The sequence below is a fragment of the Streptomyces sp. NPDC007983 genome (assembly GCF_042958345.1).
In the GTDB taxonomy this organism is placed as follows: Bacteria; Actinomycetota; Actinomycetes; order Streptomycetales; family Streptomycetaceae; genus Streptomyces.
In genome coordinates this window covers 437,495-493,562 of sequence record NZ_JBIBJI010000005.1, presented here as the reverse complement: position 1 = coordinate 493,562, position 56,068 = coordinate 437,495, and the positions used below count along the sequence as shown (strand labels likewise).

The following is a 56,068-nucleotide window of genomic DNA, read 5'->3' as shown; positions in this document are numbered from 1 at the left end:
CCACGGTCAGCACCAGATGCGCGGCGACGACCAGGCGCCGACGGGCCGCCGTGGCGTACAGCGGCCGGCCTCGGTGGTCGTTCATCAGCCGCATCATGCTGCGGTCGTAGCGCGTCAGCCGCGTCGTTGTCATGGCGTCTTCCTCCCGTAGATCTCATCCGTGAGCGGCCGGAACGGTTCGAGTGAGAACAGCGCCTCCACCGGTAGCTCGAAGAACTTCGCGATCTTCAGTGCCAGGTCGAGGCTCGGGTTGTACTGCCCCCGCTCGATGTAGCCGATGGTCTGGTAGTGGGCCCCCACCTCCTCGGCCAGACGCTGGCGCGACACCTTCCGCTCGGCGCGAACCACGGAAAGTCTGTTGTGCACCTGCTCGCTCATGTATAAGAACTACTACATTCTGAGTGACAAGGGCAACCACAAGCGGCGCACCCAACCCAGAGGTGTGGCGAACAACCTGGATACCCTCGCGGCGCCATCCCTGATCCGCCGCCGGTCGAACGCTGAACCGGATCCCCAGCCCTCTCCTCGAGGTCCATGAGCAGGTCGCGAACGAGTTGGGCGGCCGCGGTTCGCCTTGGATCCTGACGCATCCCCAGGTCGAGGTTCTCTCTCGCCAGGCGCCGGATGAGCGCGACCGTCTCTTCCGGCAATGGTGGCCGACCGGTCCCGGCCACCGTGGGGCGTGCTGGGCGCCGATCAAGGGACGGGCTGACGCGGCACGGGCACCGGACGCTGATGGAAGAGCTGGGCGCAGTCACGCTCACGGAGAGCCCGCGGTCCGTCAAGTCCGAACGGGCCTTCACACACCTCCCCGCACGCCCCGCCGTGATCTACGCCATAAGCGCACTACAAGACCCTTGTCGCCGGGACAGCTGAAGTGTCCGGCTGACGCAGATTGTGACCACGGAACTCGCAAGTAGGACAGCTCGAAGTGACCACGTCAGCCGCGTGGTCGAGGCACGTACCCACCTGTGAAGCTTCTGTGAAGAAACGGAATGCTAGCGTCCACGGCGCCTTGAAGTTGCAAAGAAGAGGGGGAGTTTTGGCACACCTTGATCACTTCAGCGCCGGATGGCTTTCACCTGTCATCGCGTACGTGATGGCCTGCATCGGCGCCGCGCTCGGACTGCACTGCACCATGAAGGCACTGGCGTCGGACGGCCGCTCCCGGCGCAACTGGCTGGTGACGGCATCGGTCGCGATCGGATCGGGCATCTGGACGATGCACTTCATCGCCATGCTCGGCTTCGGAGTCGAGGGGACCCCGGTTCGCTACGACGTCCCGCTCACGCTCCTCAGCCTGCTGGTGGCCATGGCGGTCGTCGGGGCAGGTGTTTTCACCGTCGGCTACGGGCGGTCACGCTGGCGCTCGCTGCTGGTGGGTGGTCTGGGCACCGGCCTCGGCGTCGGTGCCATGCACTACCTCGGGATGGCGGCACTCCGGTTGCACGGAAGCGTCGGCTACAAGCTGCCGATCGTCGTCCTCTCGCTGGTCATCGCCGTGGCCGCGGCAACCGCCGCGCTGTGGGCCGCCGTCGTGGTGCGCGGCCCTGCGGGAGCGACGCTCGCCTCCCTCGTCATGGGGCTCGCCGTGTCCAGCATGCACTACACCGGAATGGCCGCCGTGCACATCGAACTCGCCCCGCAGGGGGGCGTACTGGACGGCGCCACGGCCACCCAGTTCATCTTCCCCCTCGCGGTGCTCCTCGGTTCGTTCCTGTTCCTCGCATCGGCCTTCGTGGCCCTGTCGCCCACGAAGATCGAGGCAGTCGAGAGCGCCGACGCCCCCGCGGCCACACCGGCCGGCTGATTCCGGCTGCCACGTGCCCCACCTCGCTCCCGTCCCCCGCCTCCCTCACCGAACGCCCACACCCCTGACAGCTCGAGGAATTGATGAACACATTCCTGGTGCCACGTTCGATCCGGGCGAAGATCGTCTGTCTACTGATGGTCCCCGCCGTCTCCCTGATAGCGCTGTGGGCCTTCGCCACCGTCACAACGGCGCGCAGTGTCTCGGAACTGAGCCAGTACAAAGAAACCAACTCCACCCTCCTCAAACCCCTGGACTCGCTCGTCACCGCCGTGCAGTCCGAACGCTCGGCCAACCTGCGTCGACTCGCCGCACCCAGCCGTGAACGGGCGGACAACGCGGCGGACAAGGAGAGGAACACCGACGCGGCCGTCGCCGCGCTCCGCAGCGGAATCCGGGCGAGCAGTCTGGACAGCGAGGCCGTGGGGGCGAACCCCGCCGGTCGCGTCGACCAGCTGATGTCCGGCCTCGACGACCTCGGCGCGCTGCGCGAGCGGCTGCGCGGAGGTGATGCCGGGTGGCAGGACACCTACGACGACTACAACAGCACGATCGCCCGGGCCTTCGCTCTGGAAGGGTCCCTGGCCGTCGTGCCGGGCCCCGACACGGCCTCGGCGGAGCGCGTCGTCCTCGAACTGGCGCATGCCCGGGAGATGATCGCCCGCGAGGACGCGCTGATGGGCGCCGCGCAAGTGTCGGGACGTATGAGCAAAGGCCAGATCCTGGAGTTCGCCGGCGCCGCCCACACCCAGCGGTACCTCCTCTCCGCTTCCGTGGACGATCTACGGGCCACCGACGCGGCCCCGTACCGGAAGGTCCTCAGCGGGACCGCGATGCGGGACCTGCGGGACGCCGAGGACGCCATGCTCAAGGCAGGCGATGGCGTACGAGCCGGGCTCGTCGCCGCGTCCGCCGGCTGGGGCACACCCGCCGGAGACGTCCTCCAGCAACTCGCGCAAGCGCAGCAGCAGGCGAGGACGCGCGCCGCCGACAGCCCGGCTCCCCTCTCGTTCGACGCCCTCGGCGGCTCGGGGGTCGCCGTTGTCCTCGGCCTCGTGGGGGTGGTCCTTTCGCTGGTGATCTCGGTCCGGATCGGCCGTGGCCTGATCGTCGAACTCACCGGTCTGCGTAACTCCGCGCTCACGCTGGCCGGTCGTGAACTGCCTCGTGCCATCGCCAGGCTGCACGCCGGGAAACCCGTCGACCTCGATGCCGTAGCCCCCATGCGTCCCCACCGCGACGACGAGGTGGCACAGGTCGGCGCCTCATTGGTCGCCGTCCACCGGGCCGCGGTCAAGGCAGCCGCCGATCGGGCCGAGGTCTTGCACGGCATCTCCGGCGTCTACGTGAACCTCGCGCGCCGCAGCCAGGTGCTGGTGCACCGGCAACTCGCGCTGCTCGACACGATGGAACGCCGTAACGAGGACCCGGCCGAACTGGAGGACCTGTTCCGGCTCGACCATCTCACCACCCGGATGCGCCGCCACTCGGAGAGTCTCATCATCCTCTCCGGCGCCGTGCCGGGGCGTGGCTGGCGGCGTCCCGTCGCGCTCATGGACATCGTCCGGGCAGCCGTGGCCGAGGTCGAGGACTACGGCCGGGTGCTGATCACGGATATCCCAGCGGTCCGGCTGCCCGGTGCGGCGGTGGCTGACCTCACCCACCTGGTCGCCGAACTCGTCGAGAACGCCACGGCGTTCTCACCCCCGCACACCAGGGTGCGCGTGTCCGCCGAGCGCGTCGGCGCGGGCATCGCTCTGGAGATCGAGGACCGCGGCCTCGGCATGGACCAGTCCGCGCTCGCCGAGGCCAACCGGCGCATCACCGACGCCGAACGGATCGACCTGCTCGACAGTGGCCAGCTCGGCCTGTTCGTGGTGAACCGGATCGCGCACCGCTTGGACGTGCGGGTGGCCCTGCGATCGTCGGTGTACGGAGGCATCGTCGCCGTTGTCCTGCTGCCGGGCCACGTGGCGGGCGAACCGATCGAGGAGACCGGCGAGGGTGCGGCGGTCGGGGAAACGGCCGCGGACGGCGCTCCCGCCGGCCTGCCCCGCCGCATTCCGGTCAGGCCGGGTGCCGCCGTCCCGGCGGAGACGGCGATCGCGGACGTGGACGCGGGCCAGGTGGATGCGGCGCCCGCTGCCCCCGTCCCGGCCCCGACGCGACCGCCGGAGGAGCCGGTGGGCCGGCCCGAGCTGCCCCGTCGTGTACGCCGGGCCGGTCAGGCACCCGGACCGCCCGAGGAGTCCGAACCGTATGAGCAAGCGCGGAAACCGTCCGAGCGAACACCGGAGGAGGCTCGCGCCGTCATGGCGTCCTTCCGGACGGGCTGGACCCGCGGCCAGGCCGTCAGGACGGCGCCGCGCGACCACGACACAGCAGGCGAAGGAGAGCACCCATGACCGGCACGGCCCAACGCTCCAGTGAACTCGACTGGCTTCTGGAGGAGCTCATCGCCCAGGTACCGGAGATCAGACACGCGATCGTGCTCTCCGGCGACGGACTGCCGGTCGGCACGTCGAAGACGCTGTCCCGGGACGACGGAGAACGGTTCGCCGCCATCGCCTCCGGCTTCCACAGCCTCGCCAAAGGCACCGGACGCCACTTCAGGGCGGGCAGGGTCGTCCAGACGCTGGTCGAGCTGGAGGACGGATTCCTGTTCGTCGTCACCGCGGGCAAGGGCTCCTGCCTGGCGGTGTTCAGTGAGGCCGGCGGCGATGTCGGCCTGGTCGCGTACGAGATGGCCCGGCTCGTCAAGCGGGTCGGTGCGCACCTCGGCACTCCGGCGCGCGGCGAGGCCGGTGAGACCTCACGCCTCGATGACTGACTCCGATCAGCGCTGGTACGACGAGGAGGCGGGGCCCTTGGTGCGTCTCTACGCCGTGACGACCGGGCGGGCACGCGTCGGCGCCGAGCAGCGACTCGACCTGATGACCGTCATCCATGCGGTGCCGCCGGACCCCGATCACGACCCGGTGCTCTCGCCCGAGCAGGCGGCGATCCTGCGCCTGTGCGGCACACGACCGCATCCGGTGGCCGACATCGCGTCCGACTCCGGACTGCCACTGACGGTCGTACGAGTGCTCCTCGGAGATCTGCTGGGAACAGGCCTGATCCGCGCCACGCCGCCCGTCCCCCCGGCCCGGCTCCCCGACGCACGCACCCTCAGGAGAGTGATCGATGGACTCCGAGCGCTCTGACGCGCCAGCGCCCTTGCTCGCCCTCAAGATCCTGGTGGCCGGGGGCTTCGGGGTCGGCAAGACCACGTTCGTCGGCGCGGTCAGCGAAATCCGGCCGTTGAACACGGAGGAGCTTCTGACGGAGGCGGGCCGGATGGACGACAGCCTGGACGAGGTCGCCGACAAGCGCACCACCACCGTGGCACTGGACTTCGGCCGGATCACCTTCGGCGACGACCTCGCGCTGTATCTCTTCGGCACTCCGGGCCAGGACCGGTTCTGGTTCCTGTGGGACGAGCTCGCCACCGGCGCTCTGGGCGCGGTGGTGCTCGCGGACACCCGGAGGCTGCGGGACTCCTTCCCGGCCGTCGACTACTTCGAGCGGCGCCGGCTGCCGTTCGTCGTGGCCGTCAATTGCTTCAACGGCCTCCGGGACTACAGCGCGTGTGAAGTGGCGACAGCGCTCGACCTGGACGAGAAGACTCCGGTGGTGCTGTGCGACGCGCGGGACCGGGAATCCGGGAAGGAGGTCCTGATCACACTGATCGAGCTGGCGGGCGAATCCGCCACCACTTCCGCCACCACAGCACCGTGGACCAGCCCGTAGGCGAGATGTGGCCTGGCCTTCGCCATGTCCGTGTCCGCCCGGACGAGGTTGCCGGCCAGGCGGCCGCCATCGGCCGCCACCGCGGCGGGTCCATGGAGGCGGGCCACGCTCTGGACCGTGTCGGCCTGCGCCGCGTACAAGGCGGCCGCCGGCACCGCGAGGGCGGTACCGGGCAGGCTGAACGTGATGGTGCCGCCGAGCAGGGCTACGAACGCGATGCCGGTGACGGCAACCGCCGTGGCGACGGCCCAGGTACGGGTGACGGAGCGCCGTCTTACGAAGCAGGCGGTGAGGCCCGCCAGGATCGGGGCGCCGCCGATGGCGATCACCGTGCTGGTGGCCACTCCTGACAGCGCGACGGCGTAGGCGTTGGGTCACGTTCGACTGTTTCGGCACCCTCGTGAACTGGCGCCACGGCATCGCCACCGGTATCGAACTGGTCGCGCCCGGCAAGGGCTGGGAGCTGCTGGAGGTCTACAACCGGCACGAGCCGCAGGTGCGGCGCGAGCACCCCTCCATGCACTACAGCGATGTCCTGGCGGAGCCGCTGAAGCGGACGGCCGCCGAGGCGAAGGTCGAGCTGGTGGAGGAGGACACCCGCGCACTGTCGGCCGGCATCCCGTGCTGGCCGGCCTTCCCCGACACCCGGCAGGCCCTGCGCGAACTGCGGGAGTCCGGCTGGAACCTTGCCCCGCTGACCACTTGCGACCGGGTCGTCATCGGCGAGACCCAGCGCCGGCTGCGGGTTCAGTTCGACGCGATCGTCACCGCCGAGGACTCCGGTGCGTACAAGCCGGCCCACAACTCGCCGAGGTCGAGGGCTTCCCCGCCGGCTTCGCGACGCTGCGCGCACAGGGGGACGGCACGGTCGAGATCAAGGAAGTTCGTGCGCCCCGGGCAGCGCGGTGCGCACCTGGGCTCGCGGAGTCCGGACCGTCCGGCTGGGGCCCCGCTCTCGTCGTCTTCGGCGAGAGCGGGGCCGGCCGGCGGTTGAAGCACGGGCGAGCGAGGACGGTCGGCCCCGGAGGTACTCAGCGGGGCAGGCGCCAACTGCGGACGTGTTCCCAGGTCAGTGTCTGCCACCAGCGGCCCGTCCAGTCGTCGCTGCGGGTGCGGTAGAGGGCGACGGTGTTTCCCGGGAAGCTGTCGGAGAAGGGCACGGGGAGTGCGGTGGCGTACTCCTCGACCTCGGCGAACAGGTCCGGGTCCGGGCGTACGTACATGTCGTGCGAGAGCAGCGACAGGTGGGCCCGGAAGGTATCGGCGTCGAAAGGATGTGCCGCCGGGTTGGGCGCCGGTGTCTCCAAGGGGGCGATGGCCGTGTCGATCCGGGCGGCGAGGGCCACGAGCGCCGTGTTCGGCGTGGTGCCGTCGGCGAGGTGGTGGACGTCGTAGACCAGCCCCACCCCCTGGCGGCGGATGCCCGCGTTGTGGACGGTGAAGGCGGGAACGTCGGCCACCGCCCGGGTCACGGCCTCGACGATCTCCTCTTCGGGACCCGGGAGGTGCCGGCTGCCGACCAGGGTCGCGTGCGGCGGGAACGCGCCCGCCGAGACGAGCCCGTACTGCGCCCGCAGCTGGGCGGTCACGGCGGTGACCGCGGCACAGGTGACGGGGTCGGGGCGCAGATAGACTCCGTAGCGGTACGGGTCTCCGGGAGCCTGCGCGAAGCGCTCGTTCGAGGTCGTGGCCGTAGTTGCCGCCGTGATGATGTCGTCGGTCACTGCCCCGCCTGCTCCCGGTAGTCCTTGATCTTCGCCGTCGCCGCTTCCTGCGCCGCCTTCAGCGCGGCGTCGAGCGGCTTCTTGCCGCTGAACGCCTGCTGCATCTGCGGCACGACCGCGTCGCGCACCCCCTGCATGGCGCCGGTGAGGCAGCCAGAGGTGGCCGTCGTGGCCGGCGTATCGGCGAACTGCTTGTCGAGCACGGCGTAGGGCTCGTGCTGGGCGAGGAACGTCTTCCACGTGGACGAGTTGTCCACGTCGGTGTTGATGGGGGCGTATCCCGACGCCTTGGCGAATCGTTCCTGCGCTTCGGGCGAGGCGAGGTAGCCGATCAGCTTCCAGCTCGCCACCTGCTCGGCCGCGCTGTGCCCGGTCCGGTTCAGCCACATCGCGGCGCCGCCGATCGCGGCCCCCGCCGTGGAGGGCGAGCCGGAGAGCGGGTAGGGCAGCGCGCTGTAGCCCTTCATGCCCCCCTCGTTGAGGCCGCCGATCGCGCCACTGGAGTTGAACATCATGGCCGTCTTGCCGGCGGCGAACGCCGACAGGGCGGCGTTGCCGTCGTCGCCGGTGTCGAGGCCGACGCCGTCGGTGTAGAGCTTGGCCATGGTGCCGAACGCGGAGCGCTGCGGCCCGCCGGCCAGGGACAGCGCCGTGGCCCCGCCGGCCTTCCGGCCGTTGTCCGGGGTGCAGTAGGGGACCCCGGCCGCAGCGGTGAGCTGCTCGAACCACCAGCCGTCGATGGGCTGGTCGATGCCCTTCACACCCGGCAGCACGGCATGGACCTTCCGCGCCGCGGCGGCCACGCCCGTGAGCGTGCCGAGGGTCGAGCGGTCCACCTTCGCCCGGTCCAGCAGCTTGTCGTTGACGTACAGCAGGGGCATGGACGTGTTCAGGGGTACCGCGAGGAGCTTGCCTTCGGCCGTGTAGTAGTTGCGTGCCGCAGGGCGGAGCTTGTCGAGGTCGAGGTCCCCCGGGTTGGCGGCGGCCATGTCCTGGGCGGAGACCGTCTGCCCGGCGTCGCGCAGATAGCCGCTGGTGATGTCGTTGGTGATCATGACGCTCGGGGTGCCGCCGCTGCGGATCGCGGAGGTGTACTTGGCGATGGCGTCGGCATAGCTGCCCTGGTACGACGCCTTCACCACGATCTTTCCGACGTTGGCCTTGTTGAACGCGTCGATCTCCTTCTGCAGCGCCTGACTGGCCGGGGCGCCGATGCCGTGCCAGAGCGTCACGGTCACTGGTTTCTTCGCATCGGCCAGCGCCGACGGACCGGGCACCGCGTCGGCGGACTTGCCGCCGTCGGCGCTTCCGCAGGCGGTGAGGGTCAGGGCGAGGGCAGTCGTCAGGCAGCCGGCCGCGACGCGTGCTCGCGGTCCGGTCCGGGAGGGAGAGGGTGAGGGAAACAGGGGCATGGCGGATCGGCTTTCTTTCTCGGTTGCCCATGGGCGGGCTGTGGGGGCTAGGTGGTGACCCGCGCGGCCAGGCCGCGGACCAGGAATCGCTGGCCGAACAGGACGAGCAGCAGGGTCGGCAGAAGGACCAGGAGGGTGCCGGCGTAGATCACAGCTGGTGTGGTGACCCGGTCCACAACGAGTTGGGAGAGACCGACCTGGATGGTCCGCCGCTGGGGGGAGTCGGTGATGAGCAACGGCCAGAAGTAGCCGTTCCACGCGGACAGGGCGCACCACATCGCCGCCGTGACCAGCTGAGGCCGCGCCATGGGCAGGACGACGTGGAACAGCGCACGCAGGTCGCCGCAGCCGTCCATGCGGGCGGCCTCCCACGTTTCGCGCGGCAGCCCGAGGAACGCCTGGCGGAGCAGGAAGACCGCGTAGCCCGCGGCGAGATACGGGATGACGATCCCGAGCACGGTGTCGCGCAGCCCGAGCCCGCTGACGAGTTCGAAGTTGGGAATGACCAGGCTCTCCCCGGGGAAGGCCAGGCTGGCCAGCACCAGAGCGAAGGCGGCACCCCGGCCGCGCCAGCGGGGGAAGACGAACGCGTAGGCGGCGAGCGCGGCCGTGGTGAGCTGGGCGGCGGACTGCAGGGCGGTGACGGCCACGCTGACCATGTACTGCTGGGCCAGCGGCGCGGAGCCCAAGGCGGCGCGCACGTTGTCCAGGGTGAACCGGTCCGGCAGGGGGACGAGCCGGCCGGCGGCCACGTCGGCCGGAGGCAGCAGGGCGGTGACGACCGTGACGTAGACGGGGAACGCGACGACCACGACCACGGCGCCCAGCCACAGCCAGCGCAGCAGGGAGGCCACTCGGCTGCGTGTCATGCCCACCTCTTCACCATCCCGAACTGGAGCGCGGTGACCAGCAGGACGAGCAGCAGCAGGACCACGGCCAGGGCCGAGGCCGAGCCGACGTGCGGCAGCGCCTCGCCGAACGCGCGCTGGTAGAGCTCGAACACCAGCGTCGAAGTCGAGCCCGCCGGGCCGCCCCGGGTGAGGACCTGGACCTGGGTGAAGACCTGTAGTCCGCTGATCGTCTGGGTGACCAGGAGGAATATCAGGCTCGGCCGGAGCATCGGAATGATCACCGAACGCGCCATCCGCAGCCCCGACGCGCCGTCCAGTGCCGCCGCCTCGATGACCTGCTGGTCGAGCTGGGTCACCGCGGCCAGCAGGACGAGGAAGGCGAATCCGAACTCGTACCACGCGGTGGCGAGCGAAACGGCGACCACGGCCCACTCCGGAGAGCGCAGCCACTCCGGCCCGGTGACGCCGATGTGGTGCAGCACTTCGTTGAGGGTTCCGACCGCCGGAGCGAACAGGCCCGCGAACACGGCCGCCGAAGCCGCCGCCGAGTACGCGAACGGCATCGACAGCAGCACCGACACCACGGCCCTCGGCCTGCGCGCGGCCCGGCGCAGTGGGAGCACCGCCGCGAGCGCGCCGCCCACGGAGAGCAGCACGCTGAGCCCGGCGATCGCCACCGTGGTCAGCAGCGCCCGGCGCAGGTCCGGATCGGTGAACAGTTCGGCGTATTGGTCGAGGCCGACGAACCGGGTCGGATCGCCCAGCAGGTCATTGCCGTACAGGCTCAGTACGACGCCGCGGACGACCGGCCAATACGCGAAGACGAGGAGAAGGCCGACGCACGGCAGGACCATCAGCGGACCGGCGAGGCCGCGTGGGCGCCGGACCGGGCGGCGTGCTGCGCCCCGGCGGAGTGGAACGTTCCCAATCATGGGTGGAACGTTCCCACCCAGCGACGGACGGGCGCAGCGGCCCTCGGGTGAACACTGCGCGAAAAGCGGGTCAGCCGGTCGGCGGGCCGGTCGTACGGCCCACGACCAGCGTGCCGGACAATGCCTGGTGGTGGTCGGGCGGTTGCTCGCCGTCGAGCAACCGCACCAGCGAGTCCACGGCCTGGCTGCCGATCAGATCGATCGGCTGGCGCCAGTGCGTGAGCCCGATCAAGGGCGTCGCCAGGTCTCCGATGCCGTCGTAGCCGGTCACCGACAGCTCCCCCGGTACCTCCACATCCCGCAGACGGAGTTGTTCCAGCAGGGCGACCGCGTGCCGGTCACTGGGGGCCATCACAGCGGTGATCTCGGGATGTCGCAGCACTTCGGTTGCCCACGCGCCGGCCGTCTCGCGACGCGGCCCCGAGATCTCGAGCACGCGCGCTCCACGCTCCCGCAGGTAACGGGTCATGGCCGCCGTCCGCGGCCCGAGCGTCACGGAACTGCTGGTCGGGACGGTAACCACCGCGATCTCGCGGTGCCCAAGACCGAGGAGATGGTCGGCCAGCGCGGCGCCCCCTTCGTCCTCGTCACAGTAGACGCTGGTGATGCTCGGATGGGTCTCGGGACGCCCGGCCACGACAGTGGGCAGCCGGGTGGCGAACGAGAGGATCTGCTCGCTCGGCAGCAGCCCGCTGCACACGATCAGCGCCTCCACCCGCAGCATCGCCAGGGTTTCCAGCGCCCGGTACTCGTCGCTCACCTCGAACCCGCCGGAGCCCGTCGCGGTGACGACCCGGTAGCCGTGGAACGCCGCGCGCTCCTGCATCGCGGTGAGCAGGTGGCCGTAGAAGGGCGTCGCCGCGTCCCGGACGAACGCCCCGACGGTATAGGTGCGGTGGGCGACCATGGCCCGGGCCACGGCATTGACGACGTAGCCCAGTTCCTCCGCGGCCCGCAGCACCCGCCGTCGGGTCTCCTCCCCCACGCTGCCACGTCCCGAGACCACCCGGGACACCACCGACTTGGACACCCCGGCCCGCCGGGCCACGTCGATGATCGTCGGATTGCGAGGCCGGTCAGCCACCGAGCACACCCTCCTGGGCGAGCACGGCCGCGGCCGCGTCGGCTCCCGTCCACCTGTGGGCGCGCCAGCCGTGGGCGCGGGCCGCCTCGACGTTCTCCCGCCGGTCGTCGAAGAACACGACGTCCGAGGGGGCACGGCCGAGCCGTTCGTCAGCACTCCGGTAGACGAGGGGATCGGGTTTCATCAGCCCGAGATCGGACGAAAAGACCAGCGTCGAGAAGAGGCCGCTCCATGACGCCCGACGGATCGCCTTCGCCAGCGAGCCCGGCGCGTTGGACAGGACTCCCAACGGTATTCCGTGGTCTGCCAACCGGCCGAGCAGTCCGGCCGCTTCGGGCCCGAGGACCGACCAGCACTCGGTGTCGATGCGGTCGAGCCGGTCGACCCAAGCCTCGTTCAGCCGGCGCCCCAGATCCCTTGCGACCCGTTGCCAGTACTCATCGGGAGAGACACCCAGGTCGTAGGCATCGCGGTAGGCCCAGTACGGGCCGGCGAGGTCGGACTCGGGTACGTCGAGAGCAGCGGCCAGCGCGCCCAGCGCACGGCCGGACGGAGCGAGGACGCCGCCGAGATCCCACACGACCATCGTCGACGATTCATTTTGGGAACGTTCCACAAGCGACGATCCTAGCGGCTCGAAGAACGGCCGCCCGACCGGCCCTCATGACGTGGGCGGCCTCCCTGGCGAACCTCAGACCTCCAGCGTGATGCCGTACCGGCGCAGCCATCCGTCGAGGCCGAGGACCATCCACGGCATGTGCGCGTACCACAGGCCGCGGATGCGGGCCTTGAATCCCGTGCCGTGCAAGTTCGGCGAGTGCGGGTCGCCCTCGCGGTCGGCGAACTTGTGATGCCGGCGGTGGGTCGCCACCCAGAACAGCAGCGGGCCCTGCGCGGCCATGGAACCGGCGGCCATCAGGACGTCCTGGAACCACGGTGAGGTCTTGAACGCCTTGTGGGCGAGGTACCGGTGCAGCCCGATGGTGACGCCGCCCAGGTGCACGCAGTAGAACAAGCCGAACAGGACCACATCGGTCACCGTGAACCGCCCGGTCACCAGCAGGTACGCGGCCGCGACGGTACCGATGAGCGGAAGGACCATGGTGGTCAGCGCGGAGAACCTCTTGATCCGCAGGCTTCTCGGGTCGAGCCGGACGATGCCCGCCGGGGCGCTGGGAGCCGACATGGTTCGGTCTTCCTCCTCTCAGGTTTCCCGGGCCGCGGTCCTACGCGCCGGATAGCGGACCTCGGATACCAGTCCCGCGCGGTCCAGGAGGCTGATGACCCCGCCGGTGATGTCGATCTGCCAGAAGCGGTGCCGGTTGTGCGCCAGCGACGGCTGGGAGTGGTGGTTGTTGTGCCATGACCCGCCCACGGAGACCGGCGCGAGCACGGCGAGGTTCTGACTGGAATCCCGGGTCCTGTACGGGCGGCGGCCCAGGGTGTGCCCCAGCGAGTTGACCGTCCACGTCACATGGTCGAAGGACGAACATGCGGGCGAACCCGCCCCACAGCAGTCCGCCGAGCGCGTCCACCGGCCGGCCGGTCACCGCCCAGCCCACCGCTGCCGGCAGGGCCAGCCCCAGAGCGATCCACCAGGCGTAATAACGATCAACCGTGCAGACATGGCGATTGCGCAGCAGGTCGGGGACGAACGTGACCCAGCCCTCCCGCCGGACGGTGAACAGCCAACCGACATGGCTGTGCCACAGACCGCGCAGGGCCGCCAGCCGCCCCTCACCCCGCGGGCGCGGCGAGTGCGGATCGCCGTCCCGGTCGGCGAAAGCATGGTGTTTGCGGTGCACTGACACCCAGAACAGGATCGGCCCCTGTGCCGCCATGCTGCCCGCGACGCCCCACAGGAAGGTCAGCACCGGGCCGGCGGAGAACGAGCGGTGGGAGAAGAACCTGTGCAGCCCGCCCTCGACGCCCAGTGATGTGACGAGGTACATGCCGAAGAACAGCGCGAAGTGCAGCCATGACCAGCCTTGGTGGACCGTGAAGACGATCGCGGCCGCGAAACCGGCCGTGGATCCGCCAACCGTGGCGCAGGCGAGCACGAGCGCGGAGCGATCCCTCGGTGGCGCGGTATCGGCTTCAGCGTTCATGGCCCGGCTCCCCCGCGAGATCGCAGGGCACGAGATCACAGGGCACGAGAGCGCCGCCCAGGGTGCCTTCCAGATACGCCTCCTGCGCGGCCCCCCGGCGGATCTTCCCACTGGTGGTCATGGGGATGGTGCCGACCCGCACGAGGTGCGCGTCGGCCGGCCGGACGCCGTGTTCGGCGGCGACCGCCGCCAGCAGACTGCCGCGTAAGGCGTCGAGCTCGACCCGGGTCCGACGGCTGTCGCGCACCTCGGCGACCACGATGATCTGTTCCTCGGACGTGCCCCGGTACCCGAAGGCGACGGACCGGTGTACGGACGGGTGGACACGGTCGACCGTGCGCTCGATGTCCTGCGGGTAGAGGTTCCGGCCGGCCACGACGAGCAGACCGCTCATCCGGCCGGTGACGAACAGCTCGCCGTCGCGCAGATAGCCGAGGTCACCGGTGCGCAGATACTTTCGCGGACCGGCTCGACCGGCGGGCGTCGCTCCGAACGTCGAGCGGGTCAGACCGGGTTTGCGGTGGTAGCCGGCGGCGACGCCCGGCCCGTGCACCCAGATCTCCCCGATCTCGCCATCGGCCAGCACCCGGCCGACATCCGGATCCACGACAAGCAGCTCGTGGCCCTCCGGCGCGCCCCCGCAGCCGACCATGGGCACGCTGTCGCCCTCCGTGCCCGCCACCCGGCCACGCGACAGCTCCTCCCGGTCCACCCACTCGACGCTGAGGGGCGTCCCGGCCGTTTTGGCCGTCACCAGCAGCGTGGCCTCGGCGAGCCCGTAACACGGGATCAGGGTCTTCTCCCGGTAGTCCCGGGGCGCGAACCGCTCCCGGAAGGCGTTCAGGGTGTCGAGCACGATCGGCTCGGAGCCGCAGAAGACGTGCCGGAGCGACGACAGGTCCACACCGGCCAGATCCTCCTCGTCCACCGTGTCCGCACACAGCTGGAAGGCGAAGTTCGGCGCGACGGTGATGGTCACCCGGTGTTCGGTGATCGCCTGGAGCCAGCGGGCCGGCTGCTGCACGAAGTGCTCCGGCGTCATCATCAGCAACGGCCAGCCGCCGTGCAGCGCCAGCATGATGGTCCCGATGAGCCCCATGTCGTGATAGGTCGGTAACCAGGTCAACCCGATGCGATCGTCCTCCGCGCCGATGTGCCGACCGATGGCGTGGCAGTTACTCATCAGATTGGCGTGCGTCAGCTCCACGCCCTTCGGATCGCCCGTCGAGCCGGACGAGTACTGGATCAGCGCTGTGTCCGTCGGCCGCACCGGATCGTCCAACGCCGTCGAGACATGGCTGTCGGCCGCCTTCGAGGGAGGTTCGTCGTCCAGCGGAATCAGCTGCGGCACCCTGTCCCCACCGGCCGCCATCCCGGCGAATCGCCGCTCATGGCGGGAATCGGCCAGGATCGCACCAGGCAGGCAGTCGGCCAGGATCGAACGCAGCCGGGTCACGGCCCGCCGGTTGGTCGGAGGAAAGGCCGGGACGGCCGTCGCACCGGCCTGGAGTATCCCCATCAGCCCCGCCACGAACCGCAGTCCGGGCTGACCGGCCAACACCACGCGGTCGCCACTGTGTCCTCCGGACCTCAACCGCGCCGCCACGGCGTCGGAGTACCGCTTCAGGTCGCGATAGGTCCACGATTCAACGCGGTTACTCGTCCCGTCAGCCAGAAGGCGGAACGCTGGGCGGTGCGGCGTGAAGCGTGCCCGGACAGCGAGGATGCCGGTGAGCGTCGCATCCGGCCGGGACATGTACAGCGCGATCTGTGAGCACGCTCGATCCTGCTGACGTGTCGCGACCTCCTCCAAACCCCTTTCCAGAGCCGACCCGTTGAGCGCTCCCACCACTCAAGATGAAACTCCTGGAGTCCAATGGCCTGGTCACGTTGCGATCCCTCACCAGGGCGGTGGACAGCAGACAACAGCCGATCAGGCGCGGGCGGTAGCGTAACTCTTCACCTTCCGCTTGACCACAGGGCAGATGGCCGGTCGTCCGCGCTGCGCTCGGATGCCGGGAGGAGAGGACGGCGGGTTCTCAGATGTGGGACAGCGCGAAGGAGACCAGGAAGCCGCTGACCGTGACCAGCCCGATCGCCAGGTGAGCCTTCTGGAACGCCTCGGGGATCATCGTGTCGGCGATCATGGCCAGGATCGCCCCGGCGGCCACGGCGGTCACCCCGGCGACCACGGACGGCGAAAATCCCCCGACCACGGTGTAGCCAAGCACCGCGGAGAGGGTGCTCGCGGCGGCGATGGCACCCCAGGCCCCGAAGACATAGCCCTTGCTGCGCGCGGCCTTCTTCATCCCGGCTGAACTGGACAGGCCCTCGGGGACGTTACTGATGAACACCGCTGCCACCGTGACGAGACTGACGGCGCCACCGTCGAGCAGGCTGACCCCGATCACCGCCGACTCGGGTACGCCGTCCAGCAGCGCCCCCAGCGCCAGAGCGAGCCCCGAGCCGCCGTGTTCCTCCTCGGACGGCTGGGCCTGCCCTGTGTGGTGGCCGGCCATCACCAACGCGATGGCCTTCGGCGGCACGCGCAGCCCGTAGCCCAACGATGCTCCCAGCAACAGCGCCGAGTCTGCCAACAACCCCCAACCCGCCTGCCTGTATTACCTCGGGCATGCCGCCCCGTGTACCCGTGCGAGCGGCGATGACTCCGGGCAGCGTCGACCGGCGGCGGGCCACCACCGGATCCTCACTGGCCGCCCACCTCAAGCGCCGCTTCGCCGCCACGCCGGACGGCGAGCTGCGCGGCGTCGAGCGCATCGAGCACTGCGTCGCCGTTCGCCCTCGCCCACTCGGTCAGCATGTGGATCGGATCGATCAGCGTCGCCCCGAGCGGGGTGAGCTCGTACTCGACGCGGGGCGGCACCTCGGCGTAGGCGTGGCGGCGGATGAGTCCGTGCGCCTCGAGCCGTCGGAGCGTCTGGGTGAGCATCTTGCGGGAGATGCCGCCGATCAGCTCGATCAGCTCGCCATGACGCACCGGACCCTCGCTGAGGCCGTAGAGCACGACCACCGTCCACTTGTCGGCGATCAACTCGACCGCCAGCCGCGCCGGACAGTCGGCGAGAAAGAAATCACCGGGAACGAAACCGCTCATGGCGCCAAAGGTAACCGCGCCACAGGTACCTGCTGGTTCCTATCGGAAACCTAGCCTGGGCTCTCCCCCCCCCGAAGCCAGGAGAGTCATGCGAGTCATCACCCAGCAGACGCTCGGCGGTCCCGAGGTGCTCACCATCGTGGACGCGCCCGAGCCCCAGCCCCTCCCGACCGAGGTTCTCGTGCGCGTCAAGGCGATCGGGCTGAACCCGCTGGAGGCGCGCCTGCGCGCCGGCGAGTTCCCGCTGATCGGCCGGCCGCCGTTCATCCTCGGCTGGGACATCAGCGGCGTGGTCGAGGAGGCGCCGCAGACGTGGCGGTTCAGGCCCGGCGACGAGGTGTTCGGGATGCCGCTGTTCCCGCGGGCGGCGAGCGCGTACGCCGAGGTCGTGTCGGCGCCGGCGCTGCACCTGGCCCGCAAGCCGGCGTCGCTCTCGCACGTCGAGGCGTCGGCGCTGCCGGTCGTCGGGCTGACGGCGTGGCAGGGCCTCGTCGACCTCGGCGGCGTGAGCGAGGGCGACCGTGTCCTGGTTCACGGCGGTGGTGGCGGGGTCGGCCACGTCGCCATCCAGATCGCGAAAGCGCTCGGCGCGCACGTGATCGCGACCGCCGGCGGGAGCAAGCGGAGGTTCGTCGAGGGGCTCGGCGCCGACGAGGTGATCGACTACACGGTGGTCGACTTCACCGAGGCGGTCCGCGACATCGACGTCGTGCTCGACACGATCGGCGGTGACACCGTCGAGCGGTCGCTCGAAGTGCTCCGCCCAGGTGGTCACCTGGTGACGGCGGTCGCCGAGGAGGATGCGGAGCTGACGGCCACGTACGAGGCGGCCGGCATGCGCTTCAGCGGTATCGCGGTCGACCCCGATCCGGTCGCCCTGCGAGGTCTCGTCGCACTCGTCGAACAGGGCAGGCTCCGGGTCCACGTGCAGCAGACGTTCCCGTTCGAGCGCGTCGCCGACGCGCACCGGCTCCTCGACGGCGGTCACCTCCAGGGCAAGCTCGTCCTCACCGTCCCCACGGCAACGCCGGACTGCTCGGCTGGGTGCCAGGCGGATTCGCCGTCAGTATCACCGTCTACGTTCTCGCCGTCGTGGGCGGCGTAGCCGTTGCCACCTGGGCCCACGCTGCGGCGAAGGCAGTCGGACGCGACAGCTGATGGGTCGGCTGGACGGGCATCGCGACGCAGCTGGATCGCTGACGGCGTCGGGCGCTCGACAGTGAAGAACAGTCCGGCTGTGCCGGCGCGGGGTGATGCAGCAGGCCGTCCGCGACGGTCTCGTACAGATCAGCCCCACACGGATGTCCGGCTGGCAGTCCGAATACCAGCGGGCCGAGGACGAAATCGACGACCTTCGTACCCTGGCGCCGTCCGACCGGACACCCTTGAGCAAACTCGCCGAGGCTCCGGTGCAGCGCTCATATGACCAGTATGCGGGCTAGGGCAGCGTCGTCACGATCGCCGCTTGAACCGCTGCTCGGATCGGCGAGGGGGTGCGGGTCAAGGCCATCGATCCGGTCAACTGGATCTGGACCGTGTGCCGTCAGACCACCCCGACACCCCCGGGGGCTCATCGACAAGGGCACCAAGGACAATCGCCTTCTGGCGACACCCAACAAGGACCGCGCAGAGGAAGAAAGGCAGCCATGCTGGCGCGGGATACTCATGGTCTGCCCGAGAGCACCGCCTGTGTGCCATATCTCCGCACACACCACGCGCACCGAGCCGGGAGCCAGGCATCAGCCAAGCGTTGATCATTCCAGCCGCACAAGTTCGTCAGCGCTCGTAGCGGCGGGGGAAGGGGAAGTAGTTCTCCAGGAAGGTGTGGAGTTCGGCGGTGACGCGCTCCTGTTCGTTCTCCGGCGTGTTGACATCGTTCAGGCAGAAGAAGTCGTGGCTGCGAGAGGTGAGTTCGGCGAGAGCGTCGGTGATGTTCGGCCGGGCCACGTCGATGTAGCGCAGCTTGTACTTGGCCGGCACTGCCCGGCCGGTGAGGTAGGTGTAGTGGTGGTGCAGGGATGTGGCCATGGCGATGTCGGTGACCGAGCGGAAGCGTGAGCGACTGGTGCGGGCGATGTCCTCGGCGAAGCGTTCCTCCAGCTCCTGCATGACCGTGCGCCGCTGGGGGTGTGGGGTGTGCATGAACTTGTTGACGGTGAACCGGGCGTGGGTGTTCCGCAGCAGTGCGCGGACGTTCTTGCCCGCGGAGTTCGGCGCGGGGTCGTCGGGGTGTGGTGCTCCCAGGCCGAGTTGGAAGGGTGAGAAGGGGAGCTTGGCGACGCCGTTGCCGTGGAAGAAGTGCCCCGCGGTCAATTCGACGCTCTACGCCTCGATGCCGTGGCCGAGGCGGCGACCGGCAAGCGCGATATTGAACTGCTCGCGGGGCTCCCGGACACTTTCGCTGACGGCCGTGACGGACAAGCTGTCGGGCTCTTCCGCCTGTACACCTACAAGGGCGGGCAGTTCAGTCGTCGGCTCTTCCAGCTGAGCAGAGAACTGCGCCATGCGCTGATCGTCCTCGCCGATCGCTCGCCGATGCCGTCCCCTACGTGCGGGGACGTCTTCCGGTGGGCGGCCGAGGCCGGCCTGCCGCAGTGACCACGGAGACCAGACGAACTGCCGAGGGCCGCTGTAGGCGAGCGGCGGGCGCGTCGCGTACCGGGCGGCGAGTTACGGCGACCGAGCGCGGTGATGGCAATCCCGGACGCGCGGTCCGGACGGTGGCCTGGGTCCCGCGGCCGCGCGACCGGTCGAAGTCCTGTACTTCTCCAGCGGCCGGCTCCGGCACGCCGGACCGGATTCGCTCCACCGGAGGCGGGTGTGGTGCGGAATGCTGAGCCACGTGGCGGAAACGCAACCGCGCTGGCGCGCCGGCACGAGCAGCCACGAGCCGGTTGCCAGGGAGCGGATGTCCTGAGCGGTGCACCGGCGGGCGGTGCCGGGGGGGACGTGGACGGACTCATGGGAATTCCTGCCGCTCGCAGAGCGCGCATTCCGACAACGCGGAGAAAAGTCCCGGTGTCGTAGGGGTGAACGCGAAATGGGAATTCGGAAAGATCGGTGAACAGGGCATGGGAGTGGCACAACCCCGCGCGGATTTTCCACGTCGAAACGGGTGATCGGAAATCAGATCCACTCCCCACGGAGGTCTTTCGTGTCCACCCTTGGCCCGCGCTCCCGCCGCGTCCGCCCGGTCGGTGTCGCCGCCTTACTGGCCGTCGCTGCCAGCACCGGACTCTTCGCCTGGAACGCCCAGGCCGCCACCTCGCCCGCGTCGTCGTCGCCGGTGTCGCCGGCCGCGTCGCCGGCCACCGTGACCGTCACCGACGGAGTGATGGCCTACACGACGGCAGACGGCCAGACCAACAAGCTCATCATCAAGCGGGTCAGCGAGACCGACACCACGCTGACCTTCGGCGTCGACGACGTTGTCGAGATCACCGCCGGCACCGACTGCACCCACCCCACTACCACCGACCTGACGTATGTGACCTGCACCGTGCCCGTACCCGACCCGGACCACGGCGGCGACCAGGGCAACGTCGAACTCGGCGACGGCAATGACAGCGTCAAGATCTCCGGCGGCGATGTGAACGTCTACGGCGAGGCCGGGGACGACACCATCGTCGGCGCTTCCGTCGCGGTGGGCGGCGACGGCGACGACACCATCAGCCAGGCCACGAACGCGAACGGCAACGCCGGCAACGACACCATCACCGACTCGTTCGCGGTGTGGGCCGGGGACGGCGACGACACCGTCATCGGCGATGACGTGGCCAACGAGATCTACGGCGGCGCCGGCGACGACTATCTCGACGGTGCCGGCAACGATGACTCCATCGACGGCGGAGAGGGCGACGACACCATCAAGGGCGGACCGGGCAACGACTACCTCTTCGGCGGCCCCGGCCAGGACGGCATCGACGGCGGGCCCGGCAACAACGTCATCGACCAGGACGGATCCCTCCCTGAGGGGTTCTGAGGGGTCCTGAGGGGACCTCAAGAGATCGCAAGGGACTCAGGGACCTGAACTACAAGACGGCCCGGGTCGACGACCCGGGCCGTTCCGCCGCCGAACGGGCAGACGGTCGACTCGGCCGGTTCCGCCCGTGCTTCGTCGGCGGCCGAGGGTCGGGAAGCTCGGCGGAAGCGGTGGCCGAGGAAGGAGCGCTGGGGGCCGCCCAGCTCGGTGAGCCGAAGGCGAGGAGACTGCCCGTGGCCGGCCCGGTGACCACGGCAGTGGCCCAGCGGCGCATCATCCTCATGCCCACCACCGTCCTGAGGAAGAATGCCGGCAGCGATCAAGAAAGGGAGCGTCGTGCGGCTGACGATCGACACCGGGACGGGCTGGACGATGGCTCGGACGGCGTCCGTTGATGGCTCCGGCGGCGCGGGCGATGTCGATCACTCCAGGCGGCCTGGCCGGCGCCCGAGGTGGAACCGCCGGTCAGCTGTCGTGCGAGGCCCCGGCGACCTCTCTGGCCGGGGCGGCGACGGCGGTTCGATCAGAGCCCACTACTCGTCGTCCACCATCCACAGCCGAGCTCTCACACCTCACGAACGGCCGAATCACTCCATGCCTTCGCCAACGGTGCGGTCAGTGCACGAGCAGGCCGCCGTTGGCGTCCCAGCACGCTCCGGTGACCGCGTCCGCGTATTCGGCAGCGAGCAGGATGGCCATGTCGGCGACGAACCTGGGGTGCCCCAGCCGTCCGGGGTCGTCTGCTCGATCCTGGCGGGCGTGTCCGGATCGCCGCTCCGGCAGACCACCGGAAGGTCCTGCGGTCCTGGGGAGATCGCGTTGACGGTCACACCGTGCGGACCCAGTTCGCAGGCGAACACCTTGGTGGGCGTGGCCACTCCCGCCTTGGCCGGCGCATAGTGCGCGTCGGTTGCGGTACCGCCGTTCTGCCCTGCGAGGGAGGCGATGTTGACGATGCGCCCGTAGCCGCGTTCGGCGAAGTCCTCGCCGAAGACCTGGCAGCCGAAGAGGGTGGCGTCGAAGTTGGTCGACACTGCCGTGCCGAAGCTCTCGGCACTGATCTGCAAGCCCCCTTCGACCGGGGACAGTCCGGGGTTGTTGACCAGGACGTGCACCGCGCCCCACCATTCGGCCAGCTGGCGGCCAACTGGTCGAGCACTCGGCTGAAGGCGTTCTTGTCGTGCACGTCCAGGCCGAGCCCGACCGTGTTCTCCCGACTCGGGTCGAGGTCCGCGGCCGTCTTGGCGGCGGCCCCCGCGTCGAGGTCGGTGAGCGCGACGCGGTAGCCCCGGTCGTAGAACCTCCCGGCGATGCGGGCCCCGAAGCCGCATGCCGCGCTCGTCACCTCGTCCGGGGCTGCGGTTGACCAGGGTCGGCGCTGGACGCGGTTCCACGCCTCGGCGTCGTCGGGGTCTCCGAAGCCGAACGGTTCCTGGAGAGGCTTGTGGATGCGCAGCGGCTCCCGGTTGGGGGCTTCCCCTGCGCGGCAAGGGGTGGCCGGGGCCGGAGGGCCGCTTATGCCGCGAGCTTTCCGGCCGCCAGGTCCGACGGGTGCTGGGCCAGCGGTGTGACGTCGAGCGTCAGGTAGGGGAAGAGCGGCGCCATGCTCGCCGTCCGCGAGGGCGACGAGGTCCCCGCCGCGAAAGCACCCGGCATCAGGGCGATGCAAGCCGTCGCCCAGTGAGGCCGGGCAGCGCCGTGCCGCGTGAGCCGCGGCACGGCACGCCGACCGCTCGATCGGCATCGGGGCCGATCGCAGGGACCGGCGCGTAGGACATCCCGCACATTCGACCGTCGCACGCACAGCAGTCCAGGAGGAATGCCGTCATGCATAAGACAGAGAAGATCGCACTCGAAGAACACTTCGGGGCCATCGACCCGAACATCGTGGAACAGTCCGCGACACACTTCATCGCCGACGCCTGGCCCGCGCACCGCGCCATGCTGCTCGACATCCACGACAGCAGGCTCCGCCTCATGGACGAATGCGGCATTGAAAAGGCCGTACTGTCCCTGCTCTCGCCCGGCATCCAGGCGCTGCACGACCAGGCACAGGCGGTGGACGACCCGGCACAGGCGGTGGACTGGTCGTATCGGCTCAACGACCACGCCGCCAAGCAGGTCTCCGACCGGCCGGACCGTTTCGCGGCGTTCGCCGCGCTTCCCCTCCAGGACCCGGACGCGGCGGCCGCGGAGCTGCGCCGGGCGGTCACCGAACTCGGGCTGGTCGGGGGCCTGATCAACGGCTTCTCCCAGGTGGGCGACGAGGACACGGTCGTCTACCTCGACGACAGCCGCTACGCCGCGTTCTGGGCCACCGTGGAGGACCTCGGCGTACCCGTCTACCTCCACCCGCGCGGCCCCCTCCCGCACACCAGCCCGAAGTACGACGGCCATCCCTGGCTCTACGGCTCGGCCTGGGCTTTTTCCGTCGAGACCGCCACCCACGCCCTACGGCTCACGGGCAGCGGCCTGTTCGACCGCCACCCCGGGATCAACGTGATCCTCGGCCACCTGGGCGAGCTGCTGCCGTTCAACATCTGGCGTACCGACCACCGGCTCGCCGTCGCCCCACGCGGCCTCGGCGTCCAGCACACGTTCGGCCACTACCTGCGCACCAACTTCTACCTCACCACCAGCGGCAACTTCCGCACACCCGCGCTGCTCAACACGCTCGTGGAGGTGGGCGCCGACCGTCTGCTCTTCTCCGCCGACTACCCCTTCGAGGACATGCGGGAAGCCGCCGAGTGGTTCGACCGCCTGGAACTCAACGAAGGCGACCACACCAAGATCGCACGCACCAACGCCCAGCGACTTCTGCGGCTGTGACGACAAGACCGCCCCCGGCGAGGACCGACAAGTGATCGTCGATGCGCCAAGCATCCACCTCAACGGTGGATCACCAGGGCATCTCACCGTGGCGGTCACGGAAGGTTCCGGTCGGTCCGTCCGCCCCGATGGTGGCGAGCTCGACGATCGCGTCGGTCCCCTCGGTCACTGTCTGCGGACCGCTGCGCCCGGTGAAGTCGGTCGCGGTGTAGCCCGGGTCGGCCGCGTTCACCTTCACGTCCGGCCAGGACTTCGCGTACTGGGTGGTCAGCATGGTCACGGCAGCCTTCGACGCCGTGTACAGCGGCGCGATGGCCCGGCCCTCGACGCGCCCGGCGTCGTGGGTGGCCGCGAAGGATCCCATGCCGCTCGACACATTGACGATCACCGGGCTCGCGGACTTGCGCAGCAGAGGCAGGAACGCGTGCGTCACCCGGACGATCCCCACGACGTTGACCTCGAACACCGCGCCGGCGTCAGCGGCCGTGATCTGGTCGGCGGGGCTGTGCGTCCCGAAGACGCCGGCGTTGTTGATCAGGACGTCGATGCCGCCCTCGCGAGCCGCGATATCGGCGGCGGCCGCGGCCACCGACGCGTCATCCGTCACATCGATCTGGACGAAACGGGCACCGAGTGCGTCGGCGGCCGCCTGGCCGCGCTCTGGATCGCGTGCGCCGATGAGAACGGTGTGGCCGGCCTCGATCAAGCGGCGGGCGGTCTCGTACCCGAGGGATTTGTTGGCTCCTGTGATGAATGTGGTGGTCATGTGTCCACCCTCGGTCGGTGAAAGCAGAACCAGTGCCCTCTGCGACGGTAGGACGGCCAGCACCAGAAACAACAGCTGCCCAGGGCATCGCGCCGCTGGTGCGACCGGCTTTCTCCGATCGACATCGGCCAGGCTCCGCAGCCCGAACGACATGCGGTGGGTTTTGTCGACGGGCTGCTTGATGGGGGTGGTCGCCTCGGTCATCGGGGCCTCCTACCGGCGTCCGTACGTCATCAGCCAGCTGCAGAACACGGCGCACCAGGTCGGGGCCGCAGAGTTCCCCCGCGCCCTCGGTCCTATGGCATCGATCGCCACGGTGATCAGCGAGGTGGGCGCGGAGAGCACCCGCTTGTACGAGGCGCCCGGCAACGGTGAGCCCGTCATCTGCAAGCTCACCGCCCAGCGCCGTTGTCGGCGGTCGGACCAGCGGTCAGACCATGGGAATCAGGACCGCGGGAAGATCACCGGCCTGAACGGCTTCCTGATCGATGGACAGTCCGCAGTAGTTGCCGACGGCTGTCTCCTCGCCCGGTGCGGGCCGCATCGACTCCACCGTTCGGTAGCCGGTGGCCCACGTCGCCATGCCCCAGTCCTCCAGCACGTACACCCAGTCGCCGCACGTCCCGTACATCGCGCGATTCACGGGAGGCGACTGGTCGCCTCGCCTCCTCGCCGGCACGACGAGCCCCTTGCAGGGGGTACGGCCGGCGAGCTCGTCGAGGCCGGCACCCAGCGCGATGAGGACTCGTCCGCGTCGACGCCACGGGCGCAGGTAAGCGATATCCCTCCGAGCATGCCGGGCAGGGCGGCTGAAGTGCCTGTGGTGCCGTGTGTGCCTATCCAGGCGATTCCGTCACTCATGCGGGTTCCTCTAGATTCGGGTCTCCGGGCAGACGTCGAGTGTGGGTGTTCCGGCCGGGGCCTTGCGGTCGGTGAGGGCGCGGGTGCGTCGCGCGATGGGGCGGGGCAGGAACTGGGCGGTGCCGGACTGCCGGTGAATCCTCTCCCTGTGCGCGCGACAGGCAGTTCGCGGTTGGTGGTGTCGGCGTCCATCTCGCCCGGGCAGTCGCCAGGTCGGCCGGCACCTTCGGCAGCGCGCCGCGTCGGAGAACATCCTCAGGCGCCGGGGCCGGGCGCTCCGTCGCGGACCGCCCGCGGCGAGGCGCCGAGTTCGCGGCGGCAGGCCTTGTTGAACGCCTGGAGGTCCCCGATCCCCACCGACGCCGCGATCGTCGCGATCGGCAGCGTCGTCTCGCGCAGCAGGTGCCTGGCCCGCTCCATGCGGCGGTGCCGGATGTGGGCCACCACCGTGTCCCCGGTCTCGGCCCGGAAGAGCCGGGTGAGGTGGTTGTGCGAGACGCCCGCCCCGCGCGCCACGTCCGGCACGGTGAGCGGCTCGGCGAGACGCGACTCGACGTACGCGATCGCGGCGGCGACGGCGGGGTGCCCGCCGCCCGTGCCGGTGGGGACGGACAGCTGCGCCACGCGCCACAGCACTGACCACACCTCGGCGACCGCCTGCGCCGGGGCCCTGGGGACGGCCGCGATGGCCTGGAGCAGGAGGCTGGAGAGCAGGGCCGTCTGGGCCCCCGCGTTCTGCACCACCGGCACCGTACGGGCCGCCCCGCGGTCGGGTAGCCGCAGATGGGCGTACAGGTGCTCGGAACGCCCGCGATAGCGGTAGCGCACCAGGACACCGGGCGGGACGAGGCTGACGTAACCGGGCCGCACGGTGTACGCGACGCCGTCGACCGTGAGCTCGGCGGTGTAGCGGTAGAGGTGCAGCTGCCACAGGTCGGGCAGGCGGAAGACGTCGCGGGGGCGCCGCGTGCCGTGGACGCCGACGCCGAGCCCCTCGATGTGCGGGGGCGAGTCGAGCCGGACCGGGACCCGCTGCGGCTGGGACTTGGGAGCTGCTCCCGTCATGCCGGTCATGCCCGTCATGGTGAAAAATTACCAGAGGTAGTGAGCAAGGCCCACGCGTCCCGGGGTGGCCGCGTTCTAGCGTCGTGGAGACGAACCACGAGTAACCACCCGCTCCCGCTCTCCCGACCGGAGGAGAACATGGCCGCCCGACCCGTTCGCGAACAGCTCCTGACCTCGGCGCGCATGGCCCGGTTCGTGGCCCACGGCTTTCTGCGCCTCGACTCCGTCGTCCCCGACTCCCTCAACGACCAAGCCCTCGATGTGCTCGCCGCGGGCGTGCCGGCCGTCCGCTACGGCACTCCGGTCGCCGAGGCGTTCCCCGAGGGCTCCTTCGCGCGCAGCCTGCTCGACCTCCCGGCCATGGCCGGTGCGCTCTACAGCCTGGTCGGCCCGGACCCCACCATCGACCACCACGCCGTGCACATCCGGCAGCCCCGGGAGGGCCAGGCCCAGCCGCTGCACGGTGACGCCATCATCGATGTCCGACCGGACGCCTTCGACGTCCAGCTCATGTACTACCCGCGCGAGGTGACGCTGGAGGCCGGCGGGACTCTGGTCGTGCCGGGCAGCCATCTGCGGCGCACCAACGAGAGCGACACCGGCCGGTACCAGAACCTGCTCGGCCAGCAGCGGATGGTGTGCCCGGCGGGCACGGTGCTGATCCTGCACCACGGCATCTGGCACGGCGGCCGGCGCAACGACAGCGGTGTCCCCCGCTACATGTTCAAGATCCGCTTCAATCCGACCGTCCCGCAGGTCCGCCTGTGGAACACCGACGACCTCGGCGACCCGGCGGTGGCCGAGGAACTGCGGACCCGGTTCCCGTGGTACGAGCAGGCGACCGGGCGGCTGGAGTTGCACAACCGGATCAGGCTGTGGCGGGCGCTGACCGGGGACCCGTCCTTCGATCTGGACCACTGGGTGACCCGGGTGACCAACCGGCCCGGCAGGGCCACCGTCGACGCCTGAGTGCCGTCCCGCCCGCCGCCTCCGCCCCCCTCCTCCCTCCCCCGCCGTCGCCTCACACCAGGAGCTGTCCACCGTGACCACACAGCCCACGACCGCCGAGCCCGCCCTCACCAGCGCCGTCCGGCAGCAGGTGCTCGTCCTCTACCTGAACAACTCCTCCCTCGACAGCGGCGTCATCGGCTGGGCGCGCTACGACGGCACGGGCGCCACGTCACCCACCGCCGGGGACGGGGACGAGCCGCCGTACGCCACCGGCGTGGCGGCACTGCTCGACGGCTGGCGGCTGTTCCAGGCGTCGCAGCTCATCCCGCCCTACCCGGGCCACGAGTACGACGTGTCCTTCCTCAAGCACGAGTTCCTGTTCGAGAAGCTCGTCAACACAGCCACGGCCACCGGCCCCGCGTAACGGCCCCGCCGGGTCCGGCCCCGCCGTGATCCGACGCAGCTCGGGCACATCACCTCAACGCACCGTGTCATCAACGGGATTCAGCCCCCGGACGGCCCGGCGAGGGTCGTCATCTGACCTGCGCCGCCGTGCTCCCCGGGCCATCAAAGGTTGTCAATATTCAGATCAGCGGTGGCCGACCGGGCGCGGTTGCAGTTTGGCGCCATTTCCAGGCCCCATAAGAGGAGGCAGCCCAGTAGTCGGCAGAAGATCAGGTAGAGCAGTCGCAGACCTACGACCACGGATCATGCCCATGCTCAGGCAATCGCAAAGCCCCAGGTCAGCCACAACGACGTCACCCACCTGATGCCCCCGCTCGGCGACACCTTCCCGCCGGCCCGAGGCGGGTCGGTCACGAGGGGAGGGCCCCGGCGCGTCGGCGGGCTTCGGAAGCAGGGGCTCCCGCGAAACCCGCATGCTTCGACGCCCCGTGCGGATGGCGTACGCCGGGCAGGTGTGCCGAACTCGCGCTGCCTGCGGAGCAGTTCGGCTCCGGACACCCCGCGGCCCCATGATTCATCATTCTGAACAGATTTCAGATGACCGCTCTATTGACGCAGTCACGACACGTTCCTACCGTCTCAGAAAGCGCTTTCCCCTCGGCCGTGTCAGCACGACCAGTTCAGCACCCCGAACAGCACCTGCCCGGCCGGAAGGACCACTTGCCCTGCCCGGGCGACATGGACCACGGCCACCTCATACCCCCACAACCGAAGAATCTGGAGACAGGCGATGCAATCGAGAGCCGCAACAGCATCGGTCAGCCTGCTGGCAGGCGCGCTCATCACGCTGTCCGGCACCACGGCGCAGGCCATTTCCGTTCACGGCGATCGCGGCAGCGCCACGCCCGCGACCATGCGCGTGAGCGCCGCGAAGGCGGCGAGCACCGTCCTCTACGTCGCGCCGGACGGCAAGGACAGCGCGTCCGGAACACAGTCCGCCCCGACCACGCTCACCTCGGCGATCAGCCGCATCTCGTCCGGCGGGACGATCTACCTGCGCGGCGGGACGTACAAGTACTCCTCCACCGTCACGATCCCCGTCGGCAGCAACGGAACTTCCAGTGCCCGCACCACGCTGTCCGCCTACCCGGGCGAGACACCGGTGCTGGACTTCTCCGCGCAGAGCGAGAGTTCGTCCAACCGAGGCATCCAGCTGAACGCCGACTACTGGCGTCTGTACGGCCTCACCGTCCAGCGCGCCGGGGACAACGGCATCTACGTCGGCGGCAGCAACAACGTCGTCGAGCGCACGGTGACGGCGTTCAACCGCGACACGGGGCTGCAACTCGGCCGGATCGCCAGCAGCACCCCCACGTCCCAGTGGCCGTCCAACAACCTGATCGTGAGCTCGGAGTCACACGACAACAAGGACTCCGCCGGGGAGAACGCCGACGGCTTCGCCGCGAAGCTCACCACCGGCACCGGGAACGTCTTCCGCTACGACGTGGCCCACAACAACATCGACGACGGCTGGGACCTCTACACCAAGACCGACACCGGCGCCATCGGGCCGGTGACCATCGAGTACTCCCTCGCCTACAGCAACGGCACCCTCAGCGACGGCACCCAGAACAACAACGGTGACCGCAACGGCTACAAGCTCGGCGGCTCGGACATCAAGGTCAACCACACAGTCCGGCACAACATCGCCTACAAGAACGGCCACCACGGGTTCACCTACAACAGCAACCCCGGCACGATGGCCGTCTCCGACAACGTCGGAATCGACAGTGTTCAGCGCAACTTCTCCTTCGACAAGGGAAGTTCGGTGTTCCGGAACAACACCTCGTGCCGCAGCGGCAGCGGATCCAACGACAAGGTCGTCGGTGACGCCGACAGTTCGAACCAGTTCTGGCTCGGCTCGAACGGGTCGCGCTGCTCCTCCTACGCCGGCGCCCTGGGCTGGTCCTTCGCCGGGGACGGCCCCCTCGTCGTGACCTTCGGCGGCAAGGTGGTGACGCCGTGAGCGGTCGGTGTTCTCGTACCGGCGCGAGACGCCGGCCGGAGCAACGCCCGGCATTGCGGACTCATGAGGAGGCGAAATGAAAAGACCACACGCACTGCGGCTCCGCGCGATGCTCGCCACGATGGGCCTCGCAGCCGCGGCCGGTGCGCTTCTGCCGGTACCCGAGGCGTCGGCGGCGGCCGGCGGTGCCACCGGCTACGCGACCCAGAACGGCGGGACCACCGGCGGCGCGGGCGGGCAGACGGTGCGGGCCACCACGGGAACCGCGATCCACACGGCCTTGTGCAACCGGGCCGACAGCAGCACGCCGATCACCATCGAAGTCCAGGGGACCATCAACCACGGCAACACCAAGAAGGTGTCCGGCAAGAGCTGCGACACCGCCGACGGAGTGATCGAGCTCAAGAAGGTCAGCAACGTCACGATCATCGGAGTCGGCAACGGCGCCGTCTTCGACCAGGTGGGCATCCACCTCCGCGAGGCCGGCAACATCATCATCCAGAACGTGACCGTCCGGAACGTCAAGAAGTCGGGCTCCCCCACGTCCAACGGCGGTGACGCCATCGGCATGGAGCGCAACGTCCGCAACGTCTGGGTCGATCACACCACCCTGGAGGCGTCAGGCGGGGAGTCGCAGGGGTACGACGGCCTCTTCGACATCAAGGACAACACCCAGTACGTGACCCTCTCCTACAGCATCCTGCGCAACTCCGGCCGTGGCGGTCTCGTCGGGAACAGCGAGAGCGACCGCTCGAACAGCTTCATCACGTACCACCACAACCGGTACGAGAACATCGACTCCCGCGCGCCCCTGCTGCGTGGCGGAACCGCCCACATGTACAACAACCACTACGTGCGCCTCAACGAGTCCGGCATCAACTCCCGCGCCGGAGCTCGCGCCAAGGTGGACAACAACTACTTCGAGGACTCCAAGGACGTCCTGGGCACCTTCTACACCGATGTGGCCGGTTACTGGCAGGTCGGCGGCAACGTCTTCGACAACGTGACCTGGTCCGAGCCCGGCAGCGAGAACCACCCGGCCGGCCCCGACCCGCAGTCCAACACCACGGTCGGCATCCCCTACTCCTACAGCCTCGACACGGCTGGTTGCGTGCCGAGCATCGTGAGCCGGACGGCCGGCGCCGACAAGGGCCTGCGGGTGTCGGACGGCAACTGCTCGTAGACACCGGCACGACCGGCCGCAGGCCGGGAGGAGGATGTCTTTATCGCCGCACGGTGGCTGACCAGGGGATGGTCGCTTGAGTATGGGCATAACCACTGATCGTGGATCTGCGACTGCTCACTCGGGATCCGTCCCCGGCGTCATGCTCACCGTGCGGTGTATCCGCCGTCCGCGTAGACCTCCGAGCCGGTCATGAAGGCTGAATCGTCGCTGACCAGGAATGCGACGACGGCCGCGATCTCCTCCCCACGGCCCAGCCTTCCGATCGGGGTGCCGGCCAGCATGGCTTCGTGGCGGGCCGTGCCCTCGTACCTCTCGAGCAACTGCCGGGTCCCGATGAAGCCAGGGTGCAGGGAGTTGACGCGAACTCCGGAGCCCGCCCAATGCAGCGCCGCGTTCTTGGAGAGCGTGCGGACCGCCCCCTTCGCCGCGTGGTAGGCCGCGCTGTTCCCCATGCCGCCCACCGTGCCGAGGATCGAGGAGACGTTGACGATCGATCCACCCCCCGAGGAGGCGATGAGCGGGCCGAGGTGCTTCATGCCGAGCCAGACCCCGGTGGAACCGACCGACATGACCGCCTCCCAGCGCTCGATCGTCTCGTCCTCGACCGTGGCGATGCTGCCGATGGCAGCGTTGTTGACCAGTCCGTCCAGTCGGCCGTACTCACTCCGGATGAAGCCTGCCACGTCAACCCACTGCGATTCCTCGGCCACGTCGAGCCGTGCGGTCAGATGCCGCCCCGGCGTGCCGTCCAACTCGGTGGCGAGAGCGGTGCACGCCTCCTCCTCGAGGTCGGTGAGCACGAGGTGGGCGCCCTCCTCCGCGAGCCTGGCGGCCGCGGCCGCGCCCAGTCCTCCGGTGGCGCCGGTCACGCACACGACCTTGCCCCTGATGCGTTCGTCCACCGCTGGCACAGCACACTCCATTCATCGAGTCAGCCGAGGCTGACGCGTGTCTTTCCGGTCGTTCGGCCGGCGATCATCGCTGTCAGCGTGTGCGGAGCCGTCGTCCGGGCCAGGGCGGCGCGTGTTCTCCGGGGTGGATCAGCACGCCGGGAGGCGAGGGGTTGCACATCGTCAGCGAGGATCATATTGAACCAATATCAATTTAGTTTGGAGGGGCGCAACGGTAAGGCGTGGGCCTCATACGGTGTCGTACGGCGGTGGCGATTCTGACGGCGGCCTCCCGTCCCTCGGCGATCGCGTGCGCCACGCGTCGCGGCACCACGGCGTCGCCCACCGTCAGCACCAGGGGGGCGGTGCAGTCCATGGCACCGTGCGGGCGGCGCTCCCCCACCACGACGACACGGTCCGCGGGCACGGTGGTGGTCCCTCCGGAGATGCGGTGGGCGACGGTGACACCCTCGGGCCCGATGCCGTTCGCCGTGCACAGCGGCAGGATCTCGAGTTCGCAGGTGCCCGACAGACGTTCCAGCAGTTGGACGCGGCTCTCGGGCGGGATCGCCCCGGCGAAGGCCGTACCCGGGGTGACGAACGTGATGCGGGGCACTCCCGCGGCTACGGCCAGTTCTACGACGTCGCACCCTGGCCACCAGCCGAATCCGTCGTCGGCCACGAGCACATGCGCGGCACCGGCCAGCGACGGAACTCCCCGCGCCAGGGCGACCGACGAGGCCATGGCGCCGGCGTCCAGCAGTGGCGATGTCTCCACCGCGCCCGTGGCCAGCACCACGGCGTCGAACCCTTCGAGTTCAGCGCCCGGCTCCGCGGTCTGCCCGAGACGTACGTCGACACTCGCGGCGGACAGCCCCCGTTCGTAGAAACCGAGCAGCGCGGCCCAACCGGTGCGATGGGGTGCCAGAGCCGCCGTGGACATCTGTCCGCCCAGCCGGTCGGCGGCCTCGAAGAGGACGACATCCGTCACCCCGGCATGGGCAAGGCCCAGCGCACACTCCAGGCCCGCGGGTCCCGCCCCCACGACGGCGACGCGCTCCCCGCCGGCGCGTGCCGGGACCCACGCGCGCACCAGCGGTGCGGCGGGCCGACGCGGTTCGCCGGGCGGTGCGAGGTCCGGGTTGACCACGCACAGCAGCACCGGGTCGAACGTCCGGCAGTCCTCGTTGCAGGCCACGCAGGGCCGGACTTCCGCCGCACGGCCGGTGAGCACCTTGCGCGGCAGGTCCGGGTCGGCGATGAGTGCGCGCGCCATTCCCACCAGGTCGGCGCCGGCCGCCAAGGCGTCGCCGATCGCGGCCGCGGTACGGAAGGCGTGGGACGCCACGAGCGGCCGGGTGACGAGTGGCCGCAGACGCGCCAGATCATCCAGCACCGGCGGGCTTTCGGTGGCCATGTCACGGACGTACGTGGTCCGCACCCCGACGGTGACGTTGACGTAGTCGACCAGCGGATCCACGGCCGGCAGCAGCGCGGCCAGTTCGTCCGGCGACAGCGCCACGTCCTCCGAGGCGTCGACGCTGAAACGGATGCCCAGCAATGCGTCGGCCGACAGCCCGCGAACCGCGGCGATCACCCGCTCCAGTACCTCGAGTCCGTCACGGCGCGGGTTCGTGCGCGGCGAGAGGAACTGCTCCAGCAGATAGGCGTGAGCGGCGTGCAACTCGATGCCGTCGAACCCCGCCTCCAGGGCGTGGGCGGACGATACGCGGAACGCCTCCACCACATCGTCGATATCGCTGCCGCGCAGAGCACGCGGCGCCGTCGGCTCACGGGGAGAGCGCACGGCCGAGGGGGCGACCGGCGCGTAGTACGACTGCGCACCGAGCGTCTCCCGGCCAAGGTGGACAAGCTGGCAGACGGCGACCGCGCCTTCGGCGTGCATGGCCTCCACCCGCTTCCGCAGCGGACCCACCGCCTCCGGACGATGGAGCTGGAGGATGTTCCCCTGCCGCGGCGCGGACTCCGGCGCCACCGTCGTACCGCCGCAGACCAGCATCGCCGCGCCGCCGGCCGCCAGACGGCCCCAGTACTCGGCGTCGCCGCCGAACGGCAGCCCGTCCCGTACGAAACCACTGGCGTGGGCCGTGGCGACCAGCCGGTTCCGCAGCGTCGACGAACCGACGGCCAGCGGCGCGGCGGCCGCCGGAAGATGTGATCCGGCCATGAGCGCTCCGGCATCGGTCATGATCATGACTCCGCGGGGGTGACGGCGCTCTCGCCCGCGACGGGGCCGGCGAGACGTCCGCGGATGAGGTCCGACAGCCGTTCCGCCGCGGCGATGACCGGCAGGTTCGTGTTGGCCCGCGGCACCTCCGGGAACACGGAGGCGTCGGCCACCCAGAGCCCGTCGAGGCCGAGGACGCGGCCGGACGGATCGACCACCGCACGGGGGTCGTCGGGCGCGCCCATGCGGCAGGTTCCGCAGATGTGGCCGGTGTCGCCGATGGTCTCCATCAGCCAGCGGTCGACCGTCGCGTCGTCGGACAGCGCGTCGAGGCTCCGGCCGGTGATGTCGATGGCGATGTGTTCGAAGGCGGCGTCGAACGGTCCGCTGCGCAGCAACTCCACGCAGTGCTTGACGCCGTCGCGCATCCGTACGAGGTCCGAGGGGTCGCTCAGCAGGTCCTGGTCCATCACCGGATGCGCGTCGGGGTCCGCAGAGGCCAGGCGCAGCACGCCGCGCGAGAACTGCTGGTTCGCCCACAGACAGAGCAGGCCAGGACCGCCCGCGGCGTGGCCGCCACCTGCGCCGCCCCAGGTTCCGCCGGTGCTTTCCGCGACGAGGTGGGAGTCGCCCGGGTTCGGCAGGGCGAGCGTCTGGTTGATCGAGGTGATCATCATGTCGTTCTCACCCGCTCCCGCCAGTCCGGAGGAGTAGCGCAGACAGCAGTTGGCATGCCGGGCATCGATGTCGGGCTGCTTCCCGGGCCGGGCGTACAGCCAGAACAGCGCCAGAGGATGTTCCTGCATCCCCTCACCGACCGGGAGCGCCGCCACCGGGCCGTTCGGCCCGATGCCGGATCGCAGCAGGATCGCCGGGGAGTGCACCGCTCCGGCGCACAGGACGACGTGCTGGGCACGGACTTCCGTCCAGTCGTTCCCCCGGCGTACTCGCACCCCCACGGCCCGGCCGCCCTCGATGAGCACCGTGTCCACCGTCGCCCCGCCGAACACCCGCAGATTGGGGCGCTGTCGGGCCGGCTCGAGGTAACCGTCGTTGGTCGTGACGCGCGCACCGTCGCGGGAGCTGATGGCGTACGGCGAGACACCGGTCCCGGTGGGCCCGTTGTGGTCATCGCACCACAGGTGGCCCAGCCCCAGCGCGGCCTCGGCGAGCGCGTGGTCGGCGGGGCCCCAGTCCTCGCGGCCGAGCCGCTGCACCGGTATGGGCCCGCGATCGCCGTGGTGAGGGCGGTCACCGAAGTCCGCGTCGCTCTCCATGCGCCGCAGGTACGGCACCATGTCCGCGTACGACCAGCCGGGACAGCCGTACGCCGCCCACCGGTCGTAGTCGTCCGGCATGGCCCGGAAGGCGATCATGCCGTTGACCGACGACGAACCACCGAGGCCCCGTCCGCGCACATGCGGCCGCGGCGCCTGCGCGCGACTGCGCCGTGAGGTAAGACCCGGCCACTGGAACTCCGCGCAGGCCGTCTCGTCCAGTGCCCGCCAGCCGTTCATACTGCGCAACTGCGGTGGGGCCTCGGCGGACCGCCAGTCGCGCCCGGCCTCCAGCAGCACAACCTCGCTGGCCGGATCCTCGCTCAGACGCGCCGCCAGCACGCTCCCGGCGCTACCGCCGCCGACGACCACCCAGTCGGCTTCCAGTGCCGGCTTCATGGTGCCCCCACCTTCGTCCACACGCTCTTCTTCGCGGACAGCTCCTCCGGCGAGCCGGCTCCGAAGGCCCGTCCGTGGCCGGGGCCGCCTGGACCGCCCCCTGGCACGTGAACGGCCGCCCCGAGCGGTCCGGTGGCCGGGTCGATCACGGACATCGTCACCCCGCCGAGCGAGGCGACGATCTCACCATTGATGGACTGGGTGGACATGTGCGGCTCCCCTTCGCACGACGCTGTGCGCGTGGCCGGCCGGTCTGCTCGGCCGTGAAGGTCGTCACCCCACGACGACCCCGCGCCGGGTCGCGCGTGGACGACAGAGATTGAACTAACTTCAATTCTGTGGGGAGCGTACTGGCCCGAACGGAACAGCGGCAAGACTCGTGCCGGGTCTTGATGTCGTACGCCGACTTCAGCGCCTTCTCAGTCCGGCCGTACCTTGCCCCGGGCCCTGCCCCCGCCCTGACAGCCAGGCCCGCCATCCACGGCATGGCGGCCGGCCACCGTCGCGCCTTCCTGGAGATGAACGCCTGGATCGAGAAGCAGGGGCCTGGATCCGGTCATCGGCACCGTCTACGGCTTCGAGGACGCGCTCAAGACGTACGAACACCTGGCCCGGCGCCTTCGGCGAGATCGTCATCCGCGTCACCGACCGGCCTGTCGCCCCACCCTGCGGGATGCGGCCAGCCCCCACTCCCGTGGTCCGCTCAGCCGCGCCCTGGGGCGCCAACCTGATTCGAAACACCACCGTGGACGAAGCGCCCTTCTGTGTGTCCACGGGGGCGTTGTTCAGGTGCGCGCATACCGTGTGGCCCCAAACTGGTCCCAGGAGAGTCGAGGAATTTCGCACAGACCTGTCCGCATTGAACCGCCCTCCACAAGCAGCTCTTGACGACCGCTCAACCCGGTGGGCACTGCTGGACCGTCCGAAATCGACCAGGCCACTTGCCTGGCAACAGTCCAGCTCAACGCCCGAGCCCGGCCCCGGGTATGGGCAGATCCACCCCGCCCACCCGCCAACTCCCCCGCAGAGAACGCTGCGCTGGCGGGTCAGCTGGTGGTCTCGGCCTTTACGCGGTGGCGTGCGGCTGGTGGGACGCAGGATGGGGCAGGGGGATCTTCTGCGTGAGCTTGTCGCCTTCGACGTCGAGGTCGGGCAGGAGGCGCTCCAGCCGGGCGGGCAGCCACCAGGCTTTCTCCTGCGCGAGTGCCATGGTGGCGGGGATGAGGGTCATGCGGATGACGAAGGCGTCGATGAGGATGCCGGCGGCCAGTGCGAAGCCGGCCTGTTTGATCATGGGCTGGGGGTTGAAGATGAATCCGGCGAAGACGGAGACCATGATGGTGGCCGCCGCGACGACGACGGAGCTGGCACGTGCGAATCCCGTGACGGTGGCGTTGAGCGGAGTGGCGCCGTGGACGTGGGCTTCCCGCATGGAGGTGACCAGGAACATCTGGTAGTCCATGGCGAGTCCGTACAGGACGCCGGTGATGATGATGGGCAGCAGGCTCACCACGGGGGCCCTGGCGTCGAGCCCGATCAGGTCCTGGAACCAGCCCCACTGGAAGACAGCCGTGGTCAGGCCGAAGGTGGCGCCGATGGAGAGCAGGAAGCCGAGGGTGGCCATCACCGGGATCATGAGGGAGCGGAAGACCAGGAGCAGGACGATCAGGGAGAGCGCGAGGACGGTTGCCACGTAGAGGGGCAGGACGTCGGCGAGCCGGTCGGAGACATCGATCGCGAGGGCGGTGAAGCCGGTGATACCGATGGTGGCGCCGTGGGCGTCGCCGATCTGTGCGCTCTTGTCCCGTACGGCGGTCACGAGGTCCTTGGTGGCGTCGTCGTTCGGGCCGCTGCCGGGAACGAGGCTGAGGATGGCCGTGGTGCCGGTGCTGTTCATTCCGGCCAGGGACACCGAGGTCGAGCCCTTGATTCCTTTGATGCCGGAGGTGATTGCGGCGAGAGTTGCCGGGGTGAGGGACTGCCCTTTGGCGGTCGAGGTGACGGCGACCATGAGCGGGCCGTTGTAGCCGGGCCCGTAGACGTCGCTGACCAGGTCGTAGCTCTGTCGCTGTGCGGTGTCGGTGTTGTAGCTGGCCCCGGAGGGCAGGCCCATCTTCATGTCGGCGGCAGGCACGGCCAGGATCACCGGGATCAGGAGCGCGGACGCGAGGGCCGGGTACTTGTGGCGGATCAGGCGCGCTCCCCAGCGACTTGCCCGCGCGTGGTCGGCGGATGCCTTCTGTTGCCGCACCCTGTTCCGGGTCCGGGTGGGACAGATGCGTTCCTGGACCAGCCCCAGCAGCGCCGGCAGCAAGGTCAGGGCGAGCAGGACGGCCAGGGCGATCGTGGCGGCCGCCACGATGGCCATGGTGCTGAGCAGGGTGATCCTGACGACCAGGAGTCCCATCAAGGCGATGATGACGGTGCAGCCGGCGAAGAAGACCGCGCTCCCGGCTGTGCCGACGGCGCGGCTGGTCGCTTCGTGCGCGTCCAGTCCGTCCTCCAGGATCAGCCGGCGTTCCCGGTTGACGATGAACAGGGCGTAGTCGATACCGACGGCCAGCCCCAGCATCAGAGCCAGGACCGCGGTGAGCGAGTGGATTTCAAAGACGGCGGAGAGAGTGAAGGCTCCCCCCACCCCCACCGTGACCCCGACCAGGGCGATGGCCAGGGGTAGCCCCGCCGCCACGACCGACCCCAGCGTGACCAGCAGGACAATGGCCGCGACGACGACACCAACGATCTCTCCGATGCCGATGATCTCGGGGATCTCCATCATGGACGCGGACGGCAGGACTTCGAGGCCGCCATGTGCGGCTTGCCGCTCGGCGGCCTTGACGGTGCTGTCGATCGTCCCGGAGGGAAGCTCGTAGGTCTGTTCATCGAACTGGAACTGCATCAACGCCGTCGAGCCATCGGCGGAGACAGTGACTCCCGGCACCGGCCGGCCGTCCACCTGTAACGGGACGGGCGTCTTGCCGGAGGACGGCTGTCCGGCAGCCTGAGCCACCGCCGCCTGGCCCCGTATCAGGGGGCCGTTCTCCCCCTGGGCGGCTTGCTGAGCCATGACCTTCCGGGCGTCGATGACGTGGTCGTGGCGGTAGACGGCATCCACTGCCGCGGCCAGGGCGGCCCGGACCTTCCCGTCGTGGATCCGGGCACCGTCCGGCGCTTTGAAGGCCAGCATGCCCTGGCCGCCGGAGGCCTCCGGCAGGGATCTGGCCAGTTCGTCGATGACCTTCTGGGACGGGGTGCCGTCGATGCGGACCTCGTTGCTGAGTTTGACCGGGTTGGCCAGGAGGAGGCCCACCACGGCCGCCACCACGGCCAGCCAGCCCCCGATGACGTACCAGGGTTTGCCGTAGGCGAACCTTCCCAGCCGGTACAGCAGAACGGACACAGTTCCCTCCCTCTTCCGTGCGTCGAGGCCACGCCAGACGCGAAGTGATAGTGTCCTATCAAAGTGATAGGACACTATCAAGCGAGGGAGGATAGCCTTCATCACGGAGCAGGGAGGAGTCGTCGATGACAACCACGAAGGACCGCGGCCGCCGGCGCAGGGTCGACGCACGCACCAGCGTCGAGCGCATCACCGCTGCCGGGCGGACCGTCCTCGCCACCGGCGAGGCATCTCTGGAACAGATCGCAGCCGAGGCCGGCGTGGGCATCGCCACCCTCTACCGCCACTTCCCCAATCGGGAGGCGATCGTCCGGGCCGTCCTCGACGACATCCTCGAGACGGACCTGCTGCCCCGCATCGACCGCGCCGCCGATGCCCCCGACCCGCGCCGGTCCCTCCAGGACATCGCCACGCACTTGCTCGACCTGATCACCGAGGAGCGGGGACTGGTCAGCTTCGCCGGCAACTTCACCGACGTGGCCGTGGAGGCTCTCCAGCGTTTCAGCGACTCCCTCCACCCCTTGTTGCTGCGCGCGCAGCAACAAGGGGAGATCCGCTCCGACCTCACCGCGGAGGACATTCCACGTTTCCTGGTCATGGCGGTCGCCGGTCTCGCCCTCCCCGGCACCGCACCCTCGCTGCGCGCACGCTTCGTCGCCCTGCTCTTCGACTCGCTCAACCCCGCCAACGCAACCCCCCTGCCCCCGCTGCTTGCCGGGGATGACGACCTGCGTACCGCAGTCAGCAACGTCGCACGCGGGTAATCCGTCCGCCCCGGCCCTCGCCGGCACCGGAGCCGATACAGGACGCCGCGCCACGTCCGGCGGCGTGAGGGACTGCGGATCAGGCAGACGCCGGCTTCCGGATGCGCGGATGGTTCTCCAGCGCCCACCGCACGGTCTTCGGCCGACGCCCGAGCAGCGTTTCCAGCTGGTCGGTGACGCCGCGGTACCCCCCGCCGCCGATCAGCCGGGTCAGGGTCTTCATGTGCTCCGCGGTGTGCGGAAGCTCGGCAAGGGCGGTGTCCACGTAGTTCTCGTTCCAGGTTTCGACCTCTTCGGGAACGTAAGTGACCTGACGTCCCAGCACAGCCCCGAAGTCCTCCGCGAACCCGTGCATGTCCTTCAGTTCCGGACCGTTGAGCTCGTAGGACTTCGAGATGTGCGGTGCCGGGTCGGCCAGGATCTTCGCGCACGCCTCCGCAACGTCATAACCCGCGATGGGCGCGAGCCGGTGGCGGCCGAAGGGCAGGCGCAGTTCACCGTCGCTCAGCGGCTCCAGCGCCAGCCAGGTCATCAAGGGGTTCTCGACGAACATGGCCGCCCGCACGTTGACGGTCGGGAGGCCGGACCACTCCAGCACCCGCTCGGCGACCCAGTGGGCCCGTTGCTGCGGCGACCAGTCCGCGACGAGTCCGCCGAGCCACGCACGCCGTTCTTCCTCTGGGGCGGTCATCTTCTCGAACGTCATGAACGACTGCTCGAACTCCGACATGTTGACGAAGACCTCGATATCGCCCTGGGCCCGCGCCGCCGCGGCCATCAGGCTGACGGCATCGGTGTAGTACGGCGACAGGCTCATGCTGAAGTAGATGCGCCGGCAGCCCTTCAGCGCGGCGGTCACGTCGGCGATGGTGAGCAGGTCACCGACGAAGATCTCGGCCCCGGCCTGGCGGAGCGAGTCCGCGCGTTCGTCGTCCTGCCGCACGAACGCGCGCACCGGGTGACCTTGTTCAAGCAGCATGTCGACCATCGTTCGGCTCACACCGCCGATATGGCCGGCGGCGCCGGTGATCAGGATGGGATTGCGCTCTGGCATCGACGTGTCCTCTGTCTGATTGGGGTGGGCCATTCACCAAGCCCAGGATGGGGTCAGCGGCCTCTTGGGCCGCTCAGGGGCAGGAAGCCCTCTGCACGGGGTACGAAGGTCCGCTCGAAACCGGGCCCATGGCCGGGCGACCGTCCCGCCGAAGCCGAGTCGATGAAGGCGAAGAAGTTGAACTCGATGACCGCCTCCACGTGAGCCTTGGGCTCCGCTCCAGCCGAACGACGCCGGCCAGGCACATTCTGCGTAGCGTCATCCGGACACCGAGCCATCGATGCGGGCGAGGAAGTCGAGGAGCGCGGCGTTGACCTCGGCGGGACGCTCCTGCTGGGTCCAATGCCCGCACCCCGGCAGTACCACGGGGCCGTGCAGTCGTGGCGCGAGAGCGCTCAGCGGGTTGCGAGACCCGCCCTGGCCACGCAAAAGATCGCTCAGCGGGCTGCCTCCCTCCGGGTCACGCAATGCGGTGACCATGTCACGGTCTCCCACCACGTACAGCGCGGGGACGTCGATGCCGCGCCCCCGGAAAGGCGCGAGCAGTTCGTTGTTGCGTTCGATGTTCCGGTACCAGTTGAAGGCTCCGGTGAACGCCTGATCGCCGTGCAGGGCGAAGTCATCGGCGTAAACCTGGATGTCCTCCTCCGTCAGCCAGACCGGTAGAGCGGGCGACTCCGGCATGGTGTCCAGGAGGCCCAGACCTTCGGGTATGACCAACGGGCGGGGCTCCCTGCCGAGCGGATTGTCGCCCGAGGCACCGACCAGAAGGCGGCGGAAGGAGTCCGGGATGTCCCGGGCGAACTCCGCGTCAGCGACTCCCGGCTGCTGGAAGTAAATCTGGTAGAAACCCTCGCCGTACTGGGTGCGGGTGATCGAGGGCGGGACCATCCCGCCGGGCAGAATCGGCGGAATGCTGAGCCCGGCCACCGCGCGGATCTTGTCCGGGCGCAGCATCGCCGCCGTCCAGGCAACGGGCGCGCCCCAGTCGTGACCGACGACGACCGCCTGCTCCTCCCCGAGCTCCTCGATGAGCGCGATCATGTCCCCGACGAGGTGGAGCAGGGTGTACGACGTGACGTCCGGCGGCTGCTCACTTCGGGCGTATCCGCGCTGGTCGGGGGCGACGACCCGGTACCCGGCCGCCGCCAGCGCCCCGAACTGGTGACGCCAGGAGTACCAGCTCTCCGGCCAGCCGTGCAGCAGCAGGACCAGCGGCCCCTGCCCCTGCTCGGCGATGTGCAGCCTGACCCCGTTTACGTCGACGAAGCGGTGGGTGAGCGGGCCTTCCACAAGAATGTCCTTTGAATCAGCAAAGCGCGTACTACTGGGTCAACTGCGCGTACATGGCTTCCAGGTCAGCAGCCAGCTGCAACTTGACCCGGCGCGTGGTGTCGTCGGCCAGCACCTCGTGTGCCCCCGCCGCGATACCGTCGAGCGCGGCCACGGCGACGTCGCGGGGGTCCGCCTTGGGCGCGTCGACGGCCGACGTCATGTCCGTGTCCACATAGGCCACATGGAGCCCGGTCACCGCGATACCGCGAGGCTGCAACTCCAGGCGCAAAGAATTGGTCTGCGACCACAGCGCGGCCTTGGACGCGCTGTAGGGCGTGCCGTCAGCCAGCCAGGACAGGGCGGAGTGGACGTTGAGGATGTGGCCCCCTCCGTTGCGCTCGATGATCGGCAGGAAGGCCCGGGTGACCAGCAGCGGCCCGTAGAAGTTGGTCTCCAGGTCCCGGCGCACGTCCTCCATCGCGGAGTCGAGGTACGAAGCCCGGACCGAGGCGCCGGCGTTGTTGATCAGAATGGTGACGTCCTGGGCCTGCTCGGCGGCTACCGCCACGGACGCCGGGTCGGTGACCTCGAGCGCCACCGGAACGGCATCGGGGTGCGTCACCGTGCGCGGGTCACGGGCCGTGGCGTAGACCTTGCCGGCACCGCGCGCGTACAGCTCCTCGACCAGCTCCTTGCCGATACCGCGAGCACCTCCGGTGACGAAAGCGGTTGCGCCCTCGACTGCTGTCACGACTGCCTCCCAAGCAAGAAACCGACCGGTTTCCTCCACCGTAAACCGATCGGTTTCATCCCGCAAGGCGGTCGAGCCTTATCGCGACGACGACCTTCGCGCGCGACGCCGATCGACAGGACTTGGCCGCGATCCGGGCGCCGGCGAGGCGGGGGCCGAGTTGACCGGACACTGCCTCCGCTTTACGCTCGACCCTGCACGGAGACAGCCTCCGTTTTACCGGGACCGCAACATCACGTGAGGCAGGAAGACGGATGAGCGTCAACGGGCAGCAGGGGCGAAGGCCCCGGGCGGACGTTCAGCGCAACCGTGCGGCCCTCCTGGAAGCGGCGCAGCGCCACTTTTTGAGGTCCGGGGTTGGCGCCTCGCTGGAGGCGGTGGCCAAGGAGGCGGGAGTCGGTCCCGGCACGCTGTACCGGCACTTCCCCACCCGGGAGGCACTGCTGGCAGCGGTGCTGCAGACGCGCTCCGAGGAACTGGTGGCCCGCCGGGCTGACATAGCGCAGCTCGGTGATGCTTCCGAGGCGCTGCGGCAGTGGCTGCGGGCCATGGAGGAGTACTTCAGTGCCTTCAGTGGACTGCCGGAGCCGCTCATGGCCGCGGCCAGGGAGCAGGAGCCGGACAACCCGCTCACCCTGCCCTGCGACTACCTGATCGCCACCACCGACGAGTACGTGCGGGCCGCACAGCTCACCGGGCACGCGCGCTCGTCGGTGCAGGGGTACGACCTGTTCCTGGCGGCCGTCTCCGTTGCCTGGATCAAGGGCACCGGCGCCACCGACGAGGAATCGCTCGACCGCCTGCGCGCACTCATCGAAAGCGGATACCGCGAGCGGGACAACGGGGAGTAGGCCACCAGCCACTCACCGCACGGCGGGCTGCCGGAGCACCTTACGGCGGTGTCTCGCCGCACCGTCAGCACACCTCGCCATCTCCTCCCCAGGAGTGGCGCGACTTCAAGAGGGACGAATCATGAGAATTGGCGTTATCGGTACGGGAGCGATCGGGACGACCCTGACGCGCACGTTCAGCGCGGGCGGACACGACGTCCAGGTGGCGAACTCCCGAGGGCCGGAGACGATCGATGCCGCTGCGCTGGAGTTCGGGGCGCACGCGGCACACGCGGCCGATGCCGTCCAGGGCAAGGACGTGGTCATCCTCTCCATCCCCTTCGCCCGCATCCCGGACGTGGCGGGCCTCTTCGCCTCCGTGCCCAGCGAGACCGTGGTCATCGACACCTCCAACTACTTTCCCCACCTCAACGGCCCCATCAACGCGGTCGAGGCCGGCCAGGTGGAGAGCCTGTGGGTCGCCGAGCAGCTGGGGCGCCCCGTGGTCAAGGCATGGAACGCCGCCCTGGCAGGCACCTTGCAGACCAAGGGCGTTCCGGCCGGCACCCCGGGCCGCATCGCGCTCCCGGTCGCCGCCGACTCCGACGAGGCACGGCACGTGGGCATGCGCCTCGTCGACGAGAGCGGCTTCGACCCGTTCGACGCGGGCGTGCTGGCCGACTCCTGGCGGCAGCAGCCGATGACTCCCGCCTACTGCACCGAGCTGGACCTTGAGGACCTGGGGCCGGCCCTTGAGGCGGCCGACCGGACCGAGGCCCCGCGCAACCGCGACCGCCAGATGGAGCGCTTCACCACCCTCACCTCCACACCCACGCTGGAGGAGGTCGTCGAACTCAACCGCTCCCTCCACCGCTGACACACCCGCCACTGCCACCCCTTGCCACAACCACCCCCATGAGGCACAGCCGCGATCACGCGAACTGGGCCCACTTGAGAGGAATCGTTTTGCTGCCCACCACAACCATGCCCTTCGCCGATGTCGTGCGGGCCCGGCGCTCCGTTCGGAAGTTCCTGCCCGCCCCGCTGTCGCCGTCGGACATTCGCGGCGTGCTGGAAGACGCTCAAACCGCCCCGTCGAACTGCAACACCCAGCCGTGGACGGTGCATGTCGTCTCGGGCGCGGCGCGGGAGGCCCTGAGCAAGGAACTGCTCCACGCCGATGACGAGGAGCGGTTCTCCTACGATTTCACCTTCGACTACGCCGACTTCGGCCAGGGCACCTACCTCGACCGGGCGCACAACCATGCCGCGACCCTTTACCAGGCTCTGGGGATACCGCGCTCGGACCGGACAGCCCGGAAGGCAGCGGCCCGGGAGAACCTGAATTTCTACGGCGCGCCCCACGTCGCCCTTCTCTTCGTGCCGGCGTTCGGAGACGGGGTGCGGGCGGCCGGTGACATCGGCATGTACGCGCAGAACTTCCTGCTCTCACTGACGGCCCGGGGGTTCGACGGCATTCCGCAGACCATGCTCGGGTTCTACGCCGACACCATCCGCGAGTTCTTGGGTGTTCCCGAGGAGCTCAAGCTCCTGTTCGGCATCTCCTTCGGCACCGCCGACGAGGCCGCACCGGCCAACAGCTTCCGCATGGGACGAGTCCCGCTCGAGCACAGCGTCGTCCTCCACGACACCCCCGGCGTTCTCGACGCGCAGTAGTTCTCCACCGACGAGAGACACCGGCAAGTAGACCGGCTGACGTTTTGCCAGCCGCCCGAGGCGTCCACCACTGCAATCCGCGCTCTGTCGCGCGGGCAACAGCCCCGGACTCCTCCCATGAGTAGCGCAGGAGCCGGACCATGCGTACCTCCGCTACACACCTGGGCCGCAGTCAGGGCTGAACTCGTGGTGGTGATGGCCGCATGACGCCCCCGAAAGGCCGGCGCCGTGCGGGAATGCGTCAGCATCGCACCGGGGACTCTCCCGCACTGTTCCCCCGCAGGACCTCCGGCCCGCTCAGGCGATGCGCCGCTCCCTGCGCCTCTTTTGCTCGTGGGCGTGCTTGGGCCGGCGTGGGCGGGCGTCAGCCGGCCAGCCGGTTGTACTTGCGGATCTGGCTGTAGAAGATCCGGGAGGGAACGATGCGGCGCAGCGTGCTGATTCGCCCGGCCATCGGGCCGGCGGTGTACCGCACCTTCGGATGGGTATCTGTCGCTGCCGCAATGATCGCCTTGGCGACGATGGCCGGGTCGTCACCGTCCCTGACGGCCGCGGCGATCACCTGATCGGCGACGCGACGCTGCTTGTCGTAGACGGGCAGGGGCGTGTCGGGCTGCGTACTGTTCGCCTCGAAACTGGTGCTGGTCCCGCCGGGCTCGACGAGAAGGACCCGCACGCCGTGTTCCCGGACCTCGTGGTCCAAGGACTCGGAGTACCCCTCGACCGCGTGCTTGGACGCGGCATAGGCAGCCAGGTACGGCGCCGGGATGAGCCCGAAGATGGAGGAGAGGTTGATGATGCGTCCGCCTCCCCGGGCTCGCATGTGCGGCAGCACCTCCTTCACCATGCGCATGACGCCGAAGACGTTGATGTCGAAGACGCCCTGGGCCTGCGCGACGGAGTTTTCCTCGGCCGCGCCCGTCAAGCCGATACCGGCGTTGTTGACCAGGACGTCAATCCGCCCGAACCGGTCGACCACCTGCTGGACCGTCGCGCTGACCGACGTGTCACTGGCCACGTCGAGGTCGAGGAAGGCCACTCCGTCGACCGGGGCGACGCGCGAGGTGTCGCGGCTTGTGCCGACCACGTCGAAACCCGCTTCGACCAGCGCGAGCGCGGCCGCCTTCCCGATGCCGGATGACGCACCCGTCACGAGTGCGATCGGCCGATTTGCCGTCATCATGAACTCCCGAAGCCACTGAGAAACCGATCGGTTTCCGCCACGGTAAACCGATCGGTTTTCACATGCAAGCCCAGGAGGGAACTCATCGCGGACCGCGTCGCCGACTATGTCCGGATTGGCTGATCCACCGGCGGAGGGTCCCGTTTCGGCCACAGCAGGGGCCAGAGGCGTTCACGACAGGAAGGGCTGCGAGCAGACCCTCCGCCCAATGCGACCGTGCGCCTGCATCACTGGGCGCGGATGCCGGCCAGACCACGACCTTCCTGGCGCAGGGCATGCTCCGACTACACGGTTACGACCCTCGGGTTCCTCCCGAGCGCCAGGAGGAATGACGCCGTGCGAGCTGCTCCGGCCGCCGGAGACCGCCATGCACTCGTAGAGCACATCAGTCACCCAGCCGCCCGAAGAGTCGATGCCTCAGCGCATGTCCGCAGCATCGAGCAGGGTGACCACAGTGGGCGCGATGAGCCCTGTGAGGTTGTCGGCTCCGATCCCCGCGCGAGCACTGGCGCCGTCGAAGACCAGGCTGAGCTGCCGGGCCAGCAGGTCCGGATCGCTCGCGCCACCCTGTTCGGCCTCGGCCCGGAAAAAGGCCGTCAGGTTTCTTTTGATCCGGTGCGCCACCTGGCTCGCAGGGTGGCTCTGATCCTTGAGCTCGATCTGCACCGCCAGATACCGACAGCCTCGGAACTCGGGAGCACCCGCCTCCGATTCCACGTTCTCGAAGACGCGCAGGATCCGCTCGCGGGGGGAGCGGCCATCGCCCGCCGCAGGCAGGAGCCTCGCCACGAAGGCAGAGGCACGCTCCTCCAGGCTCGCCGCCAGCAGTTCCTCCTTGCTGTCGAACAGCATGTACATCGAGCGCTTCGAAACCCCCGCCGCCTTGCACAGCGCCTCGACGCCGATGCCGACACCGTCTCGGTAGGTGAGCGTGGCCGCCGCCTCCAGCAGCCGCTCTCGGGAACTGGGCTTCACCTCGGTGCTCATAGGGGGAGGATAACTCGATTTCAGTGAAATGAAAACCGATCGGTTTTCAGGGTGTCTCGGGCGATGTCCGGCGCCGCGCACAGTCGATCGGACACCTGAACTGTGCCAGGGCTCCGCGCGACACGAGGCCCCGGCCCGGGGGCGACGTTCCGCTACGCCGGGACGGCGGTCTCATCAGGCTTCGTCTCGACGGGGATGCGGTGCAGTCCCTTGCGGTCGTACCAGCCTGTCACGCCGAAGCCGAACAGCACGGCCACCACGAGACCGACGGCCATCATCACCCATCCCCGGGCCAGGCCGGCGTCGGCCTGGGCGTCGTAGTAGAGGATCGAGCGGACGCCGCCGGTGATCTGCCGCAGCGGCTCGAACTCCGCGAGGAAGCGGTAGAAGCCCGGCAGCGCCTCGATCGGGGTGGTGGCACCGGCCGTCGGCACCGCCATCCCGATGAAGACCAGTGTGACGACCAGCATGCCGGGCGTGCCGAACACGGCAAGAAGGGTGAGCGCACCGATCCCGGAGACCGCAATGGCACACACCGAGTACAGCCACAGCAGCGGCAGGTGGGAGGCGGCCATCCCCATGATGCCGATCGCGCCGACCATGACCAGGGTGCCCATCAGCAGCGCCAGAGCGATCATGAGTGTGCTGCTGATGGCGAGGGTCTGCGCTCTCGTCGCCCGGATCAGCGGACGGTGCAGGCGCAGTGGGCCCATGTCGTTGTGGGTGTAGCCGAGGACGTGGTCCGTCTGGCCGCTGATGACATTGGCGGAGAGCATGCCGCAGACCACGAGGACGAGCGCGTAATAGAACGCGGTCAGGCCCAGGCCGCTGTGCGGGTCGAGCGGATGGCCGTCCTCAACCGTGACGGCGGCCGGGTCGGCCAGCAGGACGCGCGCCGCGGCGGGCAGCTTCGCCTGCCCGGCCACGGTCTGCGCGGTCAGTTCCTTGCCCAGCTGGAGCGAGGCACTCTCGGCCGCCGTAGTCGAAGCCGCCCGAGCCAGGCTGGAGCCCAGGCTGCCGGCGGACTGGTTGGTCAGCACCGTCAGTGCCGGGCGAACCGGGCTCTTGGGGCCTGCGGTGCCGGTCAGTGCGGTGACGGAGGAGGTGAAGTTGCCGGGCACGACGAGCGCGCCGTACAGCTTGCCCTCGCCGATCTCCTCCTTCACCTCCTTCTCGTCCATCATCTTCCAGTCGATCTTGTCCCCGCTCGTGGTGGATTTCTTGATCGACTCGGTGATCCGCGCTCCCAGATTGACCTGCTTGCCGCCGACAGCGGCCCCCGCGTCGACGTTGACCAGACCTACGGGCAGCTTCTTCATGTGATCGGCCGGATCGATGTTGGCGCCGACGTAGAACACGGTGAACAGCAGCGCGAGGACGCCGGTGATGGCGCCGTTGACGATCCACAGCGGCTTGGCTCGCAGGACGCGGAAGGGGTGGATTTTCTTCATGGCTCACTCCGGTCTGGACAACACAGCTACTCGGGAGGAGACCGGACGGCGTCGTCGCAGACCGGCGGCCCTCGGAACGTTCGCCCCTCGGCGGACCCGACCGCCACGGAACGGTGGCGCTCCTGACTCGGCGAGGGCCATCCGACGAGCGCTCGAAGCTCCATCGGAGGAGTCGGGCACCAGGCCGGATGACGTGAGAGGTGCGCCGTGCGCGAGTACGGAGCCCTTGTAGGCGTCGTATACCGAAGGCGCCTCATGCAGTACGAGCAGGCTCCAGTGTTCGCCGACGCCGGCGGGGGCGTTCACGACCGGGTACGGGTGCGGGCGCAGTGCGCCGGGTCAGGAGGACGCGGAGCGTTTCGCCGGGGGCTGCCACCCGCCGGTGACCTCTTTGACAGGCTTGTGGGGGAAGCGGCGCTGAGCGTATTCCTGCGCGTGTGAGCCCGGCAGGACGTAGAGGGTTTCCCTCTTCTCCTGGAGCGGTCGCAGCACGGTGTCCATGAAGGTCTTGCGGTCCTCCAGGTACGGGCCGAGAACATCCTCGCCGCCAGGACAGACGGCCAGGCAGTAGCCGGACTTGTAGCCGGGCGGAGAGGCCAGGCTCTGCCACATGGATGCGCTTTCGGAATCGGTGACCCGGGAGCGGTAGTCGGCGGCGTCCTGGCTGTCGGCCACGGTCTGCGCCCAGTCGGTGAACCCGCTCATGAACTCTCGGTAGTTATGTGTGGTGCAGGCGAAGAAGTCGAAGTCTCCGTCCTTACTGATGGCGCCGACCGGGCAGGAGGCGACGCACAACTTGCAGTCGATGCAGGGGTTGTAGTCCAGCGCCTGCCCGTACTCGCTCACCTGGGCGTCCACCAGGACGGTGGCCAGCAGCACGAAGTTGCCGAACTTGGGGTGGATGACGTTGCGGTGCAGACCCATCACACCGAGCCCCGCGGCCACCGCGACGGTCTTGTGCGCCACCACCCAGATCCGCTCGTTGGGGAAGCGGTCCATCTCCTGGGGGAAGCCGACAGACGGATTGAGCGCGCGGTAGCCGGCGTCCTGCAATGCTTGGGTAACGCTGCGGGCGGCATGATTGGCCTGCTCGTCGGTCTGATGGAACTCCTGGTTGGCCACGCTGCGAGCCGGGGAGCGGCAGTTGTCGCGGTTCATCCGGACCACCATCGCGATCAGGGTGCGGGTACCGGGCAACGCGGCCAGCGCGTGCTCCCGCTCGCCGGCCAGGTCGGGGTGATCCAAGCTGACCGCGGCCGCGTCGTCCGCACCGGCCGCCAGGCACAGTTCGCGCAGCCAGCCCGCGTCGATCACCGCCGGTGGGCTCGCTACGTCACCGGCCCTGCGCCGAGCGAGTACGGCCTGCACCGACGGGTGCGCAGCCAGCTTCGCCGGAAGCTCCGGAGCCGGCGGTTGCCGATCGGCGTCGCGCGCGGTAGTCATCCGATCCCCTTGTCAGCATAGTTTTCGATCTCGCCCCATGACGAGAAACCGATCAGTTTCCGACCACCGTAAACCGATCAGTTTCAACACGCAAGCCCAGGCGGCGGGCGGTTCCCGACCACACGGCGACGGCCGCGCCGGCCACTCCCCCAAGCACCGGTGCCACGGCGCGCGTCGCCCGAGCGCCACCCAGCCCACGATCCACTACGCGCGGCGAGCATGCCGCCGGCCAGGGCTTCGAGGAAGGCGGCCCGTTGCCTCAGGCCCTGCCAATCGCAAAGTGGCGCGGCTGGAGTCACCCCGAGGTGCTGATAGATGGTCACTTCGATGGTGGCCTGGCACACTATTCTTCCTGCCCCCCTCCGCCGACCGCGAGCGTCTCCACCGCTGCGGTGGCTGCCATGGCAGCCACCGCCACCAACTCGGAGTCCACTGCCCGCTCGAGCAGAGCGCGGTCCTCCACGACACCCCCGGCGTCCTCGACGCGCAGTAGCCCTCTCTGCGGGAAGCAGCACGACAGCGGGCTCGAACCCGCCGTTCCACGCACTCGTCGAAAGTCGAAATCGGACACCGCGAGCGGAACGACCAGGCGTAGTCCACCGGCTGCCCCTCGCGGCCAGCCGCCGGGACGCCCACGGGCCCACTGGGATTCCCGGCACCGACGACCAGCCCCCACCCGCATGCGCTTGTCCAGGATGCCCAAATCCGGCCGGTACGTCGTGATCGACGAGCAGAGGCCGGCATCCATGCCCGGGCACCTGGACTTCACGGAGGCGGCGACGCTGCCCTGTGCCGCGGTAACAGCCTGGTCGGCGCTGACAGAAGCCGACCCCCGGGGACACGGCGCTGGTCCAGGGATCGGGCGGCGTCTCGCTGTTCGCCCTTCAGCTCGCCCGCGCCGCGGGAGCCCGCGTGATCGCCACGACGTCCAACGAGAAGAAGGCAGCGCGACTCCTCGAACTGGGTGCGAGCAACGTGATCAACTACGTCTCCACGCCGGACTGGGGCAACGAGGTACGCAAGCTCACCGCTGGTCAGGGCACCGACGTCATCGTAGAGGTCGGCGGCGCGGGGACGAGGGCGCAGTCGATCGCAGCGATCGCGTACGCCGGCGTCATCTCGCTGGTCGGCCACCTCGCGCATGACACGACGGGCATGAACCTCCTGGACTTCACCTACAGCGGCGCAACGCTGCGCGCGATCGGCGGCGGCAGCAGGAGCGACCTGGAGGACATGATCAGGGTCATCGCGGCGTACAAGCTGCGGCCGGTGATCGACCGCGTCTTCCCCTTCGAGGAGGCGCCCGTCGCAGCATCCTCCATGGAGCGGGGTGGTCGCTTCGGCAAGGTCGTCATTCAGCACCACTGACACCGACAACGAAACGGCCTAGCTGTTGCGGGACAGCACGTTGTTGACAGAGTGAGACTCTGTACCTACTAGTGTGTACAGTTTCGCCATGACCAATCGTGATCGGCTTCTCGAAAGCGCAAGAGTCCTGCTCTGGGATCGTGGCTACGTCGGCACCAGCCCCGCAGCAATCCAGCAACACGCTAACGCGGGGCAGGGCAGCATGTACCACCACTTTGATGGCAAGCGAGGGCTTGCGATCGAAGCACTCACTGCCGCAACGCAGGACATGCGTCGGCGAGCGGAGGCGACCTTCGGTGGCTCCGCGCCGGCACTGGATCGGGTCATTGCCTACCTGCGCCTTGAGCGGGATGCCTTGCGAGGCTGCGCCGTCGGACGTATGGCGCTCGACCCGGATGTGGTCACCGATGAAGCGTTGCGGCGCCCAGTCGAGGAATTCTTCTCCTGGCTGACGGAACGTCTGCGTCAGTTGCTGGACGAGGCGCACCGTTCGGGGCAGATCGCGCCGCACCTTGTGCCCGGGGATGTGTCGGCTGCTCTGGTGGCTACGATCCAGGGCAGCTACGTGCTCGCTCGTGCCCGACAGGACCCGCGAGTCATGACGGCTTCCATCGACGGGATCGTCGCACTCCTGACCCACCAGGAGGGCTGATCTCTATGCCACTCGTCCGTATCGACGTACTGCGCATGCCGCCAGCCGAACTCGAAGCGGTCGGAAACGCCATACAGCAGGCTCTCACCGAGTCCATCGGCTTCCCGCCCGACGACCGGTTCCAGATCCTGACCAACCATGACGGCGTGACCGGAACGCTCCGGCACGGCACCTACCTTGAGATCCCGCGCGACGACGGCATCGTCTACATCGACATCACCATGCGACGCGGCAGGACCGACGAACAAAAGCGGCAGATGTACGCACAGGTCTGTCAGCGCCTCACGGAAAAGACCCGCGTTGCGCCCCACAACGTCTTCATCGTGGTCCACGAGAACCGCGAGGCCGACTGGTCCTTCGGCCACGGCCAAGCGCAGTACCTGTAGGCGTCGCGCGACACCAGCTCGCCCCGACGCCCTGCGCATAGTCACCCCGAGAAAGGGACCCGTGGCCCACGCCAACGCTCCTCTCAGCGTCGAGGGACGCCGTCGTCTCGTTGAACGCTGCAAGACCAGACCGGTCGCGCATGTCGCCTCAGAGATGGGCATCTCCCGAGCCTGCGCATCGAAGTGGGTCAACCGCTGGCGTCGCTACGGCGAGACCGGCCTGCTCGACCGGCCGTCGACAGCAATACAGCAACCCACCGCGACCAGCGCGGAGGCAGCAACCCAGATCCAAACACTTCGACGGACGCACAAGTGGTCAGCCTCTCGCATCGCCTTCGAGCTCCAAGCCGACGGCATCGAGGTCGCGCCGAACCGTTTGCCCGGGCTCTGCTCGGATCCCGGCACCAGCGGATCACGCCGTACACGCCCCGTCACAACGGAAAAGTAGAGCGGTACAACCGGATCATCGCTGAAGAGTTCCTCTACGCCCGCACATGGCTGTCCGAGGAACAGCGTCACGACGCGCTAGCAGCATGGAACGTCCACTACAACTACCACCGACCTCACAGTGCAGCGGGAGGAAAGCCACCGGCAGCACTGCTCAGGGAGGCCGTCACCAACGTCGTGACCTCCTACAACTAACGCTCGCGTCAAGGCGTCTCAAGGGATGATGCCCGATCCGAAGATCGCGATCCATCCGTCTCTGATCACTTCGAGGCGGGTGGGTGGAAGCTCATGATTTGTTCGTGGAAGGCTGCCTGCAACTCCATTCTTTCGACGGCCCGGAGTCCCCGCCGGCCCGGCTTGCGACCCTCCCCGTTCGGAGCGGATCCTGGAGGGAGAGTGGTTGGCGGCCTGCGCCCCTGCTCCGACGCATCGGCCGGTGAGGGTGCGGCGTTGCTGTTCGCCGGCCGGATCGGACTGCTGAGGAGCACTGTGATGAGTCCTCATCATCAAGAATTCCTAGGTGATCAGATTCCTCCCGACACGCTCGCCGAAGTCCAGGCACGGCGCCCGGTCCTCGGTACGGGAGCAAGGCCGGACGAGCTCCAGGAAGTGGCCATGCACCGCGTTTCCTACGTACCGTCGACGGACGCGCCGCAAGTGCGAGTGGAACGTGTGGAAGGCGAGTCCCTCTGGCGCGTCGCGGTTCCCGTGGACAGCCATTTCAATGGCGTCAGACCCCTGCGCGCACTCCGGCGCGTACCAGCCGAGACGATCGCACGGGAGATCGATTCGAAGACCTCCTTCACGGGTTTCCGGCCCTCGTGGAGTGACATCGTGTACGTCCCCCGGCGCCCCGCCTTGGACCGGTCGGACCTCCTGCGTCGATTTAACGGGACGCGTGTGACGCCGCTCTGGGTCTTCGGCAGGGACGACCGATGGGCATTCCGCGACCCCGCCTGGCCGTGGGGGCTGGTGGGCCGGATCTTCAACAGTGAGGGCTATTCAGGAACGGGCGCGCTGGTCGGAGACCGGATCGTCGTCACCGCCGGGCACATGGTGCCGTGGAAGGGGAAGGATCCCTGGATGCGGTTCGTCCCGGCCTACTACGACGGCACGTCGCTCTACGGCGCCGGCGTCGAGTCCGATGCCGCGGAGGCGTACGGCATCGACACCGGCGGCCACGTGGCCGGCTACGACTGGGCGATCCTCAGGCTGTTCGATCCGCTCGACTCCTGGCTTGGCTACTTTGGTTACAACGGCTATGCCGAGCCCTGGGAAGACCAGCCGTGGTGGAGCGTCATCGGCTACCCGGGCGCCATCGCGAACGCGAACAGGCCTTCCTTCCAAGGAGGTGTCTCCGTGACGGATCTCGATTCGGATGACGCCGGTGGGGCCGAGCTCGAATCGGACACCGCGGACATATCTTCGGGCGACTCCGGCGGGCCGATGTTCGGGTGATGGGGCAACGATCCGCGCCTCATCGGTGTCGTGAGCGGCCAGGAGGAGTCTGACTTCCTCGGGTGGCCTTCGACAAGGACAACATCATGTCTGGCGGGAACGGCTTCACCAATCTGCTGGCCTGGGGGCGCGCCAACTGGAAGTGAGGCGGCCCGGGGGAGCGAGCGGTCCGAATCTCCGCAATCCCGCTGACCATCACCGCGCCCGCCACCCCGGCGCCCGCGCCGAAGGTCCGCGAGGTCAGCTTGTCCTCGATCACTCAATCAGACCAACGACGGCGCCCCGGACACGGAAACGGGACTCGTCCGGCTACCCACGACCGTCTCGCGTGCGAGAGGTCTCGGTGCCGGCGGCGACGGCACCGTGGATGGCGGCCAAGGCGCGGGCGACGTCCAGGAGCCGGTACGCCTGCGAGCGGCTGATGCCGAACTCCGCACCGCAGTACGCCTCCCACGAGCCGTAGCCGAGCGGGAGCCACACCCGAGCGGTGTGAGCGTCGCGGACCCGGGCGGCCAGCACCGCGACAGAGCGCCGGACATCGTCCATCGCCTCCGCAGCCCGGCCGTCACATCGTCCTCCGTGCCAGCGTGCCGGACCAGGGCGAACGGAAAGCACGGCCGTCAGCACCACCTCACACCCTCACAGATCACCGTGTCTACCTGGGGAAATAGGCTGTGCGCCGCACAGATCCCACAGGGCACGCACGGGTGCCCGGCCGCTGAGTGTCCGTTGACATCGAACCTGGTCTGTTTGTCAGCGAAGTTGGACGGCTGGTGGTTCAGTCCTCGATATCCGCAGCGTGCAGGGTGTCGATGATGAGCGCGTACTTCTCTGCGGCCTCCGGATACCGCTTGGCGCCTGCGCGGGCCCCGCTCAGTGCCTTCGCTGTTGGTGTCGCACCTCGGGCGAGCAGTTGGTGCACCATCTGCACCTGGCCGAAGGCGGCCGCCCACTCAAGGGGTGTCTTGTCCTTCATCACCCCGTTGATGTCCACTCCATGGCATAGGAGCACATCCACGGTCTGCGGGTGCCCCTGCTCTGTGGCCGTTGCTGCCAGCACCAGTGGCACGTAACCCATCCTGCCCTGGGCACCGGTGGGGGCGCCGGCGTCAAGAAGGACCTTCACCACTGCCGTGTGCCCGCGCATCGCCGCCAGGCACAGCGGCGTCAACTCGCCGTACTCTCCTGCCCGCTGCCGCAGATCTGCTCCCGCAGCAAGGAGCACACGAACAGTCTCGGTGTGCCCAGCCTGCACCGCGAGGTCCAGCGCGGTACGCGTGCGCCCAGCGCTA

56 protein-coding genes and 4 pseudogenes (2 of these 60 cut by a window edge) are annotated in these 56,068 nt (G+C 69.1%); 26 read left to right on the top strand and 34 right to left on the bottom strand.

What is annotated here, in order from left to right; all coding sequences use genetic code 11:
- A protein-coding gene (locus ACFZCY_RS19070; protein WP_391174061.1) for a hypothetical protein crosses the window boundary here: on the bottom strand, nt 1–133 show its beginning. Its footprint begins 398 nt before the window's first position; only the first 133 of its 531 coding nucleotides appear in the window; it begins with the start codon at nt 131–133; the stop codon falls past the left edge of the window.
- Complete coding sequence (locus ACFZCY_RS19065; protein WP_391174064.1) at nt 130–378, bottom strand: helix-turn-helix domain-containing protein; 249 nt, start codon at nt 376–378, stop codon at nt 130–132. The genes ACFZCY_RS19070 and ACFZCY_RS19065 overlap by 4 nt, the downstream gene beginning before the upstream one ends.
- 664 nt (nt 379–1,042) lie before the next feature.
- On the opposite strand from ACFZCY_RS19065, the gene ACFZCY_RS19060 reads away from it, so the two are divergent.
- From ACFZCY_RS19060 to ACFZCY_RS19030, 7 genes are all read left to right on the top strand, one after another.
- Complete coding sequence (locus tag ACFZCY_RS19060) at nt 1,043–1,810, top strand: MHYT domain-containing protein (protein ID WP_391174067.1); 768 nt, start codon at nt 1,043–1,045, stop codon at nt 1,808–1,810.
- Between the two features lie 83 nt (nt 1,811–1,893).
- Nucleotides 1,894–4,215 (top strand): nitrate- and nitrite sensing domain-containing protein, encoded by a 2,322-nt coding sequence (locus tag ACFZCY_RS19055; RefSeq protein ID WP_391174070.1) that lies wholly within the window; start codon nt 1,894–1,896, stop codon nt 4,213–4,215.
- Nucleotides 4,212–4,640 carry a roadblock/LC7 domain-containing protein gene (locus ACFZCY_RS19050; protein ID WP_391174072.1) on the top strand — a complete coding sequence of 143 codons (429 nt, stop codon included), beginning with the start codon at nt 4,212–4,214 and terminating at the stop codon, nt 4,638–4,640. The genes ACFZCY_RS19055 and ACFZCY_RS19050 overlap by 4 nt, the downstream gene beginning before the upstream one ends.
- Nucleotides 4,633–5,013 carry a DUF742 domain-containing protein gene (locus ACFZCY_RS19045; protein WP_391174074.1) on the top strand — a complete coding sequence of 127 codons (381 nt, stop codon included), beginning with the start codon at nt 4,633–4,635 and terminating at the stop codon, nt 5,011–5,013. Before ACFZCY_RS19050 ends, ACFZCY_RS19045 begins: the two co-directional genes overlap by 8 nt.
- A complete protein-coding gene (locus ACFZCY_RS19040; protein WP_391174077.1) occupies nt 4,994–5,599 on the top strand; it encodes an ATP/GTP-binding protein in 606 nt (201 codons plus the stop codon). The genes ACFZCY_RS19045 and ACFZCY_RS19040 overlap by 20 nt, the downstream gene beginning before the upstream one ends.
- A 117-nt stretch (nt 5,600–5,716) precedes the next feature.
- Nucleotides 5,717–5,965, top strand: coding sequence for a hypothetical protein (locus tag ACFZCY_RS19035; RefSeq protein WP_391174080.1), 249 nt, complete (start codon nt 5,717–5,719; stop codon nt 5,963–5,965).
- A complete protein-coding gene (locus tag ACFZCY_RS19030; protein WP_391174412.1) occupies nt 5,946–6,593 on the top strand; it encodes an HAD family hydrolase in 648 nt (215 codons plus the stop codon). The genes ACFZCY_RS19035 and ACFZCY_RS19030 overlap by 20 nt, the downstream gene beginning before the upstream one ends.
- 37 nt (nt 6,594–6,630) lie before the next feature.
- On the opposite strand, the gene ACFZCY_RS19025 is transcribed toward ACFZCY_RS19030, so the two are convergent.
- The 11 genes from ACFZCY_RS19025 to ACFZCY_RS18975 form a co-directional block, all read right to left on the bottom strand.
- A complete protein-coding gene (locus ACFZCY_RS19025) occupies nt 6,631–7,323 on the bottom strand; it encodes a 2'-5' RNA ligase family protein (RefSeq protein WP_391174083.1) in 693 nt (230 codons plus the stop codon).
- On the bottom strand, nt 7,320–8,735 hold the full coding sequence (locus tag ACFZCY_RS19020; protein ID WP_391174086.1) for an extracellular solute-binding protein: 1,416 nt from the start codon (nt 8,733–8,735) through the stop codon (nt 7,320–7,322). The genes ACFZCY_RS19025 and ACFZCY_RS19020 overlap by 4 nt, the downstream gene beginning before the upstream one ends.
- A gap of 47 nt (nt 8,736–8,782) precedes the next feature.
- Nucleotides 8,783–9,604 (bottom strand): ABC transporter permease subunit, encoded by an 822-nt coding sequence (locus ACFZCY_RS19015; RefSeq protein ID WP_391174089.1) that lies wholly within the window; start codon nt 9,602–9,604, stop codon nt 8,783–8,785.
- Entirely contained in the window at nt 9,601–10,440 is an 840-nt protein-coding gene (locus ACFZCY_RS19010; RefSeq protein ID WP_391174092.1) for an ABC transporter permease subunit, read from the bottom strand. Before ACFZCY_RS19010 ends, ACFZCY_RS19015 begins: the two co-directional genes overlap by 4 nt.
- A 148-nt stretch (nt 10,441–10,588) precedes the next feature.
- Nucleotides 10,589–11,602, bottom strand: a complete 1,014-nt coding sequence (locus ACFZCY_RS19005) for a substrate-binding domain-containing protein (RefSeq protein ID WP_391174095.1) — start codon at nt 11,600–11,602, stop codon at nt 10,589–10,591.
- Nucleotides 11,595–12,218, bottom strand: coding sequence for an HAD-IA family hydrolase (locus ACFZCY_RS19000; RefSeq protein WP_391174098.1), 624 nt, complete (start codon nt 12,216–12,218; stop codon nt 11,595–11,597). The genes ACFZCY_RS19005 and ACFZCY_RS19000 overlap by 8 nt, the downstream gene beginning before the upstream one ends.
- 75 nt (nt 12,219–12,293) lie before the next feature.
- A complete protein-coding gene (locus ACFZCY_RS18995) occupies nt 12,294–12,788 on the bottom strand; it encodes a fatty acid desaturase (RefSeq protein WP_391174101.1) in 495 nt (164 codons plus the stop codon).
- Nucleotides 12,789–12,828: 40 nt separating this feature from the next.
- The gene (locus tag ACFZCY_RS18990) at nt 12,829–13,710 is read right to left on the bottom strand and encodes a hypothetical protein (RefSeq protein ID WP_391174104.1); all 882 of its coding nucleotides are present in this window, start codon (nt 13,708–13,710) and stop codon (nt 12,829–12,831) included.
- Entirely contained in the window at nt 13,700–15,466 is a 1,767-nt protein-coding gene (locus ACFZCY_RS18985) for an AMP-binding protein (protein WP_391174106.1), read from the bottom strand. Before ACFZCY_RS18985 ends, ACFZCY_RS18990 begins: the two co-directional genes overlap by 11 nt.
- 283 nt (nt 15,467–15,749) lie before the next feature.
- A complete protein-coding gene (locus ACFZCY_RS18980; protein WP_391174109.1) occupies nt 15,750–16,289 on the bottom strand; it encodes a ZIP family metal transporter in 540 nt (179 codons plus the stop codon).
- 128 nt (nt 16,290–16,417) lie between these two features.
- On the bottom strand, nt 16,418–16,825 hold the full coding sequence (locus ACFZCY_RS18975; protein WP_391174112.1) for a winged helix-turn-helix transcriptional regulator: 408 nt from the start codon (nt 16,823–16,825) through the stop codon (nt 16,418–16,420).
- 88 nt (nt 16,826–16,913) lie between these two features.
- Between ACFZCY_RS18975 and ACFZCY_RS18970 the strand changes: the two are divergent.
- A pseudogene (locus tag ACFZCY_RS18970) lies at nt 16,914–17,840 on the top strand (NADP-dependent oxidoreductase); the annotation flags it as partial.
- Nucleotides 17,841–18,078: 238 nt separating this feature from the next.
- Nucleotides 18,079–18,267 carry a hypothetical protein gene (locus ACFZCY_RS18965; RefSeq protein WP_391174114.1) on the top strand — a complete coding sequence of 63 codons (189 nt, stop codon included), beginning with the start codon at nt 18,079–18,081 and terminating at the stop codon, nt 18,265–18,267.
- A gap of 334 nt (nt 18,268–18,601) precedes the next feature.
- Here ACFZCY_RS18965 and ACFZCY_RS18960 read toward each other — a convergent pair whose 3' ends face one another.
- The gene (locus tag ACFZCY_RS18960; RefSeq protein ID WP_391174117.1) at nt 18,602–19,138 is read right to left on the bottom strand and encodes a stealth conserved region 3 domain-containing protein; all 537 of its coding nucleotides are present in this window, start codon (nt 19,136–19,138) and stop codon (nt 18,602–18,604) included.
- A 24-nt stretch (nt 19,139–19,162) separates the two neighbouring features.
- On the opposite strand from ACFZCY_RS18960, the gene ACFZCY_RS18955 reads away from it, so the two are divergent.
- The 3 genes from ACFZCY_RS18955 (at nt 19,163) to ACFZCY_RS18945 (ending at nt 21,202) form a co-directional block, all read left to right on the top strand.
- Entirely contained in the window at nt 19,163–19,423 is a 261-nt protein-coding gene (locus ACFZCY_RS18955; protein ID WP_391174119.1) for a hypothetical protein, read from the top strand.
- Nucleotides 19,424–19,979: 556 nt separating this feature from the next.
- The gene (locus tag ACFZCY_RS18950; protein ID WP_391174122.1) at nt 19,980–20,807 is read left to right on the top strand and encodes a calcium-binding protein; all 828 of its coding nucleotides are present in this window, start codon (nt 19,980–19,982) and stop codon (nt 20,805–20,807) included.
- 233 nt (nt 20,808–21,040) lie between these two features.
- Nucleotides 21,041–21,202 carry a hypothetical protein gene (locus ACFZCY_RS18945; protein ID WP_391174126.1) on the top strand — a complete coding sequence of 54 codons (162 nt, stop codon included), beginning with the start codon at nt 21,041–21,043 and terminating at the stop codon, nt 21,200–21,202.
- A gap of 192 nt (nt 21,203–21,394) precedes the next feature.
- Here ACFZCY_RS18945 and ACFZCY_RS18940 read toward each other — a convergent pair whose 3' ends face one another.
- The 3 genes and pseudogenes from ACFZCY_RS18940 to ACFZCY_RS18930 form a co-directional block, all read right to left on the bottom strand.
- Nucleotides 21,395–21,922, bottom strand: coding sequence for an SDR family NAD(P)-dependent oxidoreductase (locus tag ACFZCY_RS18940; protein ID WP_391174129.1), 528 nt, complete (start codon nt 21,920–21,922; stop codon nt 21,395–21,397).
- A 95-nt stretch (nt 21,923–22,017) separates the two neighbouring features.
- Nucleotides 22,018–22,152 (bottom strand): annotated as a pseudogene (locus tag ACFZCY_RS18935) (3-oxoacyl-ACP reductase); the annotation flags it as partial.
- A gap of 170 nt (nt 22,153–22,322) precedes the next feature.
- Complete coding sequence (locus ACFZCY_RS18930; RefSeq protein WP_391174132.1) at nt 22,323–22,463, bottom strand: hypothetical protein; 141 nt, start codon at nt 22,461–22,463, stop codon at nt 22,323–22,325.
- Nucleotides 22,464–22,634: 171 nt separating this feature from the next.
- Here ACFZCY_RS18930 and ACFZCY_RS18925 point away from each other — a divergent pair, with 171 nt between their 5' ends.
- Nucleotides 22,635–23,636, top strand: coding sequence for an amidohydrolase family protein (locus ACFZCY_RS18925; protein WP_391174135.1), 1,002 nt, complete (start codon nt 22,635–22,637; stop codon nt 23,634–23,636).
- 70 nt (nt 23,637–23,706) lie between these two features.
- On the opposite strand, the gene ACFZCY_RS18920 is transcribed toward ACFZCY_RS18925, so the two are convergent.
- The 3 genes from ACFZCY_RS18920 to ACFZCY_RS18910 all read right to left on the bottom strand — a co-directional run bounded on the left by ACFZCY_RS18920 (nt 23,707) and on the right by ACFZCY_RS18910 (nt 26,337).
- Entirely contained in the window at nt 23,707–24,402 is a 696-nt protein-coding gene (locus tag ACFZCY_RS18920; protein WP_391174415.1) for an SDR family NAD(P)-dependent oxidoreductase, read from the bottom strand.
- A 430-nt stretch (nt 24,403–24,832) separates the two neighbouring features.
- Nucleotides 24,833–25,045 carry a hypothetical protein gene (locus ACFZCY_RS18915; protein WP_391174138.1) on the bottom strand — a complete coding sequence of 71 codons (213 nt, stop codon included), beginning with the start codon at nt 25,043–25,045 and terminating at the stop codon, nt 24,833–24,835.
- 473 nt (nt 25,046–25,518) lie between these two features.
- The gene (locus ACFZCY_RS18910; protein WP_391174141.1) at nt 25,519–26,337 is read right to left on the bottom strand and encodes a helix-turn-helix domain-containing protein; all 819 of its coding nucleotides are present in this window, start codon (nt 26,335–26,337) and stop codon (nt 25,519–25,521) included.
- Nucleotides 26,338–26,466: 129 nt separating this feature from the next.
- Here ACFZCY_RS18910 and ACFZCY_RS18905 point away from each other — a divergent pair, with 129 nt between their 5' ends.
- From ACFZCY_RS18905 to ACFZCY_RS18890, 4 genes and pseudogenes are all read left to right on the top strand, one after another.
- On the top strand, nt 26,467–27,297 hold the full coding sequence (locus ACFZCY_RS18905; protein ID WP_391174144.1) for a phytanoyl-CoA dioxygenase family protein: 831 nt from the start codon (nt 26,467–26,469) through the stop codon (nt 27,295–27,297).
- Between the two features lie 73 nt (nt 27,298–27,370).
- Nucleotides 27,371–27,703, top strand: a complete 333-nt coding sequence (locus tag ACFZCY_RS18900) for a hypothetical protein (protein WP_391174146.1) — start codon at nt 27,371–27,373, stop codon at nt 27,701–27,703.
- 771 nt (nt 27,704–28,474) lie between these two features.
- Entirely contained in the window at nt 28,475–29,710 is a 1,236-nt protein-coding gene (locus tag ACFZCY_RS18895; RefSeq protein ID WP_391174149.1) for a right-handed parallel beta-helix repeat-containing protein, read from the top strand.
- Between the two features lie 76 nt (nt 29,711–29,786).
- Nucleotides 29,787–30,890: pseudogene (locus ACFZCY_RS18890) on the top strand (polysaccharide lyase family 1 protein); the annotation flags it as partial.
- 149 nt (nt 30,891–31,039) lie between these two features.
- On the opposite strand, the gene ACFZCY_RS18885 reads toward ACFZCY_RS18890, so the two are convergent.
- The 5 genes from ACFZCY_RS18885 to ACFZCY_RS18865 form a co-directional block, all read right to left on the bottom strand.
- Nucleotides 31,040–31,807, bottom strand: coding sequence for an SDR family oxidoreductase (locus ACFZCY_RS18885; RefSeq protein WP_391174152.1), 768 nt, complete (start codon nt 31,805–31,807; stop codon nt 31,040–31,042).
- Nucleotides 31,808–32,000: 193 nt separating this feature from the next.
- Complete coding sequence (locus ACFZCY_RS18880) at nt 32,001–33,995, bottom strand: NAD(P)-binding protein (protein WP_391174155.1); 1,995 nt, start codon at nt 33,993–33,995, stop codon at nt 32,001–32,003.
- 2 nt (nt 33,996–33,997) lie between these two features.
- Nucleotides 33,998–35,650: a GMC family oxidoreductase N-terminal domain-containing protein gene (locus tag ACFZCY_RS18875; protein WP_391174158.1), complete on the bottom strand. Its 1,653-nt coding sequence runs from the start codon at nt 35,648–35,650 to the stop codon at nt 33,998–34,000.
- Nucleotides 35,647–35,859: a hypothetical protein gene (locus ACFZCY_RS18870; RefSeq protein WP_391174161.1), complete on the bottom strand. Its 213-nt coding sequence runs from the start codon at nt 35,857–35,859 to the stop codon at nt 35,647–35,649. The genes ACFZCY_RS18875 and ACFZCY_RS18870 overlap by 4 nt, the downstream gene beginning before the upstream one ends.
- A gap of 857 nt (nt 35,860–36,716) precedes the next feature.
- The gene (locus ACFZCY_RS18865; RefSeq protein ID WP_391174165.1) at nt 36,717–39,050 is read right to left on the bottom strand and encodes an MMPL family transporter; all 2,334 of its coding nucleotides are present in this window, start codon (nt 39,048–39,050) and stop codon (nt 36,717–36,719) included.
- Nucleotides 39,051–39,175: 125 nt separating this feature from the next.
- Between ACFZCY_RS18865 and ACFZCY_RS18860 the strand changes: the two genes are divergently transcribed.
- Nucleotides 39,176–39,814 carry a TetR family transcriptional regulator gene (locus ACFZCY_RS18860; protein WP_391174168.1) on the top strand — a complete coding sequence of 213 codons (639 nt, stop codon included), beginning with the start codon at nt 39,176–39,178 and terminating at the stop codon, nt 39,812–39,814.
- 79 nt (nt 39,815–39,893) lie between these two features.
- On the opposite strand, the gene ACFZCY_RS18855 is transcribed toward ACFZCY_RS18860, so the two are convergent.
- The 3 genes from ACFZCY_RS18855 to ACFZCY_RS18845 all read right to left on the bottom strand — a co-directional run bounded on the left by ACFZCY_RS18855 (nt 39,894) and on the right by ACFZCY_RS18845 (nt 42,894).
- A complete protein-coding gene (locus ACFZCY_RS18855) occupies nt 39,894–40,901 on the bottom strand; it encodes an NAD(P)H-binding protein (protein ID WP_391174171.1) in 1,008 nt (335 codons plus the stop codon).
- A 225-nt stretch (nt 40,902–41,126) separates the two neighbouring features.
- Nucleotides 41,127–42,161, bottom strand: coding sequence for an alpha/beta fold hydrolase (locus ACFZCY_RS18850; protein ID WP_391174174.1), 1,035 nt, complete (start codon nt 42,159–42,161; stop codon nt 41,127–41,129).
- Between the two features lie 31 nt (nt 42,162–42,192).
- Nucleotides 42,193–42,894 (bottom strand): SDR family oxidoreductase, encoded by a 702-nt coding sequence (locus ACFZCY_RS18845; protein ID WP_391174177.1) that lies wholly within the window; start codon nt 42,892–42,894, stop codon nt 42,193–42,195.
- A gap of 254 nt (nt 42,895–43,148) precedes the next feature.
- Between ACFZCY_RS18845 and ACFZCY_RS18840 the strand changes: the two genes are divergently transcribed.
- From ACFZCY_RS18840 to ACFZCY_RS18830, 3 genes are all read left to right on the top strand, one after another.
- Complete coding sequence (locus ACFZCY_RS18840) at nt 43,149–43,745, top strand: TetR family transcriptional regulator (protein WP_391174179.1); 597 nt, start codon at nt 43,149–43,151, stop codon at nt 43,743–43,745.
- A gap of 121 nt (nt 43,746–43,866) precedes the next feature.
- Nucleotides 43,867–44,601 carry an NAD(P)-binding domain-containing protein gene (locus tag ACFZCY_RS18835; RefSeq protein ID WP_391174182.1) on the top strand — a complete coding sequence of 245 codons (735 nt, stop codon included), beginning with the start codon at nt 43,867–43,869 and terminating at the stop codon, nt 44,599–44,601.
- Nucleotides 44,602–44,690: 89 nt separating this feature from the next.
- Nucleotides 44,691–45,401, top strand: coding sequence for a nitroreductase family protein (locus ACFZCY_RS18830; RefSeq protein ID WP_391174185.1), 711 nt, complete (start codon nt 44,691–44,693; stop codon nt 45,399–45,401).
- 364 nt (nt 45,402–45,765) lie between these two features.
- Here ACFZCY_RS18830 and ACFZCY_RS18825 read toward each other — a convergent pair whose 3' ends face one another.
- The 4 genes from ACFZCY_RS18825 to ACFZCY_RS18810 form a co-directional block, all read right to left on the bottom strand.
- A complete protein-coding gene (locus ACFZCY_RS18825) occupies nt 45,766–46,584 on the bottom strand; it encodes an oxidoreductase (RefSeq protein ID WP_391174419.1) in 819 nt (272 codons plus the stop codon).
- Nucleotides 46,585–47,001: 417 nt separating this feature from the next.
- Entirely contained in the window at nt 47,002–47,571 is a 570-nt protein-coding gene (locus ACFZCY_RS18820; RefSeq protein ID WP_391174188.1) for a TetR family transcriptional regulator, read from the bottom strand.
- A 152-nt stretch (nt 47,572–47,723) separates the two neighbouring features.
- A complete protein-coding gene (locus tag ACFZCY_RS18815) occupies nt 47,724–49,022 on the bottom strand; it encodes a DUF3533 domain-containing protein (RefSeq protein ID WP_391174190.1) in 1,299 nt (432 codons plus the stop codon).
- A 339-nt stretch (nt 49,023–49,361) separates the two neighbouring features.
- Nucleotides 49,362–50,465 (bottom strand): 4Fe-4S binding protein, encoded by a 1,104-nt coding sequence (locus ACFZCY_RS18810; RefSeq protein WP_391174193.1) that lies wholly within the window; start codon nt 50,463–50,465, stop codon nt 49,362–49,364.
- A gap of 912 nt (nt 50,466–51,377) precedes the next feature.
- Between ACFZCY_RS18810 and ACFZCY_RS18805 the strand changes: the two genes are divergently transcribed.
- The 5 genes and pseudogenes from ACFZCY_RS18805 to ACFZCY_RS18785 all read left to right on the top strand — a co-directional run bounded on the left by ACFZCY_RS18805 (nt 51,378) and on the right by ACFZCY_RS18785 (nt 54,776).
- Nucleotides 51,378–51,833 (top strand): zinc-binding dehydrogenase, encoded by a 456-nt coding sequence (locus ACFZCY_RS18805; protein ID WP_391174197.1) that lies wholly within the window; start codon nt 51,378–51,380, stop codon nt 51,831–51,833.
- A gap of 88 nt (nt 51,834–51,921) precedes the next feature.
- Nucleotides 51,922–52,485 carry a TetR family transcriptional regulator gene (locus ACFZCY_RS18800; RefSeq protein WP_391174199.1) on the top strand — a complete coding sequence of 188 codons (564 nt, stop codon included), beginning with the start codon at nt 51,922–51,924 and terminating at the stop codon, nt 52,483–52,485.
- Between the two features lie 5 nt (nt 52,486–52,490).
- A complete protein-coding gene (locus ACFZCY_RS18795; protein WP_391174201.1) occupies nt 52,491–52,871 on the top strand; it encodes a tautomerase family protein in 381 nt (126 codons plus the stop codon).
- A 61-nt stretch (nt 52,872–52,932) separates the two neighbouring features.
- A pseudogene (locus ACFZCY_RS18790) lies at nt 52,933–53,513 on the top strand (integrase core domain-containing protein).
- Between the two features lie 201 nt (nt 53,514–53,714).
- Complete coding sequence (locus ACFZCY_RS18785; protein ID WP_391174203.1) at nt 53,715–54,776, top strand: trypsin-like serine peptidase; 1,062 nt, start codon at nt 53,715–53,717, stop codon at nt 54,774–54,776.
- Nucleotides 54,777–55,085: 309 nt separating this feature from the next.
- Here the strand turns inward: ACFZCY_RS18785 and ACFZCY_RS18780 are convergent, their stop codons facing one another.
- Nucleotides 55,086–55,322: a hypothetical protein gene (locus tag ACFZCY_RS18780; RefSeq protein WP_391174205.1), complete on the bottom strand. Its 237-nt coding sequence runs from the start codon at nt 55,320–55,322 to the stop codon at nt 55,086–55,088.
- A gap of 232 nt (nt 55,323–55,554) precedes the next feature.
- Nucleotides 55,555–56,068, bottom strand: the 3' portion of a protein-coding gene (locus ACFZCY_RS18775) for an ankyrin repeat domain-containing protein (protein ID WP_391174208.1). It continues 98 nt past the right edge of the window; the window shows 514 of its 612 coding nt (coding positions 99–612); its start codon lies off the right edge, out of view; it ends in the stop codon at nt 55,555–55,557.

Coding starts and splice junctions, on each gene's coding strand:
- ACFZCY_RS19065 (WP_391174064.1), bottom strand. CDS start 378: ATGAGCGAGCAGGTGCACAACAGACTTTCCGTGGTTCGCGCCGAGCGG.
- ACFZCY_RS19055 (WP_391174070.1), top strand. CDS start 1,894: ATGAACACATTCCTGGTGCCACGTTCGATCCGGGCGAAGATCGTCTGT.
- ACFZCY_RS19050 (WP_391174072.1), top strand. CDS start 4,212: ATGACCGGCACGGCCCAACGCTCCAGTGAACTCGACTGGCTTCTGGAG.
- ACFZCY_RS19045 (WP_391174074.1), top strand. CDS start 4,633: ATGACTGACTCCGATCAGCGCTGGTACGACGAGGAGGCGGGGCCCTTG.
- ACFZCY_RS19040 (WP_391174077.1), top strand. CDS start 4,994: ATGGACTCCGAGCGCTCTGACGCGCCAGCGCCCTTGCTCGCCCTCAAG.
- ACFZCY_RS19020 (WP_391174086.1), bottom strand. CDS start 8,735: ATGCCCCTGTTTCCCTCACCCTCTCCCTCCCGGACCGGACCGCGAGCA.
- ACFZCY_RS19015 (WP_391174089.1), bottom strand. CDS start 9,604: ATGACACGCAGCCGAGTGGCCTCCCTGCTGCGCTGGCTGTGGCTGGGC.
- ACFZCY_RS19010 (WP_391174092.1), bottom strand. CDS start 10,440: ATGGTCCTGCCGTGCGTCGGCCTTCTCCTCGTCTTCGCGTATTGGCCG.
- ACFZCY_RS18995 (WP_391174101.1), bottom strand. CDS start 12,788: ATGTCGGCTCCCAGCGCCCCGGCGGGCATCGTCCGGCTCGACCCGAGA.
- ACFZCY_RS18990 (WP_391174104.1), bottom strand. CDS start 13,710: ATGAACGCTGAAGCCGATACCGCGCCACCGAGGGATCGCTCCGCGCTC.
- ACFZCY_RS18985 (WP_391174106.1), bottom strand. CDS start 15,466: ATGTCCCGGCCGGATGCGACGCTCACCGGCATCCTCGCTGTCCGGGCA.
- ACFZCY_RS18975 (WP_391174112.1), bottom strand. CDS start 16,825: ATGAGCGGTTTCGTTCCCGGTGATTTCTTTCTCGCCGACTGTCCGGCG.
- ACFZCY_RS18965 (WP_391174114.1), top strand. CDS start 18,079: ATGCAGCAGGCCGTCCGCGACGGTCTCGTACAGATCAGCCCCACACGG.
- ACFZCY_RS18930 (WP_391174132.1), bottom strand. CDS start 22,463: ATGCCGGGTGCTTTCGCGGCGGGGACCTCGTCGCCCTCGCGGACGGCG.
- ACFZCY_RS18925 (WP_391174135.1), top strand. CDS start 22,635: ATGCATAAGACAGAGAAGATCGCACTCGAAGAACACTTCGGGGCCATC.
- ACFZCY_RS18920 (WP_391174415.1), bottom strand. CDS start 24,402: ATGACCACCACATTCATCACAGGAGCCAACAAATCCCTCGGGTACGAG.
- ACFZCY_RS18910 (WP_391174141.1), bottom strand. CDS start 26,337: ATGACCGGCATGACGGGAGCAGCTCCCAAGTCCCAGCCGCAGCGGGTC.
- ACFZCY_RS18905 (WP_391174144.1), top strand. CDS start 26,467: ATGGCCGCCCGACCCGTTCGCGAACAGCTCCTGACCTCGGCGCGCATG.
- ACFZCY_RS18895 (WP_391174149.1), top strand. CDS start 28,475: ATGCAATCGAGAGCCGCAACAGCATCGGTCAGCCTGCTGGCAGGCGCG.
- ACFZCY_RS18880 (WP_391174155.1), bottom strand. CDS start 33,995: ATGACCGATGCCGGAGCGCTCATGGCCGGATCACATCTTCCGGCGGCC.
- ACFZCY_RS18875 (WP_391174158.1), bottom strand. CDS start 35,650: ATGAAGCCGGCACTGGAAGCCGACTGGGTGGTCGTCGGCGGCGGTAGC.
- ACFZCY_RS18870 (WP_391174161.1), bottom strand. CDS start 35,859: ATGTCCACCCAGTCCATCAATGGTGAGATCGTCGCCTCGCTCGGCGGG.
- ACFZCY_RS18860 (WP_391174168.1), top strand. CDS start 39,176: ATGACAACCACGAAGGACCGCGGCCGCCGGCGCAGGGTCGACGCACGC.
- ACFZCY_RS18855 (WP_391174171.1), bottom strand. CDS start 40,901: ATGGCCCACCCCAATCAGACAGAGGACACGTCGATGCCAGAGCGCAAT.
- ACFZCY_RS18840 (WP_391174179.1), top strand. CDS start 43,149: ATGAGCGTCAACGGGCAGCAGGGGCGAAGGCCCCGGGCGGACGTTCAG.
- ACFZCY_RS18835 (WP_391174182.1), top strand. CDS start 43,867: ATGAGAATTGGCGTTATCGGTACGGGAGCGATCGGGACGACCCTGACG.
- ACFZCY_RS18825 (WP_391174419.1), bottom strand. CDS start 46,584: ATGATGACGGCAAATCGGCCGATCGCACTCGTGACGGGTGCGTCATCC.
- ACFZCY_RS18820 (WP_391174188.1), bottom strand. CDS start 47,571: ATGAGCACCGAGGTGAAGCCCAGTTCCCGAGAGCGGCTGCTGGAGGCG.
- ACFZCY_RS18815 (WP_391174190.1), bottom strand. CDS start 49,022: ATGAAGAAAATCCACCCCTTCCGCGTCCTGCGAGCCAAGCCGCTGTGG.
- ACFZCY_RS18810 (WP_391174193.1), bottom strand. CDS start 50,465: ATGACTACCGCGCGCGACGCCGATCGGCAACCGCCGGCTCCGGAGCTT.
- ACFZCY_RS18800 (WP_391174199.1), top strand. CDS start 51,922: ATGACCAATCGTGATCGGCTTCTCGAAAGCGCAAGAGTCCTGCTCTGG.
- ACFZCY_RS18795 (WP_391174201.1), top strand. CDS start 52,491: ATGCCACTCGTCCGTATCGACGTACTGCGCATGCCGCCAGCCGAACTC.
- ACFZCY_RS18780 (WP_391174205.1), bottom strand. CDS start 55,322: ATGGACGATGTCCGGCGCTCTGTCGCGGTGCTGGCCGCCCGGGTCCGC.